Consider the following 57,671-nt stretch of genomic DNA (forward strand, 5'->3'; position numbering starts at 1 on the left):
CGATACGCCAAACGCGCCGCCTACTACGCCGCCGAAGTCACCATCGCTGGCATCATCCTCTGGCTACGCAACGATTCACAGGACACGCCCTAGCTGCTTCGAGCGACGTTCGCCAGCATCGCGTCCTGGAGCCTGACCACCTGGGCACCTGCGGACACGGACGAACAATGAAAGGTAGGGACTGACATCGAAGCCTTTCTCCGGCCGCTCCCCAGTTGCGCCGTTGACCAACGCTGAGATCGTCTATGTCGCAATGTGGCGGTAGGTGTCGCGTTTCGTTGCGCACGGCACCCACCGCGAGACAAACCCACATGCACGATGACGCGAGCAGTGGGGGCAGACATGCTGGCGGAGGGGCCGCCGTTCATGTGACCTGAGTGATTCCATGTGTCAGAGCACTGAGTCCTCACGAACGCATTACTGATTCTTGTATCTGCGGACACGCTCGAACCAGGATCCAACGAATGCGTGCTCCTTCTCCAACTCTTCTACTGGTGGAGGCACGTAGTTCAGCGCGGTGTCCTTGTCATGACGCCGAGCCCATCGAGAGCACCGCTTGTACGATTCCTGAAACTGCTTGTTGTCCTCAGGGGTGATTTGCGCCACCACTTTCATCATTGTGACCTGGATCTCCAGGTTGCCGCGATTTACCAGGGCGTCTGCGATGTTTTGGCTGACGAAGCGCTCCCATGTCTCAGATAGTTGCCCTGCCCACATGCTGACCTCGCGGTCATACACTTCGTCGTCCCAGTCGGGCGCCGCCTTCTTGATACGAACCAGGTCTTGCTTCAGCTCTCCGAGGCGGGCTTGGGCGTCCTTCACCGCCCAAGGGTGATCCTCGCGGCACGCACCCGGGCGTTGGTCGCCTCGGCTGCGTTGCACGCTACGAGTAGTGACCGCCGTGTTTTCCTCTCCTGCGAAACGGTTGATGTCCGCGGAGAAGGTTGCGTCGTGAGTGAACACGATGACTTGGCGGTCGTGGGCGAGTTCCACGAGCCGCTGGGCGACTCGACCGCGCCTTTCGTGGTCGAGGCTCGTGACGGGATCATCGAGCACAAGCGTGGACCGAGATTGGTCGAAGTACGCCTCTGTAAAGAACCCAGCGAGGCCAAGCGCTGTCTGCTCTCCCTCGGACAGCACTTGGGGAAGTGTGGCGTTCAGGGTGGCGTCGATGAAATCGGGTTTATGCAGCAGCACCCCGTGACGGCCCTTCTTGTCCTGAAGCGTGACCTGCTCAACTCGGAGCCGATCAGACTCCCGAGAGAACCGGTCCTGAACCGCCACGGTCACATACTTTCGGGTCAACTCGCCCGCTTTGGTGGTGAGGCCAGTGGTTGCGGTCTGTTTACGGGCCTCCTCGATCTGGTGGCGTTCCCGGAGCCGGTGTCGTTCCGCGACAGCATCATCTTTGACATGCGCAAGAGCAATCCGGGCTCCCAGGTCCCGACGCTGCCGGGTCACTTGCTCGATGCGTTGCGCGAAACCTTCTCCTTCGAGGGCTGAGGCTCTACCGTCCAGATCGTGTGCCAACGAGTCAAGGTCTTGCAGCAGGTCCGCGGTGTCGATGTCAGGCAGGTCTGAACCAGCGACCTCCGTGATCAGTGATAGCTGCCGAACACGAAACGCGTCCACCAGCCGCTCTACTTTGCGCTTCAATTCCTCAGCATCGTCCGCGATCGCAGCGACGGCGACCATCACAGGAGCCGGATCCACATCCACGGCGCGCAGCCGCTGAACCTGGTCGGCCAACTCGATTTCGGCTTCCGTGGCCCGCCGTTCGGTGTCGTCCGTCATGAACGACTGGAAGCGGTCGAGTCGCTCACTCGCAGCTACGGTCAGTGGCTGCTGGCACAGAACGCAATGTGCCCCATCGCCAGTATGCGGGAATGCCTCAGACGGGTATGCCTCATCCAGCGAGAATCGCTTCGCTGATTCCCACAGCGACCGCCACGCCGCGCTCCCAACACCGCTCACGGGTTCATCGTCGAACGATGACCCAGACGCCAGCGCTGCCACGCAAGCCCTGCGCAGCACTCTGGCGACTCCGCAACTCGGCGACCGACTCGGCCCCCAGCCGGTCTTCCAGGGACATGAGGTGCGCTACGACCGTCTTGACATCAGCCGCCACCCGCCGAAACCGGGCCTGCTCCTTCGAAGGATCCGTTGATCGCAGACGGGATTCCTCCGTCTGCAGCCGAACCATCTCATCGGCGTGATCAGCCGGGAGCCGGCAAGCGGTCTCGATCTGCTCGTCAGAGGTATCCCACGTCAATGTGTCGGCAAACACTGCAGACGGTGACCCCGACTCGAAAGCTGGCAGCCTGACGCCGGCACGATCGTTCTCGGCGAGCATCCGATCCAGCTCCCGCCGCACGCCCTCGCAAGCCTCGTACAGATCATCAAGCAGAGTGAGAGCAGAGGGACGGTAAGAGATTTCAGATTCCGTTGTCAGGTAAGCGTCTCCACACTTCTCGTCATAGAACGTCACGCGGCCCAACGGCAACGGAGGCGCGTCTGCAAGGTCCGCTTCGTCGGAAACATCGCCGACCGAGTAATCCAAGAAGCCTTCGCGCTCCTGTCGCACATCGCCGAACACGTCAGGAAGAATTGTCTCGTGGTGCCGGGTTCGGACCATCTGCTTGATCAACCGCGCGTATCCGGACTTCCCGCTCCCGTTAAACCCGAACACTACGGTCACGCCGTGTCGACCGAATGTCAGCCGCTCATCAGCGCGGAGCCGATTGACGTTCCTGACTTCGCGAAGACAGTTCAGAACAACCTGATTGTTCGAAGTGTCGGCGGGCGCGGCTGGTGAGCGGACTCTTGATAGCCAGCCGCCATGCGGCGCCGCTGGGGTCGGTGCCAGCAATGATCGGGCGATTTCCGCGTACGCGTCGGTGCTGAGTCGTTCCCCTGAGGCAAACTGCGCCAACAGCCGTTGTTGCCACCACGGTCGAGATTCAGCCCACTCCATCAACTCGTCGTACAAGCTCACGCCTAACCTCCGACCAGCCTGCGTCGGCGGTGCCCCGCCCTCTCAGACAACCGATGGGTATCTGAATCTAGATAATGAGTCACGCGCTCAACGTAGCTACCACAACGCGATGAGGTTGGCACTTCCTGAGGGATCGCCCAATCCTATTCGAACGGGTGACAAGGTCGGCGTTGTTATCGGACGCCATGGCGGACTCGATGCCCCTCAGTGGGGTCTTTGTGTGGCGATGCGTCACCGATTCACTCAGGTATCGCAGGGTGCGCGCGCAGCCACCAGTCGTCTAGCCAGCATTCGGGTACACCGACGTAGGACTGGACGACGGACGCAGCTTCGTACTCCCACCGGTCCTGGTCCTGGCTGCCTTGACGCCCCAATGCGGAACTCACGACCTTCAGGGCCGCGGCAGCCGCCTCCGGCGAGGTGAACATTGCTGATGTGTTCAGCGGATGACTGGGCTCCACACTCACGACGCTGGCAAGATCGTCCGCGGCGGGGCACCGCCAGGAGAGGTCCCATCCGAGAAACGTGTCACGCACGAACACTCGAACCGGTCCAGTGCGCACTGCGCTCATCAACGAGCCAAGTCCTCGGTGCCAGTTCTCCCATGCCTCCGTCTGTTCCTGGCTTCCCGCTGCCTGGTCTAACTTGTCCAACGCGGCCTTCTTGCTTTCAACGTCCGCGACCTGCTGTTCGAAGTCGTCCGTGCGGGACAGGAGCCAAGCGAGGCGCAACACCTCGAACTGTTGCCAATATTGCTGAAGACCGTCCCCACCCAGTCCGAGAGCCTCACGCAGGATTGGGTCGAATCGTTCTCTCATCTCGCGTGGGTCCGGGGTCGCTTCGCCAGCGGGAATGAGGTGGGCTGCCAAGTACTCGCGTGTGCCGTCATAGCGACTATGAGGCCGCCGGGTGAGCCGAAAGAGACGATTAAGCAGATCAAACCGTTGGGCAGCCACCGCCGCGATCCCGGCCGCATACATCAGCATGGTGCCCGTGACTTGGCGCGCGCCAAGCATCCGCAGCTCACCACTTTCATGCGTGACGACTGCGAACCGAGGGACCTGATCAACCCACCACCCATCGGTCGCGGAGTCGCCCCAGTAGGCCAGCACAGCTACCAGCGCGGTACACACGCTGCTGGCTTCCTCGATCCGTGCCCGAACATCCACGAAATTGCTGGTGCTGTACGGCGGCTGAAACTCCGGTAACTCATGCAACTGGTCAAACTCGCGATGCAACGAATCATGCACGCCGATGGCCACCTCACGACCCGACAACTCCCGCTTCGCCGTCCCCACCGCAACGGGCACCGTCAGAGGGTGCCTCGCGCCCGCGGATTCCAAGGCGGTGACCGCATCAGCAAGCCGCCCGAAGAAATGGTCCGCGTTGTCCTTAACGTATCGCCCTCCTTTGAGAGTCAGCAGCTGTTGGGCTGTTTCGCTCATCTGCCCAGGCTCACACCACGTCAACGACAAACGCCCGAGTGCCGCTATTGCGACGACATCTCGGAGGGCCGGGTCATAATCGGCGGACCAACCGGCAACGATCAACCCATAGTCCTCCAAGATCTTGCTAAGGAGGGCAGACCTCGCGTTGTCGTAATGGTCGAGTTCGGCGAAAGTGTTGAGCATCGACTGCGGGTTGGTGTAGACGCCGTGGAGGTGGACCACGCAACACTTGAGCGTGTGCAGCGGGCGGACTCCGGCGGCGTCCGCCACGCTCGCTACGACAACGGGCTCGATACCCGCCTCTCGCAGCGCCGTCTCGATCAACACATCAAAGTTTAGTGTGACGATCACTCGAACCTGGCCACCCGCCACCAGCCGTGCGATCGCGCGATGCGCAGCTGTCGGACGCTTCGCCTGACGATCTCGCTCGTCCTCCGTCGGTTCAAAAAATGCCGCCAATACCGCCTGGCGATCGACCTGCGTCGGCGCCACCCGTGCCAAGAGTTCTTGATACTGCGGCTGCTGCCCGTACTCGCGCTGATACCACTCCAGCGCATCCTCGTCGTCGCCGTCCGGTGCCACGACCGCACGTGCCCTCTCGGTGAGCTGCGTCAGCACACCCCACGCCGACGGGATACCCGCAGCCATAGACACGCCTGCACCAAGTATCAGCGCGCGAGCACCAGGGTTGGTAGTCAGTGAGAACGCCAGACTCAGCAGTGCATCATCATTGGGATCTGAACTCATGAGGCGAAGTTAGCGCGTACATGCTGGCACGGAACGAAGGCGTGCAAGCACTCCGTGAAGTAGCCGTCAGTGCAATCGTTGAGCCGCTGGGCCGGGTCGCCGACGGGTGTGCATCACAGACCCACGGCATAGCCATCGATGGGATCTCTTGTGCGGTCGCCACGGGGTGCCGAAGATGTCGCAGCTGTGCTCAAGGCGGGTGGGCTCGAAATCGCGGGCTGGGTGCGCTGAGGCCGCCAATTCTGGCTGTCTGTGATCGGTTCCTTGGCAACATGCCGAGGGCCGAGTTACTAGACCGTGACTGTTGACGGCGTTAACCTGAGCAAGTTCCGAGAGAGAACCGCACTGTCCAGCGCTGTGACCGGCAGCATGATGTAAGGGGTCAGACCGGTGTCTCTCTCGCATTCCTGTTTTGTTCGTGGCAGGTTCTACGAACTGCTGCCAAGTACACGCTGTTGGGTCGAGACTCACCTCCACTCCACTGTCACTTTAGTCTGCCGCGCGGTCGGGATCAGTGACTTCATCGTGCCCGGCGCGGTGACCGAACCAGGTGGTCGCGCGGTCGGATCGGGGGTGAGTCGCCCCGAGATGCCATAGACAACGCTGAAGGCCCAGGCTGCCCTGCCTGGGCCTTCGAAGCGTATAGCGCCGCCGAGGCCTGCAATGTCTCGGCTTCTGAACTTTCACTCACCCGATGAGGGGCTTCGTCATGCCATTATGCGTTCGCGATCTCGCGGCCGTCAACACTGTCCAGTCGCGTGTCACCGCAGTAGCCGGTGGGCGGCCGTGACACGGTACGTTCTTGTCCGCGGTGTCCGGTGCGCCACCGGCACCGAGGTCATTGACCACTTCTCACCCCCGCCATCGCTGCTCGCACCCGACTTGTGGGAAGCCGATGCGTCGACCATTCGGGCGGTCGTGGCGGCTGCGGCGTTCGAGTCGCCGCACAGCGCGCGCGCCGCAATTCGGTGCACGGCAGCCTTATTTTCCTGGGCCCACGAGATGGGGCTGTCCACGGACCCCGAAGCGTTGTTCACACCGGACCGTGTCGACGCCTACGTCGGCTCCAAATCGTCGCTGACTGTCCGATCCCGAGGAACCTACAGGTCGATGCTCAGGCGCGTCGGCCGCGCGGCGACGGTCCGGGCGCCGTGGCCTCCGCTGGCCGAGGACCTCGGGCCTGGGGCTGCTGCCTCGACGCCTTACACGGCTGACGAGGTCCACCGATTTTGGCAGGCGGTGGACGCCCAGGCGACCAAGCGTCGACGACGCACGATGCGAACAATCCTCGCGTTGGGGCTGGGCGCGGGCGTGAGGACGAGCGAGCTGGTTGAGGTCACCGCAGCGGACATCAGCCTCCATGAGGGTGCAGGTGTCCTGTGCCTGACGCTCACGGACCGTGTCACACCGATTCGTGCCGAGTACGCCGACGTCGTCGATGACTTGTGTGCCAGGAATCCGACCGGGCCACTGATCGGCGCGCCGACGTCGGCCCGCGATCGGCTCCACCGGTACGCGAAGGGCACGGAGATCCCGATGGATGTGCCACCGCTGAAGGTGCGACGACTGAGGTCTACTTGGGCCGTCGCGGTGCTCAGCAGCGGGATCACCATCAGCGAGTTCAACCGCATCGCTGGAGGCGTCTCCGCCCGCACCCTCGACATGCTCACCCAGCACGTGCCATGCCGAACCAAGCACGGTGAGTACCTGCGACTTGCAGCAGGTCGGTAGAAACCATGGCCAGAACTAGACACCTGAAGCGGCCGCCGCCGCCGATCAGGGTCACCAACTACGAGGTGCGCTGCGCCCTGGGCGTTCTCAACCGTTGTTCGCTCCTCCCAGTACTTCAAGAGCGCATGACAGCTGCAACCGGTAGGCCGCGGGCGCAGACATGGAAGACTCATCTGTGTTTGTGGCTGCTGACCGTCATCAGGTGCCCGAACCGCCAGCACATGAGCCGCACCGAGAGGATCACGCGCGGCCTGACCCCAGCACAGCGTCGGATGATCGGTGTGCGCGGCAACGCCGTGCCGTATTCGCAAATCGAAAGCGCCTTCGAAGACTTGGCGCGGGGATTTCACCCAACCGTCGACAAAACCACGGGCGAAGTCCACGATGCGCGTATCCCGTTCACACCGACCGAGTTCAACAGTGCGATCGCGCGCGCCGCGATCCCCGAGTGCATACCGGAACCTGCCGAACAAGCACTCGACTCGACCGATATCGAAACGTTTGCGTGCCGACGCTCCTGGAGTAAAGACGGCCGCCCCGACCTTCCCGACGGATCACTTGAAGTCGATGACAAGGCGCCGAAACCCAGGGCCAGTGAGACCGGTTGGCCGCGAGTGGGCGACGACGGCCGATTCATTCACACCAAGGACCGGGAGGCCAGGGAAGGGTGGCGCAGCGAGCGCGATGGCAAGTTGCCGGTGTTCAACGGATTCGATCTTCATCTACTGGTCGACGCGACTCCCTGGGGCGAGCAAGGATATCCGCCGCTCATCCGGGCGTTAGCCCTCGCTCCCGCCGGGACCCTCAAGTCTGAGCCCGGTTTGGACGCGATCCGTGCAGCGAAGTCCTTGGGCTCGCGAATCACGTGTGTGCTCGTCGATCGGGGATACAGCATCCTGACCACCGATCACTGGTGTGGACCGCTCGCGGAGGAGGCTGTCGAGCAAGTCTTCACGCTCCACACGAACCAGCGCGGCCAACACCCAGGGCCGATGTCCAAGACGCTCGTGATCGACGGAGGGCTGTTTGTCGACTCCGTTCCGCCGCGGCTGCGGGAGCTGCCACCGCATAATGCGTGGGCACCGAAACGTGAGCAGCTGGAGCTAGCCGCACAGTACGACGAAAGAGAAGCATTTGCCTTCCGGTCAACGCGCAGGCCAGACGGTGCCAACCAGCAATACGAGGGTCCGGCGAGAGCAGGCAAGGTTCGCTGCGCGAACAACCCCGAATCGATGCGACTATCCGCCGCGACGCATCCCACGACCAACTGCGTGCGCGGCGAACAATGCTCGTGTTCGACACGCAAGACCTTGGGCCGGGAATACTTGCGCCTGCGCCAACGGCACCGCTACGGAACAACCCGATGGCTTGCGGACTACGGCCGCCGCAACAGCGTCGAGTCCGCGAACTCCATCTTCAAGGTGCACGAGATCGGCTTCACTAAAAACACCGTCCGCGTGTTCGGTCGACTCAAGCATGGGCTCTGGGCCGCGCTGGCGGCAGCCGTGATCAACCTCCACCTTGTCGAGACGGGCTACGGCATCGAACCATGCGGCCAACTGCCAGCGGGACCGATCGAACCGCTGCTGCCCGTAACCCCGAGCAAGGCACTGCACTGCAAGATCGGACGCCGCGGCCCCCCGCCGAAAGACATCAACACCCTTCTGACAGAACCAAAGACGGCCTGACACATCTGTTGATGACACCTGCCCAACGAAGCCACATGGCGCACTGATCGGCTCTTCAACGGCTCCGGGATCAGCCTCCGGGCGATTCCCGCCGCCGATCCACCCCAGAATCAGCCCCACACATCTCCGCTCAAGCCGGTGAGTCGAGTTTCGTGAATTCAGGCAGGGCAGTTTCGTGAGACTGCCCAGAGTGGGCCCTGTGGGGCTCGAACCCACAACCTACGGATTAAAAGTCCGCAGCTCTACCAATTGAGCTAAAGGCCCGCGCGCGTTGCGCCCCGTAAGCGTAGTCAACGGCGGGCGCCGAGTCACACCAGGAGGCTTGATCCGGCGCGCTGCGCATGTGACCAGGCATCTTCCAGAGCAGATGCAGGAAACCCTGGTGCGCGCGAGGCACAATGAAGACCGCAGTGGATCGGCCCAGCCGGGCTGGTCATGGAAGAAGCATCGGGGGACGGTCGTATGGCGCCGAACGGCATCGGCACAGTCGTCGTTGCCTGGGTCCTGGCGGTTCTCGCGTTCGGCGCACTGCTGGTGTGGTGGCCGAAGCTGTCCGGCCGCGGCTGGCGCACGATGCTCGGACGAGCAGCGTCGCAACTGGTCGCGACACTGCTCGTGCTGGTCGCCGTCGCGGCGACCATGAACGCCGAAAACGGCTGGTATGCCGACTGGTCCGACATTCGCGGTCAGGTGCTCGGCGATGCACCGCCGCACGGCGCCCAGGTCACGTATGGCGCGAACCCGCTCCAGGCCCGCCGCCAGCCCGCCGCCATCGCGGCCGATCACCGCGCGGCGGAGACCTACGCCACCCAGCGGGAGAACTGGGTGCCCGGGAAGCGCAGCACACCGCCGTCCGGTGGCACCTATGTGCACACAACCATGCCCGGCCCGGACGGGCATCCGGCGAAACTGACGGTGTGGCTGCCCGCGGCATACTTCACCCAGCCGCACGAGACCTTCCCGGTGATCGAGGCGTTTCACGGAGTGCCGGGCACGCCGGACGACTTCCACCGGCCGGTCCACCTCGGCGCGATCATCAGCCGGCTCGTCGCGCGTCACGAACTCGCACCGACCATCGTCGTCGCGCCCGGCTACACCCCGGACGGGCTCGACACCGAATGTGTCGATGCACCCGGCATGCCGATGCTGACTTGGCTGACCAAGGACGTGCCCGCGTGGGTGGTCGCCCACCTCCGGGCGCGACCGGACCGTGGCTCATGGGCCACCATCGGCTACAGCGCCGGCGGTTACTGTGCGGCGCTGACGGCGATGCACCGGCCGCAGCAATACGGATCGATGATCGTGCTCGGCGGCTATTTCCACCCGATCTTCAACGGCCGCAACCCGTTCGGCCGCAACACGCCCCCGTCATACGACCTGATGCAGGTGGAGCGCACGGACCCATCGCCGGTGGCGGCCTGGGTGCAGGTCGCGCTGCAGGACCCGGTGTCGGGGCGGGTGAGTGAGCGCTTCGCGCAACGCGCCCGGGCACCCATGTCGGTGACCACCGTCGAATGGCGCCGCGTGGGTCACCGGTTCAGCGTATGGATCTCGGCGATGCCGCTCGCGCTGGAGTGGCTCGGGCAGGCACGAGCCAGCTTCCGCCCCGGCGCCGCGGCCGACTGACCCGTCGCGAGTGAGCCGCGGCGCCGGCCAGCTGGGAGGATGGGCCACACCATGAACCTCTACGACCGGCTGCCCGCCACCGACGACCCGGACCGTGCCTACGCGGCGTTCGTGGACTGGACCGCCGAGCGCGGTCTGACCCTCTACCCCCACCAGGAGGAGGCGATCATCGAGGTGCTCGGTGGCGCCAACGTCATCCTGGCGACCCCGACGGGTTCGGGGAAGTCGATGGTCGCCACTGCGGCGCACTTCGCGGCGCTCGCCGGCGACCGCGTGAGTTTCTACACCGCACCGATCAAGGCGCTGGTGTCCGAGAAGTTCTTCGCGCTCTGCGAGACCTTCGGCGCGGACAACGTCGGCATGCTGACCGGGGACGCGTCGGTCAACGCGGACGCACCGGTGATTTGTTGCACTGCCGAGGTGCTCGCCAACATCGCGCTGCGTGAAGGGCGCACGGCGGATGTCGGCATGGTCATCATGGACGAGTTCCACTTCTACTCCGAGCCCGATCGCGGGTGGGCCTGGCAGGTGCCGCTGCTGGAGTTGCCGCAGGCCCAATTTGTCCTGATGTCAGCAACGTTGGGCGATGTGTCGGTCTTCGAGGACGAACTCACCAGGCGCACCGGCCGACCCACCGCCACGGTCTCCGGCGCCGAACGCCCGGTGCCGCTGAGCTTCCGGTGGGCGATGACGCCCTTGCACGAGACCATCGAGGAACTGCTCTACGCCAAGGAGGCGCCGGCGTATGTCGTGCACTTCACCCAGGCCGCGGCGCTCGAACAGGCGCAGGCGCTGATGAGCATCAACATGCTGAGCAAGACCGAGAAGGAGCGCATCGGCGAGATCATCGCCGGGTTCCGTTTCTCCGCCGGTTTCGGCAAGACGCTGAATCGCCTGGTGCGCCACGGCATTGGCGTGCACCACGCGGGCATGTTGCCGAAATACCGCCGCCTTGTCGAGACTCTCGCGCAGGACGGGTTGCTGAAGGTCATCTGCGGCACCGACACCCTCGGCGTCGGCATCAATGTGCCGATCCGCACGGTGATCTTCACCGGGCTCACCAAATTCGACGGCACCCGGCAGCGGTTGCTGAAGGCGCGGGAGTTCCACCAGATCGCCGGCCGGGCCGGCCGGGCCGGCTTCGACACCACCGGCAGCGTCGTCGTACAGGCACCCGAGCACCAGATCGAGAACGCCCGGGCACTCGCCAAGGCCGGTGACGACCCCAAGAAGCTGCGCAAGGTGCAGCGCAAGAAGCCGCCCGAGGGCTTCGTCAACTACACCGAGGAAACCTTCGACCGGCTCGTTCACGCCGACCCCGAGCCGCTGCAGTCGCGCATGCGTATCACGCACTCGATGCTGCTCAATCTCATTGCACGCGAAGGGAATCCGTATGTCGCGGTGCGCGACCTGGTGCAGCAGAACCACGAGGACCCGCGGCGGCGACGCCGGCTGGCGAAGCGTGCGATCACCCTCACCCGCGAGCTGCTGACTGCCGGAGTCGTCGAGCGGCTGCCGCAGCCCGAGCCGGACGGACGCGGCATCCAGTTGCTGACCGACCTGCAGGACGGCTTCGCGCTCAACCAGCCGCTCGCACCATTCGCCCTCGCCGCGCTCGACGTCCTGCCGGCACCCGACGACCCGACCACCGACCAGTCGGTGCACGCGCTCGACGTCGTCTCGGTGATCGAGTCGATCCTGGAAGATCCGCGTCCCATTCTGCTCGCCCAACGCCGCAAGGCCCGCGGTGAGGCCGTCGCGCAGATGAAGGCCGACGGCATCGAATACGACGAACGCATGGAGCTGCTGGAGGACGTCACCTGGCCGCAGCCGCTCGCCGAACTGCTCGATGCGGCGTTCGAGACCTACCGCAGTCACCAGCCATGGGTGGGGGAGCAGGCGTTGTCACCGAAGTCGGTCGTCCGGGAGATGTATGAAAACGCCTGGAGCTTCGGTGATCTCGTGCGCTACTACGAGATTGCGCGGTCGGAAGGCATCGTGCTGCGCTACCTGTCCGACGCCTATCGCACGCTGCGGCAGACCGTGCCGGACGGCGCGAAGACCGATGAACTCGACGACCTGATCGAGTGGCTGGGTGAGATCATCCGGCAGACCGACTCCAGTCTGCTCGACGAGTGGGAGGAACTGGTCAACCCCGCCCTGCACGAGGAACGCGCCGCTGCACTGGTGCACACGCCCCGGACCATCACGAGCAGCAAGGCCTTCGCCATCCAGGTCCGGCAGGGGATGTTCCGGCGGCTGCAGCTCGCCGCACGGCGGGACTTGGTGGCCCTCGCCGCACTGGAGCGCGCAGTCGCTGCCTCCACCGATCCGCCGACCGAGATCGTCATGGATGAATCCGCCTGGCACGACGATCTTTCCGCATATTTCGCGGATCATGACGAGATGCTCCTCGATGCGGACGCGCGCGGGCCGTCATACCTGCGCATCGAGCGCGGACCACACAAATGGCAGGTGCGGCAGGTGATTCACGACCCGGAGGGCGACGGGGACTGGGGGATCGACGCCGAAGTGGACCTGCCGGCAAGCGATGCGGCCGGGCAAGCGGTGATCGTCGTGCTGGGACTCAACAGGATGGACTGAGCCGCCGGACAGGTGCGTCGCTTACGGTTGGGGGTGAGCGAGGAGAGTGAAGGTGCATGACGAACTCAAGCGACAAGCGGCGTCACCCGCGTCGTCCGACGATGTTCAGTCCGGGCGCGCTCGACGCGCACAGCTCCGGAGGGGTTGACCCTGCTGAGGTTTCGGAAATCGCGCATGAGTCCGCCGCGGTGCTCGTCGGTGCCGGGCGGGCCACGGAAGATCCGGACGTGACGAGGCGGCTGGTGCGACTGGTCGACGAACTCGGCATGGCGACGGTCGCGCAACTGTGGGGGGCGCAGCCCCCGGTGAGTCTGCCCGGCGCGTTGTGGCGGCTGTACGCGATCCACGAGTCGGTGCGGCGTGACGCGGTCGGCGCAGCCATCGACTACGACCTGGGGCGGCACTATGCCGATGTGCAGCACGCGGTTGCCGGTGCCGCCGAACCTCCCTCGCCCGACGGACTGCGCGAGCTGGTCGACTCCATCCTGTCGGGGGTCTTCGAAGGAGACCTGGCGGTCGCGCTCGAGCGGGCCGCGGCGTTCTGCCGGGTGACCTCGATCGGCCGGGCTCACCGGGCCGACGATCACGACGGGCATGACGAGCCGGGCGCGAGCGCCGCGACGAGAAGCGCCGCGGCATTGCTGGGCACTGCACACGACCTCGAACGTGCGGCCGCTGCCTGGAGGGTGGGCAACCTCACCTGAGGAGGGTCGCTCCCGGCGGCGGTCAGGGCTGCACGAGACCCGAGGCGCCGCCGGGCTCGCGGAGCGCGGCGCGCATTACGTAGTGCATCTTCTTGCCGGTCGCCGTACGGGGCAGGGCATCCACGAAGGAGAAGCGGCGCGGTCGCTTGAAATCGGCCAGCATCGGGTGAGCGCGGCAGTGCGCGTCCAGTTCGCCCGCCGTGACCCCGCCCGGACGCGCCTGGACATAGGCGACCACGATCTCGCCCCAGCGCGGATCCGGCAGCCCGACGACGATCGAGTCGACGACGCCCGGATGCTCGTTGAGGACCTCCTCGACCTGCACCGGGTGCACGTTCTCACCGCCGGAGATGATCATGTCGTCCTTGCGGCCGACGACGGTGACGTATTCGTCGGCGTCCCAGGTTCCGAGGTCCCCGGAGTACAGCCACCCATCGCGGAACTTCGCCTCCTGCTCGGCCGGGTTCCCGGCATACGCGTAGCCCGACTTGAGCGATCGCATGATGATCTCGCCGGTCGTGGCACCGTCCTGCGGGACCAGGTCGTCGGCAGCGGCCGGCCGATCGGGGTAGGAGTGCACGACCCGCACGTCGTCGTCGGTGCACGAACGTCCCGCACTTCCGGCGTGTTCGGGGAGATCGGCCGGACGCAAGAACGTGTTCCAGAAGGCCTCGGTCGTGCCGTAGCCGTTGAAAACCCTTGGGGTAAGCGTCTGTTGGTAACGCAGGGCGGCGGCTCGCTCCAGCGGCGCGCCCATCGTCACGACGCCACGCAGCGTGCTCAGATCGCGTGGGCGGGCCTCCTGCGCGTCGGCGAGCATGGCGAGGTTGGTGGGTGCGCCGATGAGGAATGTCAGCCCGCGCTCAGACACCAGATCCAGGCATCGGTCCGGGTCGAAGCTGCGCATCGCGACGGACGCTGCGCCGGCGTAGAACGTCGCGTTGGGGCCGCCGGGGGAGATGCCGCCACGGTGGAACCACGGCGTCATGTTCAGTGTCTTGTCCTGTGGCTCCAGCGGGAAGTGCATGATCACGTCGTGCGCGGTCAGCACCTCCGCCGCGTTCGGCAGCGGGACGCCCTTCGGCATACCCGTCGTGCCCGATGTGTGCAGCCGGACCGACTCGTCCCAGGCGGTCGCCCCGTCATACGGCGCGATCGGATGTTGCGCGAGCAGCGCGTCGAACGACTCGACAGCTCCCGCCCGTGCCCTGTGATCGGCGGTGACCGACGCGACCAGACCCGGGCGGCACCCCGAGATCCGCATCGCCTCGTCGGCGACGTCGCGCAGCGACTCCTCGAAAATGTATGCCGCAGGCGCGCATTCGTGCAGCACGTGGGAAGTCTCGCCGGGTGAAAAGCGGAAGTTGACCGGGCACGCGATCGCGCCGAGATGACCTGCGGCCAGGTAGAGCTGCGCCCACTGCGCGCTGTTCAGCAGCTGGAAGGCGATCAGGTCGCCGCTGCCGACGCCTCGTTCGGCGAGCCCGGCAGCCAATCGGGCGACGTCGGCACCAAGTTCGGCGTAGCTCCAGCGCCGGTCGTCGGTGGTGTCGTGCAACGCCAGCCGGTGCGCGTAGCGGGAGACGTTCCGGCGAAATCCGCGGGTGAACGTGAAGGTTCGCTCGAAGACCTCTCGATAGGCGGTCGGGTCATAGGTGTAGGGCACCGCGACTCCTTTCGGCATGTGTTCAGCGGTCGGGGGAGCCCAGCACGGCGACGCAGTTCTGGCCGCCGAAGCCGAAGGCATTCGTGACGGCGACGGAGACCGGCGCCGTACGCGCGGACCCGGGCACGTAGTCCAGGTCGCATTCCGGGTCGGGCGTCGTCAGGTTGATCGTGGGCGGTATGACGCCGCGGTCGATGGCGAGCGCGCAGGTCATCACGCCGAGTGCCCCTGCGGCGCCGATGAGATGACCGACCATCGACTTTGGCGCGCTGACGGCCAGGTGCCCAGCGGCTGGTCCGAACGCGCTGTGTATCGCGGCGGTCTCGGTGCGGTCGTTTGCCTTGGTGGAGGTGCCGTGGGCGCACACGTAATCGACGTCCGACGGAGCCACGCCGGAGTTGTGCAGCGCACCCGAAATCGCTTGCGCGGCATACGTTCCGCCGGGTGACGGTGCGCTGACGTGGAACGCGTCAGCGGTCAGTGCGCCGCCGAGAATCCTGGCGTAGGCGCGCGCTCCACGTCGCCGGGCGTGCGCTGCGGACTCCACCACCCCGACCACTGCGCCTTCACCGAAGACGAACCCGTCGCGGTCGGCATCGAACGGCCGGCTCGCCGCCGCAGGGTCGTCGTTGCGTTTGCTGAGCGCGCCCATCGCCTGCAGCCCGGTGAACATCACTTCGGTGATGGCGGCGTCGGTGCCGCCGCAAACGACGACGTCGGCCTCGCCGGCCAGCACGATGCGCCGGGCCGCGAGGAAGGCTTCGACCCCGCTGGCGCATGCCAGCGCACTGGCCGTGACCGGCCCATGCGCGCCGAGATCGATCGCGACCTCGCACGCAGGCATGTTGGTCAGCGAGGACGACACGAAGTAGGGGCTGACGCGACCCGGGGCGTTGCCGAGAAGCTGCCGGGTCGCGTGCTCGACCGTGTCGAAACCCGCGACGCCGGCGTTGATGACGACCGCGAGGCGGTGTGCAGGGATGCCGCCGTCTCCGGCGGTGTCGTCGGCGATCCGCAGGCCGGCGTCGGCGGCCGCCTCGCGGGCGGCGGCGATCGCGAACTGGGTGAACCGCGCCGTCCGACGCAACCGCTTGACGTTTAGCAGTTGCGCGGCGTCGAAACCCTTGACCTCGGCGGCGATGTGCACCCCCAGGGCTGAGCTGTCGAACGCGGTGATCTCCGCCACGCCACTGACTCCGGCACACAGTGCCTGCCAGCAGGTCGCAACGTCATTGCCGACCGGCGTCACCGCGCCGAAACCGGTGATCACGACGTCATCGGACATTGCTCACCCCATCGATTCGCTATGTATTGCGGTGCAATCACTCTAGCCAGCACTGGGTCGTATGGCGCCCTGCGGCGTACGCAACCTTCGACGGTCGAGGTGTGCGTCGCGAAATGCGCCCTGCGGCGTACGCAACCTTCGACGGTCGAGGTATGCGTCGCATGGCGCTGCGTTCCGCGAGTGGTTGCGTCGGGCCGGGAGCGCCTCACGGCGCACGGCCGCTCGTAGCGGCTAGTTTTGGGACCCGGGGCTGCCGCGGCCCGACGCACCATGAAGCCTAACGGCATTCCGGCCGGGGTTTGTTCCCATCCGCAGCCTTCGGGCGGAGGCCCTCAGCGCTGGTCGATGGCCGCGAGCATGATCTTGCCCTTGCCGTCGCACTCGGAGCGGTGCTGGCGGGCGTCGTCGCGGGCCTTGTCGCGCGAACGACGGGCGCGCCCGGTCCAGTCGCAACTCTTGCAGTAGCCGAAGGCGAAGTTGCCGTCTTCCCTGGTCAAGTCCTCCGTGAGCGGCACCAGGTGAGCGGTGTGCTTGTCGCCGTGGGCGTCCTTGACCTTGAGCTGGTCGCCCTTGCGCTTCAGGAACCGCGGCCTGCGGTCGTCCTTGCTCTTCGCCACCCATGAATGATGCCCGAACAACGTCTGGCGGACGAGTGGCGGGTCGGGACGGACCGGGCTCACCCGAAGCGGCCACCGGAAATGTGGTCCTGCTAGCCGAATCGGCCGGAGATGTAGTCTTCCGTGGCCTTCTTGCTCGGGTTGTTGAAGATCTGCTGCGTGTCGTCCATCTCGATCAGGTTGCCGGGCTTGCCGGTGGCTTCGAGGTTGAAGAACGCCGTCTTGTCGGACACCCGCGCAGCCTGCTGCATGTTGTGGGTGACGATGACGATGGTGAACTGTTCCTTGAGCTTGGTCACCAGGTCCTCGATGGCCAGCGTGGAGATCGGGTCGAGCGCGGAGCACGGCTCGTCCATCAGCAGCACCTGCGGTTCGACCGCGATGGCGCGGGCAATGCACAGCCGCTGCTGCTGGCCGCCGGAGAGCCCGGCGCCGGGCTTGTTCAGCCGGTCCTTGACCTCGTTCCACAGGTTGGCGCCGACGAGTGATTCCTCGACCTTCTGGTCGAGGACCTTCTTGTTGCGCACGCCGTTGAGCTTCAGCCCGGCAATGACGTTGTCGCGGATCGACATGGTGGGGAACGGGTTCGGGCGCTGGAAGACCATGCCGACCGTGCGGCGCACGGCAACCGGGTCGACCGACTCGGCATACAGGTCCTCGTCGTCGAGCATGACCTTGCCCTCGACCCGGCCGCCGGGGGTGACCTCGTGCATCCGGTTCAGGGTGCGCAGGAAGGTGGACTTCCCGCAGCCGGACGGGCCGATGAACGCCGTCACCGATCGTGGCTCGACGGTCATCGAGACGCCTTCGACGGCCATGAAGTCTCCGTAGAAGACGTTCAGGTCCTTGACGTCGATTCGCTTACCCATGAAGTGTTTTCCTCGTTCTCGCGGCAAAGGGTCAGCGCTTGACCTTGGTGAAGTGGCCGATCAGCCGGCCCAGCAGATTGATGCCCAGCACAAGCAGGATCAGCGTGCACGCTGCACCCCACACCCGCTGCTCGGCAATGTGGACGTTGATGTTCAACGCCTGGTCGTTGATCATCGTCGGCAACGCCGCCATCGACCCGTGGAACAGGTTCTGGTTGAGATATTGAGTGTATGACGCGAGCAGCAGGAGCGGCGCTGTCTCGCCCATGACCCTGGCCAGCCCGAGCAGGCCGCCGGTGATCACCCCCGAGAGGCAGCTGGGCAGCACGATGCGCAGGATGGTCTTCCACTTCGGCACGCCCAGCGCGTATGACGCCTCCCGGAGTTCATTCGGGACGAGCTTGAGCATTTCCTCGGTGGACCGCGTCACCACCGGGATCATCAGCATCGTCAGCGCGAGGGAGGACGCGATCGGCAGAAGGGTCCAGTGGAAGGTCGTGACCCATACGGCATACACGAACAGTGCGGCGACGATCGAGGGGATGCCCGACATGATGTCGACCATGAAGCTGACGATCCGGGCGAACGGGCTGCTGCCGTACTCGACGAGGTAGATCGCGGTCAGGACGGCGATCGGGACTGCGATGACGGCGGTCGCCAAGCCCATCAGCAGCGTCCCGACGATCGCGTGGCGTGCGCCGCGGAGGTTGTGGTCGAATGCCGGCGCGCCCGCACCGGACTGGTCCTTTTCCCACCAGTTCACGTGCAGCACCGGCTGCAGCCCCTTGGACAGCACGGTCCACAGGATCCAGACCAGCGGGATCAGTGCGATGAAGAATGCTCCCCAGATCAGCACGGTCGCGATGCTGTTCTTCAATGCCCGGGCACGGGACTTTCCATGATCGATGCCACCGAGACCGCCGCCGGGTGACGTGTCGTCTCCGCTGTGCGCGTCCGAGTACTTCGCGGGGATCCCGGGGCCTGGTGGAGCCGCTTCGGCGGTCATTCGGAGAAGGCCTTCCTGCGCTCGATGATGATGCGGGCGATCGCGTTCACCACAAAAGTCAAGATGAAGAGCACCAGGCCGGCCGCGATGTAGGCACCCATCTGCCGGGTATCGGAGATGCTCTCCGGCGCGTTCGCAGCAATGTTGGAGGCAAAGGTCGAGCCGCCGTTGAACAGCGACCAGGACCAATTCGCGCCTTGAGGGAGGGTGGACAGGATGAGCATGACCGCAATCGTCTCGCCGAGTGCCCGGCCCAGGCCGAGCATGGAGGCGCTGATCACTCCCGGCCGACCGAACGGCAGCACGGTGGTCCGCAACATCTCCCACTTGGTCGCGCCGAGCGCGATCGCCCCTTCACGCTGTGTCATCGGCGTCTGTGCGAAGACCTCGCGGGACAAAGCGGTGATGATTGGCAGGATCATGATCGCAAGCACGACCCCGACGAAGAAGATCGTGGTGCCCCCGCTGATCCCCGGAACTCGGCCGAACAACGGAATCCAACCGAATGCGTCCTGGATCCAGGACTGCACGTGCGCGAACTGGGGCGCGACGATATAGGCGCCCCACAGGCCGTAGACGATGGACGGCACTGCGGCCAGCAAATCGATGATCGCGGCGGCAGGCTGGGCGAGCCAGCGGGGCGCGTAGAAGCCCAGGAACAGCGCGATCGCGATCGAGAACGGCACGGCAATCACCAGTGCGATCACCGAGGTCGCCACGGTGGTCCACAGCAGTTGGACGATGCCGAACTTCAGCGGGCTGGTGGACCACTCGGTGGAGGTGAAGAAATCGGCGTGATTCGCGCGCAGCGCAGGAATCGCGCGGACGACGAGGAATACCCCGACGAGGACGACGATGGCGAGCACGACACCGCCGGCCAGCCGGGTCATGCCGCCGAACAGCCGGTCGCCGAGGCGCCCGGTCGATGCGCGGTCACCGCGCAGCGGTGGCTCCCCCTCGGGACCGGGTGTCTCGTCGGTGAATGACGCACCGGTCACTGACGACATGGGTTTCCTCTACTTTCTGGCCGGATGCAGGTCATCCGGCCACGTCTGCACGGTGCGCGTGGTGCGCACCGTGCAGACAATGGTGCCGTCGGATCAGGAGATCGCCGCGATCGATTCCTGCACCTTCTGCTGGATCGACTTGGGCAGCGGTGCCGAGCCGACCTGGGTCAGCGTGCCCTGGAAGCCGTCCGAGGCGAGATAGGTCAGGAACGCCTTGACGTTCTTGGCGGTCGTCGGGTTCGAGTATTTCAGGCAGGCGATCTCGTAGGTCGCGAGGACGATCGGGTACGCACCCTTGGCCTTGGTGTTGTAGTTGATCGCCAGCGAGACGTCCTTGCCAGTGCCGACCACCTTGGCGGCCGCGATGGCCTGACCGGCCGACTCGGCGGTCAGCGCCACGGGACCGGAACCGCTGTCCATCTCGGCCATGTTCAGTTTGTTGGTGATCGCGTACGACCACTCGTCGTAGCCGATGGCGCCAGGCGTGGAGGAGACCGCCTGACCGACGCCGGCGCTGCCCTTCTTGCCCTGGCCGACCTTGCCGGTCCACTGCTTGCTGTGCTGGTCGGGCCAGTCAGTCTTGTCGGTCTGGTTCAGGAAGTTGCTGAAGTTGTCAGAAGTGCCGGAGGCCTCGGAGCGGAAGAACACGGAGATCTTCTGGGACGGCAGCTTGACGCCCGGGTTCGCCTTGGCGATCTCGGCGTTGTTCCACTCGGTGATCTTGCCGGAGAAGATCTTCGCGGTCAGCTGCGGGGTCAGGATCAGCTTGCCCACACCCTTGAGGTTGTAGATGACGGCGATCGGACCGACGACCATCGGCAGGTCGATCGCTTGGGAGCCGCAGGACGCCTTCGCCTTGTCCGGCTCACCCTTGGCCGGGTCCAGCGCCGAGTCAGAACCGGCCCAGTCGGTCTGCTTGCCGATGAAGTCGGTGATGCCCTGGCCCGAGCCGCTGCCAGTGTAGGAGGTCTTGGCGCCCTTGCACTGCTGGGTGTATGCCGCAATGGCCTGGTTGATGGCGTTCTGCTGGGCGGTGGAACCACTGGACTTCAGGCTCCCGCTGAAACAGGTGGCCGAGCCACCTGCCGACGATCCGCTGCTCGCACTGGAGCCGGCCGAGGCGCCTGCAGCGCTGCTTGAGGAGGAGTTGCTTGAGGCCGAGTTGCCGGAACTGTCGTTGCTGGCCGAACCACATGCAGCGAGCCCGAACGCCGCGGCCGCGGCAATGCTGGCGGCTGCGATACGCGAGTTCTTCACAGAGAATGCCCTTTCAAGAGGCGCAATGTCATCGGCGAGCCGTCGGCTCGCATGTTCGGCGGGTCGAGAGTGGCCCACCGAGCGATGACGGTAAGGAGCGCACGTGACGCGTGGTCATTACCGCGGTGAACTTCGCGTGAACGAGACGGGACGGGTTGTCGTCGCCTCAGCTCGGCCCGTGGCGTTCGACACTCACCAGCTGTGCGTTCCCGCCTCGGCCGGCGATCTGGCACACCAGCGCTTCGCCCTTCGCCATACCCTCGTCGGTCGCTTCGGTGAGGGCGTCGTATGACGCGCAGCCCGGCGCGGTGAGCTTGCGCAGTTCGAGCAGCACCGTCGGCAGGACGGGGCGGTGCGTACACAAGGCGGCCGGCTCGGCGCGTTCGACGAGCCGGGCGACCTGCCGCCCGGCCTTGTCGGGGTGCTCGGCGAAGGTCTCCTCCGTCAGCCCCGTCTTCGGCACCAGCTGGATGCCGGCCGCCGCGGCATACGGTTGCACGGTGGCGAAACAGCGCGCCGACGGGGAGGTGATCACCCGACCGATGCCGTAGGCGGCGAGGATCGGCACGAGTGCCTTGGCCTGCTCGCGTCCTGCCGCGTCGAGCGGACGCTGCGGGTCGGGTTTGGCCCAGCCCTTGCGCGACACGCACTCCCCGTGCCGGACGACGACGAGCGGCCACGTCTGCAGCGTGCCGGCTCGCTCGGCGTCGACGACCGCCTGCAGTTGCAGGGCATCGCGCACGTAGCTGAACCGAACCTGCGCCTGCGCGGGGGTCAGCCACGCGACCTCGTCGATCTCGTTCTCGAGGTCGCCGCTGCCGCTCATGACCTCAGCGGCCCAATAGCGGATCTCCTTGAGCTGCCCGCGCTGCATCGAATAGACCGAGCGGGGCAGCGGTATGCCGAGACGCGGCCGGAACCCGGTCTCCTCCAGCACTTCTCGTGCGGCCGCCTCGACCCAGGTCTCGCCCGGGTCCACCTTGCCCTTGGCCCACGACCAGTCGTCGTACTTAGGGCGGTGCACCATCGCGACCTGCAACTGGTCGTCCTTGCGACGCCACAGAACTGCGCCGGCTGCGGGCACGGTCGGGGCGGCGGTGTGTGCCGTCACCGGCGTCGTGCCTTGCGCTTGCGCTTGGCATAGGTCGCCATCAGGTCGGCCTGCAGGTCGCGCAGTGGAATGCCGTGCTCGTCGAGGTGGTGGCGTTCCCACCGGGCATCGCCCTGCAGGTGCCACGACGAGGTCTCCTCCGCCATACCTTCGTCGAGCAGCGCACCGAGGGTCGCGATGTGCTTCGGTTCGGTGATCCGGACCAGGGCCTCCACCCGCCGATCCAGATTGCGGTGCATCATGTCGGCGCTGCCGATGAAGACCACGTCGTCCTCGCCCTCGACCACGAAGCGGAAGACCCGGGAGTGCTCCAGGAACCGGCCGAGGATGGAGCGGACGCGGATGTTCTCCGACAGGCCGTCAACGCCAGGACGCAGCGCGCAGATGCCGCGCACCCAGATGTCGACCTGCACGCCCGCCATGGATGCGCGGTAGCAGGCGTCGATGATGTCCTCGTCGACGATCGAGTTGACCTTGATCTGCACCCTGGCCGCGCGACCGCTCTGGGCGGCCTCGACGGCCCGGCCGATCTGCTCCAGCAGACCGGTGCGCACCGAGCGGGGCGCGACCAGGAGGCGCTTGTACCGGCTGCGTGGCGCCATGCCGGACAGCTGGTTGAACAGGCGAGTCAGGTCCTCTCCGACGTCGTTGTCACAGGTCAGCAGGCCCAGATCCTCGTAGAGGCGAGCGGTTTTCGGGTTGTAGTTGCCCGTGCCGACGTGCGAGTAGCGGCGCATCTCGCCGTTCTCCTCGCTCACCACCAGGCACAGCTTGGCGTGGGTCTTCAGGCCGACCTGGCCGTAGACGACGTGGACTCCGGCACGTTCCAGCTTGCGCGCCCAGCTGATGTTGTTCTCCTCGTCGAAGCGCGCCTTGATCTCGACGACCGCGAGCACCTGCTTGCCGGCTTCGGCCGCGTCGATCAGCGAGTCGATGATCGGCGAGTCGCCGCTGGTGCGGTAGAGGGTCTGCTTGATTGCGAGGACCTGCGGGTTGGTGGCGGCTTGCTCGATGAACGCCACCACCGACGTCGAGAACGAGTCGTAGGGGTGGTGCAGGAGTATGTCGCCCGCGCGCATCGCCGACATGACATCGGACTGCGCGGAGCGCTCGACGGGTGCCAGATCCGGGTGTGGCTTGGCCAGGAACGGCGGCCATCGCAGCTCCGAACGGTCCAGGTCGGCCAGGATGTTCAGCCCGCGCAGATCGAGCGGTTCGGGCAGGCGGTAGACCTCGTCGTCACTGACTCCGAGTTCGCGCACCAGCAGGTCCATGACGTGGTCATCCATGTCGTCGGCGACCTCGAGCCGGACCGGCGGACCGAACCGGCGCCGGGTGAGCTCCTTCTCCAGCGCGGTCAGCAGGTTTTCGGCGTCGTCCTCCTCGACCTCGAGATCCTCGTTGCGGGTCACCCGGAAGGTGTAGTGCTCACGCACCTCCATGCCGGGGAAGAGATATTGCAGGTGCTCGGCCATGACGTCCTCGATGGCCACGAATCTCGTGTCGTAGAGCTTGTCCTCGTCCTCGCCGGAAGGTAGTGGCAGCAGCCGGGACAGCAGCGGCGGCACCTTCACCCGGGCGAAGTGCTCGCGCCCCGTCTTGGGGTTGATCAGCACCACCGCGAGGTTGAGCGACAGTCCGGAGATGTAGGGGAACGGGTGCGCCGGGTCGACCGCCAGCGGAGTCAGCACGGGGTAGATGCGGTCGCGGAACAGCTGGGCCAGGTAGATGCGGTCGGCCTCGGTCCAGTCGTCGGGCCGGACGATGTGGATGCCGACGTCGTTCAGCGCCGGGCGGATATGCCGCTGGAACATCTTGGCGTGCACGGTCATCAGCTCATGGGCTGCGTTGCTGATCTCGTCCAGCACTTCGCGGGGCTCAAGGCCGGAGGCGGACCGCACCGCGAGGCCGGTGGCAATGCGGCGCTTCAGCCCGGCGACCCGCACCTTGAAGAACTCGTCCAGGTTATTGGCGAAGATCGCCAGGTAGCGCGCCCGCTCCAGCAGCGGCACCAGCGGGTCGCCGGCGAGTTGCAGCACACGCTCGTTGAACTGCAACCAGGAGATCTCGCGGTCGAGGAACCGGTCGGCGGGCAGCTCGCCATCGGACAGGTCGTCGAGTTCCGGTGCGACCCGGATGAACTGGCCGTTCGATCCGCGCGCCCGCTGCGCGGCGCGCGTCTGCAGCCGCACGAGCGATGCGTCGCTTGGTGCGGTCTGCGTCGCCGGGTCGTCCGCGGTGCTCAATGTCGGCTCCGATTCCATGTTCCCTATCGTTGCAAACCTTCGGTGCGCGCGCAGCCGGGGCCGAGCAGCGAACTACTGGACGGCCGAGTATCGGGGGAGCGAAGCGGAGGAGGCGTATCGACGTCGGTCGAGTGGCCGGATCGGCCGAGCGGTGGCTCCCGACCTGTGGCGCCCTCTTACGCGCCCAGGGCGGCATACATGACATCGACGCTGTCGCTGGCGAACCCGAGCCTGCGGTAGGTCGCCACCGCTGCGGTGTTGTCGCCCTCGACATACAGGTCGATGTGTATGACGCCCCGGGCGGCGAGGTGCGCCAGCCCGAGCGCGGTGACCACTTTTCCGAGGCCGTGGCCCTGGTGACCCGGATCGACCGCCACGACATATACCTCGCCGGTGTCGTGCTGCCCGGCTTCGATCTTGGTCCAGTGGGAGGCGGCGAGTTCGCCGGTTGCGTCGTCGACAACCAGGATCAGGCCCGCCGGGTCCCACCACGGCTCGGCCGCCCGCTCGTCGAAGTCGGCGCGCGTCATCCGCCCCTGCTCGGGATGATGCGCGAACGCCCGCCGGTTCAGGTCCAGCCACGCGTCCTCGTCGCCGGCTGTGAATGTCCGCGCCGTGAATCCTGTTGGCACCGTGGGTGATTCGATTGGCGGAGCCGCTTCGACCGCCCGGCTCATCCGCCAGAGGTTGCGCACGGCCGTCATACCGGCGCTCGCGGCGAGCGCCTGCGCGGCGGGCAGGTCGCCGTGCGCCCAGAAGCGCGCGCTAGGTCGCTGCTCGAGCACGCCCTGCACGATGCGGGTAGCGAATCCGTGCCGGCGATGTGCCGGGTCGACGACGAGTTCGACGGCACCGTCGTCGGCCACGTGGGCTCCGGCGACCACGACGCCGTCGCTCGTGATCACGTGCTCCGGTGCGGTATGGCGCAAAGCCAGCCGGGTCTGCTCGGAGAACGGCTCGACCCCGTCGTATGACGTGGCGCGCTCGGCGATGGACAGGAGCTCCTCGGCAGCGGTCATCCGCCCATGGTGCCAAACGGCCCCCGGATCGAGCGGACCCACAATGCACCGAGCGGACCCAATAACCGGGCCGATTTTGGGTCCGCTCGCTGCAGAAGGGGTCCGCTCGATCGGGAGGTGCGCGACTCGTGGGCGGCTCGGGTCGGGCGCGCAGGTCGTGCGGGGAGGTCAGTCGACCAGCGAAGGGTCCGCCTCGGCGTGCACGCCGGCGGTGCCGACGAAGCGGTAGCCGACGTTGCGGATGGTGCCGATGAGCGCCTCGTGCTCCGGGCCGAGCTTGGCTCGCAGCCGCCGCACGTGCACGTCGACGGTGCGCGTGCCGCCGAAATAGTCGTATCCCCAGACTTCCTGGAGCAGTTGCGCCCTGGTGAAGACCCGCCCGGGGTGAGCCGCCAGATGCTTGAGCAGCTCGAACTCCTTGTAGGTCAGGTCGAGCGAGTGACCGTGGATGCGTGCGGCATACGCGTCCTCGTCGATGATGAGCCCACCGGCGGAGATCTGGCTCGGGGTCTCCTCCTCGACCTGCTCGTGCGCGCGGCTGACGGCATACCGAAGGCGGGCGTCGACCTCGGCCGGGCCGGCGCTGTCCAGGATGACGTCGTCGACCTGCCATTCACCGGTCAGCGCGGCCAGGCCACCTTCGGTGAAGATCGCGATCAGCGGCATCGACCGGCCGGTGGTCTGCAGCACGCGACTCAAACCCCGCGCGCCGATGAGATCGCGGCGGGCGTCCAGTAGCACCACGTCGCACTCCGGCGGATCGACGAGCGCGGAGGGTTGCGGGGCGACGATGCGCACCCGGTGGCTCAGCAGGCCGAGCGCTGGAAGCACCTCGACACTCGCGCCGGGGGCGTCGGTGAGGAGCAGCAGCCGGGCCATACCTTGCAAGAATACTGGTCAGTGGTCACGCGGCTCGGCATTCGGACAACCGCCGTGACCACTGTCACACGGGCGGATGCCCGCCATACGTCAGCTTGGAGGCACTGCATGCACGACGTGACGGTCCGCTATTGGGCCGCGGCCCAAGCCGCCGCCGGCACCCATGAGGAGACCCTCGCCGCGACCGATCTCGCGCAACTGCGCGACGCCGCGCGACAGGCCCATCCGGCGCTCGAGCCGGTGCTGGCGCTGGCATCCTTCCTGCTCGACGGGCGTCGGGTCGAAGGGACTGCGCACCTGCCGGAGGGCTCAGTTGTCGAGGTGCTGCCGCCGTTCGCGGGCGGGTGATGGGAGGATGCCGGACGTGTCCACCGTCTCAGCGAGCGAGCCGTCAGCCCGTCCGACCGTGTTCTCCCTACCGGTCGTCGGCGGGGTGGTCGCGGCTGCCCTCGTCATCCTGGGCGCGTATGCCGGTCACGACGTCTCCGCCTACGCGGTCCTCGCGGCGGGTCTGGCGTTCGCCTGGGGCTGGCCGCTGTTGCTGGGGCTGCCGCGGCCGACCGGCACCAGTGTCGTGCTTGCCGCCGCCGCCGTCGGTATGGCGGGGGTCGTCGTCTTCTCCGGCTCCGACCACGACGGCATGGACGCCATCAGCGTGGTGCTCGCGATCGGGCTGGTGCTCGCCTTCCTGCACGAGCTGGTGCGCACCGACGGCCGGTCATCCCTGACGCTGTCGCTCGCCGGGTGCGCGCTCGGCCTGGTGGTGCTGGCGAGCGGCATGTTCAGCGCGGGCGCTGCGCCATACAACCAGGGCGACGCGGCGGTGGCGGTCGCGATCGGCGCACCTGCGCTCGGGCTGATCGCCGACTGCCTGCTGCCCGCACGTCACGAACACGAGTGGTCCATCCCGGTCAGCCTGCTGGTCGGCGTCGTCCTCGGCCTGGCCATGTCCCTGGACACCGGTGGCTCGTGGAACGCGCTGCTGCTCACCGGGCTGGTCGCCGGACTCGTCGGCGTCGCCCTGCGCCGGGCGCTGCGGCAGACCGTGACCCTCGACCCCGCCGGCCGGCTCAGCTACGGCATCGCGACCGTGCTCGCCGCGGGGGTGCTCGCCTACGCCGCGCAGTGGTTCATCAACCGCTGAGGGGCTGCCGTCATACGCCCGGCTCGTCCGGGGCTGCGGCGGCTCGGCTCAGCTGCGCCGAGGCGTAGGACTGCAGCGGCTGCCCAAGCGCAGCCATGTCGATCGCCCACATCAGCCCGCCCTGGACGTAGCCGTAGAGCCGGTGCGCCGCGGAATATTCGCGGGCGGCGGGACTGCGCAGCACGCCGTCGGTGCGCAGCTCGGCCTTCGCCGGCTCGGTCGTGCCGTAATAGAGCTCGGTGACCCCGGTGGGGTGCGACAGCACGAGTTCCACCTCGCCGCCCGGCAACGGCCGCCAGTAGCCGGCCTCGGTGTCGAACGGCTCACCCCAGGTGCCGTCCGCGTCCAGCACCCAGCTGCACGCCTCCCAGCGCAGGAACGGGCGGCCATCGTGGGTGCAGCTGATCTCCTGCGCGAAGTTGACCGTCGGCAGCCCGGGATAACCGGCGACGCCGGTGCCCTCCCACTGGCCGAGCAGCCAGGCCAGCGGTGCGAGGTCGGGGTGCATGGACGTGTCGAGTTCGATGGGCACACGACGATGGTATGCCGACCGCCGGCGACTATCGAATGTCGTTGCGCCCGTTGGTGTATTCGGCCATCTTGTCGTGGTAGAGCGCCTGGCCGAGCTTCTTCATCTGCGGCACGTTGACGATGTCGATCGAGCCGGCGACGGGATTCATGCCGAAGCCGGTGAACGGCGCCGTGAAGTAGGTGACGTCGCCCGATCGCAGATTGCGCAGGTCGAAGGCGAGGCCACGGAGATCTCCGGCCGACGTGCCCTGGTCGACCTCGGTGTACTTCGTCAGATCCTTCACCGTTTCGGTCAGCTTCAGCGGGTTGAGCAGGGTGCCGGCCGACAAGGTCTTGTGCAGCACGGCCGCGATCCACGCCTGCTGATCCCGGCCGCGGTCGATGTCGCCCTCGGCGAGCTGGTGGCGCTCGCGGACGAAGCCGAGGGCCTGGTCGCCGTTCATCTTGTTGTAGCCCTTGTGGAAGGTGCCGAAGCCCGGCTCGCTGAAGGCTTGTGCCACGTAGACGTTGACCCCGCCGAGGTCGTTCGTCAGATCTGCGAAGCCCTTGAAATCGATGATCGCGTAGCGGTTGATGGTCAGCCCGCCCAGCAGGTTCGATACGGTCTGCGCCAGCAGCGCCGGCCCGCCATACGCGAACGAGGCATTGATCTTGTTCTTGCCGTGGCCGGGGATGGCGACGTAGAGGTCGCGGGGGAAGTGGATGATCTGCACCGACTTCTGGCCGGCGCTGATGTGCACGAGCTGGATGACGTCCGACCGGGCGTTCTGCCGGGTGTTGGTCACCGAACCGGAACGGGTGTCGCTGCCGATCAGCAGGATGTTCTGCGCGTCGCCAGCGTCCTTGGCCGCCGGGATGGCCGCGGTGGGCAGCGCTGCGCCGTGCTTGATGTTCGAGGTGAGCACGTGGTTGAGGTAGAGCGCGAAGCCCACGAACGCCAGCACGATGACCAGCACCATCGACAACAGCGTGAGCAGGGTGACCTTCAGCCAGCCCGCCTTCTTCTTGCGGCGACCGCGCCTGCTGCCGCGCGTGCCGGCGTCCGCTGTAGCACCGCCCACTGCTGGGGTGGTACCGGTCGCTGCGGAGTCACCCGCCGTGCTGTCGGTGTTCTCAGAAAGGTGTGATCCGCCTTCGTCCCCGCTCACGAGGGTCTCCTCCTTCGTCGGAGACCCTCGCTCGCCTGACCCCCTGGTCGCTCGCTGCGCTCGCTCATGGCTGCACAGTGTAGGGTGCGCCGTCGCGGGGCGAGTCACGATTCGGTCGGACGTACTCTGGATGGGTGACGACGATCCCTGCGGAAAGCCCTCTTCTCGCGCGCTCCGGCGCAGTCCAGGCGGACGGTCTCGACGCCGGGGTGGCCGCTCACTACGGCGACCCGATGCGTGAGCAGCGCCTGCTCGAGCAGGGCCTGGCCGTGGTCGACCTGTCCCACCGCGGCGTCGTCACCGTCACCGGCCCCGATCGGCTCAGCTGGCTGCACTCGATGACCACCCAGGCGCTGGCCGGTCTGGCGCCATACACCTCGACCGAGACGCTGGTGCTCAGCCCGCACGGGCACATCGAACACGACCTGCACGTCGTCGACGACGGCGAAACCACTTGGCTGACAGTTGAACCCGGCACATCTGCTGCACTGGTGGAATGGCTCGACTCGATGCGGTTCATGCTGCGGGTCGAGGTCGCCGACGTCACGTCGTCGTATGCGGTGCTCGGTGAACCCGTCGGTGCCGAGTCGCTGCCGGCCGAGCAGGCCGATCGCGGCGTGATCGCGTGGCGCGACCCCTGGCCGGAGCTGGGTGCGGACGCGGCGTCCTACAGCGATGCGGACCCGCACCCCGCCGCCGGGCGGGTATGGCGCGAGCTGATCGTCCCCCGTGACCGACTCGCCGCCGAGGTGGGAGACCGTCAGCTCGCCGGCATCTGGGCGGCCGAGGCGGAGCGCGCCAACTCGTGGCGGCCGCGGCTCGGCAAGGAGACCGACCACCGCACCATCGCCCACGAACTCGACTGGCTGCGCACGGCGGTGCATCTGCACAAGGGCTGTTACCGCGGGCAGGAGACGATCGCGCGGGTGCACAACCTCGGGCGTCCGCCGCGCCGACTGGTCTTCCTGCATCTGGATGGTTCGGGTCACGTGCTGCCCGCCGAAGGCGCCGAACTCGTGCGGGCGCCGGGGGAGCGCCCCGTCGGCCGGCTGACCACCGTTGCCCGGCACGCGGATGACGGCCCGATCGCGCTCGCAGTGGTGAAACGCAACACCCCTGACGACATACAGCTGCTGGCCGGGGACGTCGCGGCTGCGCAGACGGCGATCGTCACGCCGTAACCCTCGACGGTCGAAGGTTGCGTACGCCGAGGGGCCGGGAAGTCTGCCGCAACCTTCGACGGTCGAAGGTTGCGTACCTATGGCGTCCCGAAGGCGCGACGGTCGCGAGCGCGGGACGCGAAGCGGCGGGATTCCGGTCCCGAAGGCGCGACGGTCGCGAGCGCGGGACGGTGTGACCGACCTCACGCTAGCCCCAGCTTGCAAAGTGCTAACTGTAGTTAGCATAATGAAGTCATGACCCCGAACCCGGTGAGCGACCTGGGCAGCTATCTCAAGGATCAGCGGCTGCAGGCGCAGCTGTCCTTGCGGCAGGCGGCGGAGCGTGCCGGGATCTCCAACCCCTATCTGTCGCAGATCGAGCGGGGCCTGAAGCGCCCGAGCGCCGAGATCCTGCAGGCGATCGCGAAGGGCCTGGCCATCTCGGCCGAGCAGCTCTACGTGCACGCCGGCATCCTCGACGCCCCCTCCGACGAGGACGCGCCGGTCGACACGCGGCAGGCGATCAAGTCCGATCCGCGGCTCAGCGACAAGCAGCGCAAGGCGTTGCTCGACGTTTACGAGTCGTATGTCGGTGACTGACCCGAACGACCCGCGCAAGCGGCTGGATCTGCTTGCATCCCAACAGAAAGGCATGACCATGGCCACCACGAAGATTCTCCTCGAGCGTTCGCCGTTCTACGCGTTCCTCGGCGCTGCCGATGTCGCGATGGAGACCGTGCGCAGCGGTTTCGAGACTGCGTCCGACTCCGCCGCCAGCCTCCGCGACGACTTCACCCCGGAGCAGGTCCAGGAGCGCATCCTGGAGACCGTCAATGACGTCCGTGAGCAGCTCGTCGCGCTGCCGGCGTTCGCGACCGAGCAATACGGGACGGTCGCTGCCAACGTGCAGCGCGCCTACGAGGAGTTCGCGGCCAGTTACCTCGAGTTCGCAGCGCGCGGCGTCGAACTGACCCGTGAAGCCGGCGACAACACGTTCGCCGCCGTGCTCGAAGCACGGAAGGACCTCGCCAAGGGCGTCGAGCGTCTCGCCGGGCTGGCCGGCCGTCGCGCCGACGTCGTCGAGGCCGAGGCCGAGCACGTGGTGCGTAGCACCGCGGCGAAGCAGGGCGCGGCCAAGCGTCCGACCCGCAAGGCCGTTGCGCAGCAGGCCGCCAAGCCCGCAGCGAAGAAGACCCCGGCCACCAAGCCGGCGGCGAAGAAGGCTGCAACCGCGAAGCCGGCCGCCAAGAAGGCTCCCGCGAAGAAGACCGTCGCCAAGAAGGCCCCGGCCAAGAAGACCGTCGCCAAGAAGACTCCGGCGAGGAAGGCCGTCGCCACCCCGGCGACCACGGCGCCGGTCGCCACCCCGGCACAGTCCGCGGCGCCGGCTCTGCCCGTCGAGACCACGACCGACGGCAACGCCTGATCGCCGCGGGCTGGTTCCCGGACCAGCCCACTGGTCGAGCCCGCCCGCGAGCACCCCGAGGGTTCGCGGGCGGGCTTTTCCACGCGCTGGGCGTCCGTGCCGGGCTGGCGCTCCTCGCGCGACCCCGCGAGCGTCGCTCCGTCATACCGCTCTATCGTCGGGGCCGTGGCTACCTCTTCGCTCAGCGCCCTGTCCGGCGCACCCGTCCTTGCCCACGTCGTCCGCGGCGGTTTCGTGGAGTCGGTGCACCGCGGCGTCGCCGTCGGCACGGCGCCGGGCGGCGACATCGACTTCGCGCTCGGCGACGTGACCTCCCCCTGCTTTCCGCGCTCGTCCAACAAGCCGCTGCAGACCCTCGCGATGCTGCGCAGCGGCCTGGCCCTCGTGGAGCCGAAGCTGGTCGCACTGGCGTCGGCGAGCCACTCCGGCGAGCAGTTCCACCTCGACGGCGTACGCGCGATCCTCGCGTCGGCCGGGCTGACCGAGGACGACCTGCAGAACACCCCCGACCTGCCGTATGACGACCAGGCCCGCACCGAGTGGCTGCGCGCGGGATACGACGCCACCTCGATCACGCAGAACTGCTCCGGCAAGCATGCGGCGATGCTGGCAACGTGTGTCGCGGCCGGCTGGGACACGAAGACCTACCGCGACCCGCAGCACCCGCTGCAGCAGGCGATGGCGACGACCATTGCCGAGCTCGCGCAGGAGCAGATCGCCGCAGTCGCCGTCGACGGGTGCGGCGCGCCGGTGATGGCCATCTCGCCGGCCGGTCTGGCGCGCGCGTTCGGCGCGATCGCCGCGGCGGCGCCCGGCACTCACGAGGCGACCGTGCGCGACGCGATCCGCGCGCACCCCGAATATCTCGGCGGCACAAGGCGCGACGTCACCAAGCTCATCCAGGGCGTCGACGGACTGATCGCCAAGGACGGCGCCGAGGCCGTGTATGCCGTGGGTCTTCCCGATGGCCGCGGACTCGTGGTGAAGATCGCCGATGGCGCACAACGCGCGCGCCCGGTAGTCATGGCCGAGTTGCTGCGCCGCGCAGGCGTGACCGGCGTCGCCGTGGACGAGCTCGGGCACGCGGACGTGCTCGGCCACGGAGTGCCGGTCGGAGCGATTGCCGCCGTCATACCCTGATCGTCGCGATGCGGCCGCCCAGCCGGGTTACGCTTTCGCCATGGGAAGCCTGATCCAGCTGCAGGAGACCGTGGCCGTCGTGCTCGGCGTCGCGCTGTTCGCGATGCAGCTCTTCGCGCTGATCGACTGCATCCGGCAGCGCCCCGATGCCTTTCCCGCCGCGGGCAAGAAGACCAAGCAGCTCTGGCTCATCATCACCGGCATCGCCTGTGTGGTCGGCTTCCTGATGATTCTCAGCCCGATCAGCATCTTCGAGATCGCGGCCGTCGTCGCCGCGGGCGTCTACCTCGCGGATGTGCGACCGGCGCTGCACCAGGTGACCGGCCGGGCCGGGCGCAACAACAGCGGGCCCTACGGCCCGTGGTGACGGGGCACCCTCGGCCGTGATCGGGGAAGACGAAGCGCGGCGGACTGCCGTGGCCGGGCGCCTGCGCCCGCAGATCAAGCACTACGCATGGGGTTCGCACACCGCGCTCGCGGAGCTGACCGGACGGCCGGCGCCGACCCGCGAACCCGAGGCCGAGTTGTGGATGGGCGCACACGAGGCAGCCCCGTCCGGCATCGGCGACGTCACACTCGACGTACTCGTCGCGACCGATCCGGTCGGCACACTCGGGCCGCAGGTGGCGGCGCACTTCGGTGGCCGGTTTCCCTTCCTGCTCAAGGTTCTTGCGCCGCAGACCGCCCTGTCCATCCAGGTGCACCCGGATGCTGCGCAGGCACTGGAAGCACCCTCGGGCACGTATGTCGACGGCTGGCCGAAGCCCGAATCCCTTGTCGCCATAAGCCGATTCGAGATCTTCGCCGGTCTTCGGACGTATGACGACATCTGTCGCGTCGCTCGGTTGCTCGGACTGCGGGCGCTGTCCGGGCTCGCCGAGGTCGCCGCCGGCGCCACCGATCCGGTGGCTGCGACGCTGGCCGCCATACTGCTGGCCGGGCCGGACCTGCGGCGCACCCTCGTCGAGGAAGCGCGCGCGGCCTGCGGCGTGCAGTTCGTCGGGCCGGACGCCGGCGCATTCGATGCCATACGAAGGGTTTCCGAGCAGTTCCCGGGAGATGTCGGAATCGCGGTGCTTCCGTTGATGGTGCATCGTGTGCTCGACCCGGGTGACTACATCTTCGTGCCGCCGGACGTCCTGCACGCCTACGTGCACGGCACCTGCGTCGAGTTGCTCGCCAACTCCGACAACATCGTGCGTGCCGGGCTGACTCCCAAGCAGCTCAACGTCGAGGAGTTGCTGCGCATCGTCGTCAGTGGCCGGGAGATGATCCCCGAGCGTCCGACGCCCGGACGGGTCCATTCCTTCCCGGTCGATGTCCCGCACTTCCAGCTGCATGTCATCGAGCCCGGCATCGACCCGGTCATGTTGCCGGGCGCAGACCGGCCGCGAATCGCGTTGGCGCTGAGGGGATCTGTCACCGTCGCCTGCGCCGGAAAAGGCATCGCGCTGGCACCGGGGGAGTCGGCGTTCCTGGGGGCGTCGGCGGGCGACGCCAGCGCCGCCGGCGACGGCACGCTCTATCTGGCGACCTCCGGCATTGCCAACCACTGAGCCGGTGTCGCCGGCAACACCGGCTCAGGCCGGCGCGACGGCTTCCCAGGCCACCGAGAGTTCGCCCAGCCGCCACCGGGACGGCTGATCGACGAGCGGCCACCCGTCCGCGCGCAGCGAGGTCGCCGTGGCGACGAAGCGCTGCCGGACGCCGTATGACGCGTGCGGTCCCGCCTTCGCCCACGCGTGGTCGACGGCGCGCAGAAACGCGTGGATCCGCTCGCCGGGGACGTTGCGGTGGATGAGCGCCTTCGGCAATCGTTCGGCGACGATCGACGGCGTGTTCAGGCCGCGCAGACGGAGGGACAGGCTGAGAGAGACAGGGCCGGCCCGGTCCAGCGCCACCCAGGTCATCACCCGGCCGATCTCGTCGCACGTGCCGTCGATGACGAGGCCGTCCGGGGTGAGCCGCTCCTGCAGGCGAGACCAGGCGCCCGCGACGTCGCTCTCGTCATACTGGCGCAGGACGTTGAAGGCGCGGACCACCGTAACCTGGCCCGGCACAGGAAGCTCGAACCCGCCTCGTACGAAAGACAATCCGTTGCCGGTGAAGGGCTGGGCGGCGGCGACACGCTCCGGGTCGATCTCGATGCCGACGACGCGCGCATCCGGACGAACCCTGCGCACCCGGTCCCGCAGCTCGACCGCAGTGATCGGCGAGGCGCCATAGCCGAGATCGACGACGATCGGCACAGCTGGTGCCTGACGCAGCCGTGCCGCCTGGGTAGCGAGCAGCCAGCGATCGCAACGGCGCAACCGGTTGGGGCTGGTGGTTCCCCGAGTGATCGCACCGACCGGACGTTCCCCTCGCACGGGTCCAGCGTAGGAGTGAAACACTGACCGGATGACAACAGCTTCCGACCGGCCGTGCCCGGTGCGGCGCGTGGCGATGATCAGCGTGCACACCTCGCCGCTGGATCAGCCCGGTACGGGTGATGCGGGGGGCCTGAATGTCTATGTGGTCGAGACTGCAAAACGCTTGGGAATGATGGGGATCGAGGTCGAGATCTTCACCAGGCGCACCTCGGCGGCGCTCGCCGAGACGGTGCAGCTCGCACCGGGCGTGCTCGTGCGGCATATCGACGCCGGCCCCTACGAAGGTCTCGCCAAGAACGATCTGCCCGGCCAGCTGTGCGCCTTCGCGGCCGGCGTGATGCGGCACGTCGCCCGCAGCCCCGAGGGCCACTACGATCTGGTCCACTCCCACTACTGGCTCAGCGGTCAGGTCGGGTGGCTGGCCGCCGATCGGTGGGACGTGCCGCTCGTGCACACCATGCACACGATGGCCCGGGTCAAGAACGCCGCGCTCGCCGCCGACGACCGGCCCGAGCCGGGTGGGCGGGAGATCGGGGAGGAGCAGGTCGTGCGCGCCTCGAGCCTCCTCGTCGCCAACACTCCGCGTGAGGCGGCCGATCTCGTCGCGCTGTATGGCGCGGAGCCTGCCATCGTCGAAATCATCTCTCCCGGTGTGGATCTCGCGGCATTCACACCCGGCGACCGGGCAGTTGCCCGGGCGGCGGTCAGCCTGCCGGAGGCTGCTCAGGTCGTGCTCTTCGTCGGCCGGATCCAGCCGCTGAAGGCGCCCGACGTGTTGTTGCGCGCGGTGGCACGATTGCTCGCGCAAGCGCCCGAGCGCCGGGAGCGCCTCGTCGTCGCGATCGTCGGGGGGCCGAGCGGTGCAGGGCTGGAGCGCCCGCGCCGTCTGCAGCAACTGGCGCGTGAACTCAGCATCGCCGATGTCGTGCAGTTCGTGCCACCGGTGTCCCGCGACGAGCTTGTCCAGTGGTATCGAGCGGCGGATCTGCTTGCGGTGCCGTCGTATTCGGAGTCGTTCGGGCTGGTCGCCCTGGAGGCGCAGGCATGCGGCACCCCGGTCGTCGCCGCCGATGTGGGCGGCCTGCCGGACGCGGTTGGCGACGCCGGAATCCTGGTCGACGGTCACGACCCGGACGACTGGGCGCACGCGATCGCTCGGTTGCTGGACGACCCGGTCCGGCTCAGCAGCTTGGCCGCGCGGGCCGGAGCGCACGCCGCCGACTTCGGCTGGGACGTGACCACCGAGCGCCTGCTCGACGTCTACCGGCACGCCTGCCACCAGAGCGCCGAGGACGTAGCCGAGCTGCCGGTTCCGAGTTTCGCCGGCGTTCCCGCCGCGCCGATTCCATGATCGTCAACCCGTTCCGTCAAGCCGGACGCGAGCCGTCCGCGAAAGAGGCGCCGACATGACGCAGGCACAGCAGGTCGTCGAGGACTATCTCCAGGACGCCGGGATCGAGTGGGAGCTCGGCGCGCGCGACGGCGAGTTCGTCGTGACGCTGCCGGGGGAGCGCAAACTGAAGACCGTCGTCTCGCTCCTCGTCGGCGAAAGCGCTCTGACGGCAACGGCATTCGTCATACGACATCCGGACGAGAACCACCTGGAGTTCAGCCAATATCTGTTGCGTCGCAACCTGCGGCGACCGGGCGTCGCCTACGCCACGGACGAGCACGGCGACGTGTTCGTGGTCGCGCGGACGCCGGTGCAGGCAGTGGACGCGGCATACCTCGACACGTTGCTCGGCACCCTGCTCGAAGCGGCCGACGACAGCTTCAACGAATTGCTGGTGATCGGCTTCCGCACCTCGATGCAGAAGGAGTGGGACTGGCGGATCAGCCGCGGTGAGTCCACCCGCAACCTGGAGGCGTTCCGCCACCTGCTGGAGTAGCGCACCTAAACTGGCCACATGACCTACACCCTTGTCCTGCTTCGCCACGGCGAGTCCGCGTGGAACGCCGAGAACCTCTTCACCGGCTGGGTCGATGTGCCCCTGAGCGACAAGGGCCGCGCCGAGGCGGTGCACGGCGGCGAGCTGATCGCCGACGGCGGCGTGCTGCCCGACGTCGTGCACACCTCGCTGCTGCGCCGGGCGATCACGACCGCGGCGCTCGCCCTCGACACGGCCGACCGCCACTGGATCCCGGTGCGGCGCAGCTGGCGGCTCAACGAGCGCCACTACGGCGCGCTGCAGGGTAAGGACAAGAAGGCCACGCTCGAGGCGTATGGCGAGGAGCAGTTCATGACCTGGCGCCGGTCGTTCGACGTCCCGCCGCCGCCGATCGACGCGGGCAGCGAATACAGCCAGGACGGTGACCTGCGCTACGCCGACCTCGGCGACCAGATGCCGCGCACCGAGTGCCTGAAGGACGTCATCGCGCGCTTCCTGCCCTATTGGGAGGAGTCGATCGTCCCGGACCTGAAGACCGGCAAGGTCGTGCTGGTCGCCGCGCACGGCAACTCGCTGCGCGCGCTGGTCAAGCACCTCGACGGCATCAGCGACGACGACATCGCCGGGCTGAACATCCCCACCGGGCAGCCGTTGGTCTATCGGCTCGATGACGAACTGCGGCCGACCGTGCCCGGCGGCGAATACCTCGACCCGGTCGCGGCGAAGGCCGCTGCCGAGGCCGTCGCCAACCAGGGCCGCTGACCCCCGCGCCCTCAGCGCCCGCGCAGGCCCTCGTCCTCGGTGCCGTAGCGACCGGTGACCAGGTAGACGATGCGGTCGGCGACGGCGACGGCATGGTCGCCGAAGCGCTCGTAATAGCGGCTGATCAGGGTGGTGTCGACCGCAGCCTCGGTGCCGTGCTCCCAGCTCTGGCCGAGGAATTCGCCGAAGATCTTGCGGTGCAACTCGTCCATCTGGTCGTCGAGCCGGCTGATCTCGACGGCGCCGTGCACGTCCTTGTCCGCGATCGCCTTGCCGGTGGCGGCGACGAGGCGATCCGCGACGTCGGCCATCTCCCGGATGGTGCCGTGCAGCGCTTGGGGGACCGCGCCGTCGGGGTAGCGCCGGCGGGCGGCCTTGGCGACGTGTCGCGCCAGGTCGCCCATGCGCTCGATGTCGCTGGCCATGTGCATCGCGGTGACGACCATCCGCAGGTCGGTCGCCACAGGCTGCTGGCGGGCCAGCAGGTCGACGGCCCGGTCGTCCACCTCGCGCCGCAGCGCGTCGATGTCGTCGTCGGCGGCGATCACGCTCTCTGCGGTCGCCAGGTCTGCCTCCAGCAGGGAGGCGGTCGCTCGGCGCATCGCGTCACCGACCATCGTGGTCATCTCCACGAGGTCGTCCGACACCTTGTCGAGGTCGTCGTGGAAGGCGTCGCGCATGTGGGTCCCTTGCTGGTCATGGATCGGTCGGTACAGGTGAAGGGTCGCCGTGTTCGGTGAACACGAGGAAACTCTTACGTTAACGCTCGTCGGACTCTCGGCATACGGCCCAGCTGAGGTGAAAGACAGGTTTCGGGGGTGCGTACATTGGGCGCCGTGATGGTCGCAGTCGTCGCCGCCGTGGCGGCCCTGGTCGTCGGCGTCGCCGTCGGTATGACGATCAGCCGTCGCCCCGCGAAGACTGTGCAGGCCCCGGCTCAGCCGGATTCCCCGCTGACTCCCGCTGTCATCGACGTGCTCACGGTGCTGCAGTCGATCGCGATCGTGGTCGATGCCTCCGACCGGGTCGTGTGGTCCAGCCCGACCGCCGGAGCGCTCGGGCTCGTGCGGTCCTCCGAAGTGGCCAACGCTGCGCTGCTGGAATTGGCGCGTGAGGTGCGGCGTGAGGGACAGATCCGCGAGACCGAGCTGCAGGTCGCCCGCGGCCGGACGGGCGGCAGCCATCTGGTGCTCGGGGTGCGCGTCGCGCCGCTGAGCGCCCGGCACGTGTTGCTGCTGGTCCAGGACCGCACGGCGGCGCAACGGGTCGAGGAGATCCGCCGTGACTTCGTGGTCAACGTCTCGCACGAGCTGAAAACGCCGGTCGCCGGTCTGTCACTGCTCGCGGAGGCGGTCGACGAGGCCCGCGACGACAGCGCGGCCGTGCACCGTTTCGCCGGCCGCATGCAGGCGGAGTCCACCCGGCTGGCGCGGCTGGTGCAGGAGATCGTCCAGCTGTCCCGGCTGCAGGTCGCGGACACGCTGGCCGAGCCGGCGCTGGTCGACGTCGTGACCTGCGCCCGTGAGGCAGTCGACCATGTGCGGATTGTCGCCGAGGACAAGCGGATTCGCATCGGCACCAGCTATTCCGGCGATGCCATGGTGTATGGCGACGAGAACCTCATCACGACGGCGATCCGCAACCTGGTCGAGAACGCAGTCAACTACTCCGAGAACGACACCCAGGTCAGCGTGACGGTTCATGCCGACCCGGACGTCGTGTCCGTGGTCGTCAAGGACCAGGGTTCCGGCATACCGGCCGCGGAGCTGGACCGGATCTTCGAGCGCTTCTACCGGGTGGACCCTGCTCGCTCCCGGCATACCGGCGGCACCGGGCTCGGTCTGGCGATCGTCAAGCACGTCTGCGCCAACCACGGCGGCGAGGTCGCCGTGTGGTCCGAGGAGGGCCAGGGCTCGACGTTCACCATGCGTCTGCCTGCGGCGACGGCCGCAGTCCCCGACACCCCCGCCATACCTGTCACAACACGGAAGGTCACTTCATGACCCGCATCCTCGTCGTCGAGGACGAAATCTCGATCTCGGACCCGCTCACCTACATGCTCGGCAAGGAGGGGTATGACGTCGCGCTCGCCGAGACCGGCCCGGACGCGCTGCTCGAGTTCGATCGGAGCGGAGCGGATCTGGTGCTGCTGGACCTGATGCTGCCGGGCATGTCCGGCGTCGACGTATGTCGTGTGCTGCGTCAGAAGTCGAGCGTCCCGGTGATCATGCTCACCGCCAAGGACAGCGAGGTCGACAAGGTCGTCGGGCTCGAGATCGGCGCGGACGACTATGTCACCAAGCCCTATTCCGCGCGCGAGCTGCTCGCGCGGGTGAAGGCGGTGCTGCGGCGTGGTCAGGAGACCGACGAACTGCTTCCGTCGACGCTGGACGGCGGGCCGGTGCGGATGGATGTCGAACGACACACGGTGGTCGTGTCGGGAAAGCCGACCTCGTTGCCGCTCAAGGAGTTCGAACTGCTGGAGTTCCTGCTGCGCAATACCGGACGGGTGCTGACGCGGTCGCAGCTGATCGACCGCATCTGGGGCAGCGACTACGTCGGCGACACCAAGACGCTCGATGTGCACATCAAGCGGTTGCGCGCCAAGATCGAGCCCGACCCGGGCGACCCGCGCTACATCGTCACCGTGCGCGGCCTGGGCTACAAGTTCGAAACCCCCTGACGCCGCGTGGTCCCTTTACGCGAGTGACGGCTTCTTCGCCGAGCGACGGTGCAATCTCGCCGTCGCTCGCTGATCCAGCCATCACTCGGGTGCGGTATGGCGAGGCGAGGCGCCGGGGATCAGGCCGGAGGCTCGTGAGTCTGGGTGTTCGCGGGGGTGGTGTAGGTGGGGTGCGACTCGGTGGCCGTGCCGTAGGGGTACTGATCGATCATGACCGGCACCTGCACTGCCGTCGTGCCGGCGCTGGAGGTGGTGAAGCTGACGCTCTGGTAGCTGCCCGGCACCACGGCCACCGACGCGATCGACACCGGCGAGACCGTGTCCGTGCTGTCACCCGACGGCTTACCGTCGAGGCGGACCGCGGTGGCGGCGGGAATCGTGAGGCTCGCGGTGCTCTGGCCGGCCTTGACCGTCAGCGTGACGGGTGACTGCCCGTTGTTGACGGCGAGGCCTTGCAGCGCACCCGGCTGACCTTTCGCGCTGGTGACGATGAGCAGGTTCTGCAGTTGCACGTCCCCGATCGTCTGGTCGGTGCCGTCGGCCGCCTCGTAACTCTTCGTCGTCTGCGCGGGCGAGAGGTACATGCACCCGCTGAGCGTCGTCGCGGTCGCGGCCAGGGCCAGCGCGCCGATGGCCGGCCGGGACACCGCATTCAGATGGGAAGACAGTCGTCGCGTCACACGCGCAGCCTAGCGGTCCCCGGCCGTGGCTTTCGAGCGGGCGTGCCGAACAGTAGTGAGTCTGCCGAGACGTCTCGGCAGACGAGTCGGGTCGTGACGATTTTTCGATCGCGCGCGCGAAGCACGCTCGGCACGCGTTGTCAAGGTGTCCCCGGGGGTCTGTGTAGGGCCCTGACCTGCGGAAACGTTTATGTGACCTGCGCAACCTCGTGATATCCTGAGTGTTGCGAAAGGGGAAAACAACACATGGTTTTCAAGGTCGGCGAGACGGTCGTTTACCCGCACCACGGAGCGGCCCTCATCGAAGAGATCAAGCTCCGCAAGATCAAGGGAGAGGACAAGCAATATCTCGTTCTCAAGGTCGCCCAGGGCGATCTGAAGATTGAGGTCCCGGCCGAGAACTGCGATCTGGTCGGTGTGCGTGACGTCGTCAGCAAGGAAGGCCTCAACCGCGTGTTCGAGGTGCTTCGCGCCGACCACACCGAGGAGCCGACCAACTGGTCGCGTCGTTACAAGGCCAACCTCGAGAAGCTCGCGTCCGGTGACGTCATCAAGGTCGCCGAAGTCGTCCGCGACCTGTGGCGTCGTGACCAGGACCGCGGTCTTTCCGCCGGCGAGAAGCGCATGCTGGCCAAGGCGCGCCAGATCCTGGTGTCCGAGCTGGCCTTGGCCGAGCACACCAATGAAGACAAGGCGGAGGCCACGCTGGACGAGGTGCTCGCCTCCTGAAGCACATCTCCGCTGACAACGCCCACGGCTGTTCCGCCGTGGGCGTTGTCGTCGTTGCCGCCGGTCTGGGTGTGCGCCTCGGGGCCGGTATGCCGAAGGCACTCGTCCGCGTCGGTGGTCGCACCCTGGTCGAGCACGCCGTCGAACGTGTCAGCCGGTCAGGCGCAGATTCGGTCGTGGTCGTCGCGCCGGCCACCCACCTGGCCGAATTCCAGCGGCTGCTGCCCGGCATACACGTCGTGGCCGGCGGAGCCGAACGCACCGACTCCGTGGCAGCTGGGCTGGCTGCGTTACCCGCGGAGGTCGGCGTCGTGTTGGTGCACGACGCTGCTCGGGCGCTTGCACCGCCGGCACTGTTCCGGGTTGTCGCTGCAGCCGTGGCGGCCGGCGCTGACGGCGTCGTGCCCGGCCTGCCGGTCAGCGACACGATCAAACAGGTCGATGGTGATGGTCGCGTGGTCGGCACACCGGACCGGGCCGCCCTGCGAGCTGTGCAAACACCGCAGGGTTTCCGGCGGCCGGCGTTGGAGGCTGCGCACGCACGGGGCGGGGCGGCGACCGATGATGCGGTGCTGATCGAGCGGGCGGGTGGCACGGTGCGGGTGATCGACGGCGACCCGCTCGCCATGAAGATCACGCTCCCGGCCGACATCGGCGCCGCAGAACGCCTCCTCGCCGGCACCCGTGGTGTCAGTGAGGCCGATCCGACCCTCGTCATCCTCGGCGGCCTGCCCGGCGTGGGCAAGACCACGCTCGCGCGTGCACTGGCCAGGCGAATTCCGCTGGCACACATCCGTGTCGACACCATCGAGGCGACGCTGATGCACAGTGGACTGGCGGAGCGGATCACCGGCCCCGAGGGGTATGCCGTGGCGTTTAGCCTGGCTGGCGACCAATTGGCGCTCGGACTGTCCGTGGTTGCGGACACCGTGAACCCGATGCCCGAGACGCGGTCGGCGTGGCGGGAGGCCGCGGTCGAGCGCGGCGCGCGTGTCGTCGAGGTGGAGCTGGTGTGTTCCGATCCGCAGCTGCACGAGTCACGTGTTGCTGGCAGGAGTTCCGACATACCGGGCCTGACGGTGCCGTCGTGGCGGGACGTGCTCGACCGCGAATACCAGGCGTGGTCGCCGGACCTACGGCTCGACAGTGCCACTGCCACGCCCGAAGAGCTTGCCGATGCCGTGATCGACTGGACGAGGAGTCACCCATGACGTTGCCGCGCACCGGGATCGGCGTGGATGTGCACGCGTATGCCGACGACGATCGCACGCTGTGGCTCGCCGGTCTCGAGTGGCCGGGTGAGCGCGGCATCGAGGGGCACAGCGACGGTGATGTTGCCGCGCACGCCATGTGTGACGCGCTGTTCTCCGCGGCTGGGCTGGGGGATCTCGGCACGCACTTCGGCGTCGACCGCCCGGAGATCGCCGGAGCACCCGGTGTGCGCTTGCTTGCGGAAGCTCGAAACATACTGGCCGCACACGGTTTCCAGATCGGCAACGTCGCCGTGCAAGTTATCGCGAACCATCCGAAGATCGGCAAGCGCCGTGACGAGGCGCAGGCGGTGTTGTCCGAAGCGCTGGGGGGAGTGCCCGTCTCGGTGGCCGGCACCACGAGCGACGCGCTTGGTTTCACCGGGCGTGGGGAGGGCGTCGCAGCCATCGCGACGGCGCTGGTGGTCGAGACCGGGTGATTCGTGGATCAGCAAACAGTGGGCAGGCGTGGCGGCACGCCGAGAAGGAGCAGGTTGTGAGCGCCATACACATCGACAAGGTGGTGACGTCGGGCACGTTCAGCCTGGACGGCGGCACCTGGGACGTCGACAACAATGTCTGGGTCGTCGGGGACGACGCCGAGTGTGTCGTCATCGACGCGGCGCACGACGCTGCCGCCATCAACGAAGCCGTCGGCAGCCGAAGGCTCACGCACATCCTGTGCACGCACGGCCACGACGACCACATCGACGCGGTCGCCGACCTGTCCTCGTTGTACCCGGACGCGAAGGTGCTGATCCACGACGGCGACCGGATGCTCTGGGACCGGGTGATCAGCGACCCGCCGGACGGCGCGCTCACCGACGGACAGCGGATCCCGGTCGGCGGCAGCCAGCTGAAAGTCCTTCATACGCCAGGGCATTCGCCGGGTGCGTGTTGCTTCCTGCTGGAGGACGCGGACGTGCTCTTCAGCGGCGACACCCTCTTCCAGGGTGGGCCAGGCGCGACCGGGCGCTCGTTCAGCGACTTCGGCACGATCATCGAATCCATCCGCGAACGGTTGCTCACGCTGCCCGCCGAGACCGTCATACACACCGGGCACGGCGACGACACGACGATCGGCGCCGAGGCACCGCACCTGCAGGAGTGGATCGACCGCGGCCACTGAGACGCGCGATGGTCCGGGGCACGGGTTCGTGGCGGATAAACTCGGGCGCGTGACTCTGCAGATCTTCGACTCCGCCACCGGGACGCAACGGCCGTTCGAGCCGCTGCGCGAGGGACATGTCGGCATCTACATCTGCGGCCTCACCACCCAGGGAGCGCCACACATCGGGCACGTGCGCTTCGCCGTCGCGTTCGACATCCTGCGGCGCTGGCTGAGCACCGGGCACGGGTATGACGTGACGCTCGTGCGCAACGTCACCGACATCGACGACAAGATCCTGACGAAGGCCGCCGACGCCGGAGTGCCCTGGAACGAGTGGTCCTACACGTTCGAGCGCGAGACCAATGACGCGCTCGATCTGCTGGGGGTGCTACGGCCCAGCTACGAGCCCCGCGCGACCGGCCACGTGACCGACATGGTCGAACTCATCCGGCTCCTCATCGAGAAGGGGCACGCCTACTCCGCCGAGGACGGGTCGGGCGACGTCTACTTCGACGTGCGCTCCTGGCCGGAGTATGGCGAACTCACCCGCCAGAACATCGACGACATGGAGTCGGCCGCCGACGCCGATCCGCGCGGTAAGCGTGACCCGCGTGACTTCGCACTCTGGAAGGGCAGCAAACCCGGCGAACCGGCAAGTGCTTCCTGGCCGACTCCCTGGGGCGACGGACGTCCGGGCTGGCACCTCGAGTGCTCCGCCATGGCCCGGCGCTGGCTCGGCGACAGCTTCGACATCCACGGCGGCGGCATCGACCTGCGCTTCCCGCACCACGAGAACGAACAAGCCCAATCCCGTGGCGCCGGACTGGGTTTCGCCCGCTACTGGATGCACAACAGCTGGGTCACCATCGGCGGCGAGAAGATGAGCAAGTCGCTCGGCAACAGCCTCGTCGTGCAAGAGCTGACCAAGACCGTGCGCCCGCTCGTGCTGCGCTACTACCTCAGCGCGGTGCACTACCGCTCGACCATCGAATACCAGCCCGGTTCACTCACCGAGGCTGCTGCGGCAGTCGACCGGATCGAGGGTTTCCTGGAGCGCGCGCTGCCGGACGGCGGGGACGAGTCCGGCGTCATACCAGCGGCATTCGCGGAGGCGATGGACGACGACCTCAACGTGTCCGGCGCGCTCGCCGTCGTCTTCGACCATGTGCGCGAAGGCAATATCGCCCTCGACGACGGCGATGGCGAGCGGGCCGCCGAGCTCGGTGCGCAGGTCGTGGCGATGACGGACGTTCTGGGCGTCAATCCGCTGTCGTCGCAATGGGATTCGAGTGGCGACGACGCGACTGCCGAGGCGTTGGACTCCTTGGTCGAGCTGCTCATCGAGGCTCGCGCGAAGGCTCGCAAGGAGCGCGACTTCGCCACGGCCGACCGGATCCGTGACCAGCTGACCGCCGCCGGTGTCAGCGTCGAGGACTCCGCGGACGGTGCCCGCTGGACGGTGAACCGCAAGGGTGACCAATCGACCGGCGAAACGACGGAGGACTGACGTGCCCGGGAACTCAAGCCGCCGCGGAGCGGTTCGCAAGGGCAACTCGCGCAAGGGACCGCTCGTCGGCAGTGGCGGTCAGCGCCGTCGCTCCCTGGAGGGCAAGGGCCCCACGCCGAAGGCCGCCGAACGCCCGAATCACAAGGCATACAAGGCTGCTCGCAAGACCGATGCCACGCAGAAGTCCGCGCCGCGGCGCACCACGAAGAGCGCCAAGTCGTCCGGCGAGCTGATCGTCGGCCGCAACTCGGTGCTGGAGGCGCTGCGTGTCGGCATACCCGCCACTGCGCTGTATGTCGCGGGCCGCATCGACTCCGACGATCGCGTCAAGGAGTCGCTGAAGCTCGCGGCCGACAATCTGATCCCGATCATGGAAGCGCAGCGACCGGAGCTGGACCGGCTCGCCGACGGCACGCCGCATCAGGGCCTGGCGTTGCAGGTGCCGCCATACGACTACGTGCACCCGGACGATCTGGTCAACCCCGAAGCGCCGGGCACCCAGCTGGTCGTTGCGCTCGACGGCATCACCGACCCGCGCAACCTCGGCGCGATCCTGCGCTCGGTGGCCGCGTTCGGCGGCCACGGTGTCATCGTCCCCGAACGCCGTTCTGCCGGTATGACGGCCGCGGCCTGGAAGACCAGCGCCGGCGCCGCGGCTCGGGTGCCGGTCGCCCTGGCGGGCAACCTCACCCGCACGCTCTCCGACTTCCGCAAGGCCGGGTTCTTCGTCATCGGGCTCGACATGGACGGCGACGTCGAGCTGCCCGGCCTCGAGCTGGCCACCGAACCGCTCGTGATCGTGGTCGGCTCGGAGGGCAAGGGCCTGTCGCGCCTCGTCCGCGAAACCTGCGACCAGATCGTGTCGGTGCCGATGAGTTCGTCGGTCGAATCCCTCAACGCGAGCGTCGCCGCGTCGGTCACGCTCTACGAGGTCGCTCGCCTGCGTGCGACGAACAGCTAACGGGAGACGAAGCAGTCGGCAGATGGAATGTCTGCTGGGCGCGCCCGCCACTGAGTGAGCGAGGTCAGCCCAGCACCTTGTTGGGATCGTGCAGCACCACACCACCGCTTGCCATGTCGTGCAGGCCCTGCCGCTTTCTGTTAGCCAGGAAGACGATGAAGTTTGCAATCTGGACCGGCCAGATAATGCCGCACGCCCATAGGACGAACTGCCGTAAGAAGGTGTCGCCCCACCCGAAAACGCGGTGCTCGGTTGCCTTGTAGCAGCGCATTCCGAGCACCCGTTGCACAGGGGTGCGACCGTTGCCGAATTCGACGAGCGCCCACACGACGTAACCAATGACGAGCGTCACGATGAGGAGCAGGATGTAGAGGAAGAACGCTCCGACGCGGCGTCCACGCGATGCGACCTCAGTGCCGTTCGGGATGAACACGCCGGTCTCGGCATCGATGTGCGTCCCGGGCGGCGGCGCCATCAGCGCTGCGGAGTACTTCCCGCCGGGGTACCCGCCCGGTGCCTGCGGGGCGCTGTACCCGTACCCGGGGCCGGACGAAGGCGGCTGACCGTAGGGTGCGGACGGGGATTGCTGACCATATCCGCCGGGAGCGGGCTGATTGCCGTACTCACCCGGGTTGGGTGGTCCGTCGTACTGACTCATGGTGTCCCCTTTGCGCTGTGGTTGTCGCGTCCGGTCTGGCGCTACCAGGGGAGAACCATATCCGGTGGGGCTAGGTCCGCGCCCGGACCGGCATCTCGGCGGTGTCGACGCCGACCACCGCGCTGTCGTCCGGCTTGCTCGGCAGCACCTTGGCGATGTAGTCGCGGGCCGCCTCTTCGATGGGAAAGTCGCGTTTGGCGGCCTCCGACATGTACCACCGGTGTTCGAGCACCTCGTGGAAGAGCTCGGCCGGCTCGATCTTGCGCCGCATCTCCGGTGGTGCCGTGCGGGTGACGGGCTCGTAGACCTGCATCAGCCAGTCGTGTGCGACCTGTTCCTCGTCGTCGTTCTGCCGATCGTGCGCAGCCCGGTAGGAATCGAGGTCGTTGAGCAGCCGGCGCGCCTGGTTGTCCTCCACGTCCAGGCCGGTCAGTCGGAGCAACCGACGCGAATGATGGCCCGCATCAACGATTTTCGGCTGGATCTGGATCGTCGCACCGTCAAAGTCGGTGGTGATGTCGAGTTCGCCGACATCGAAGCCGAGCGCGTTGAGACGGCGGATGCGTTCGTCGACGCGCCACCGCTCGCCCAGGTCGAAGCGCTCGACCTCGGTGAGCTCGGTCCACAGCACGGTGTAGCGCTGGATGATCCGGTCGGATACCTCGATCGGGTCGAGATCCTCATCGACATACCCGCCGGCCTGCAGGTCCATCAGCTCCCCGGCGATATTGACGCGAGCGATGTCGAGGTCGTGCTCGCGCTGGCCGTTGGAGAGCCGGTCCTGCAACTCACCGGTCTCGGCGTCGACAAGGTATGCCGAGAACTCACCCGCACTGCGCTTGAACAGCGCGTTGGACAGCGATACGTCACCCCACCAGAAACCGACGAGGTGCAACCGCACCAGCAGCACGGCAAGCGCGTCGATGAGCCGAGTCGCCGTCTCGGGTCGCAGGCTCTGGCTGAGCATTGCGCGGTAGGGGAGGGAGAACTGCAAGTGGCGGGTCAGCAGGCAGGCGTCGAGCGGTTCCCCGTCACGGGTGAGGCGACCGCTGACCACACCGATCGGCTCCACTGCCGGCTGATCGAGCCGGCGCAGCATCCGCAGCATGGCGTATTCGCGCCGGGCGATGTCGTCCTTGATCTCCTTGATCGCGACCACGCGACCCTCGAGACGCACGAAGCGGACGACGTGTCGGGAGATGCCGCGCGGGAGCGCAGCCAGTCGATCCTCCGGCCACTCCTCCAGCGGAAGTCGCCAGGGTAGATCGAGTAGTGCCGGCCAGGGCCGGGCGGTCGTGATGTCCAGTGCCACGGGACCATTCTGCCCCGGCCCCCTGATCGAGCGGCACAACAACGCATCGAGCGGTACAGCAATTCAGGCGATTTGCTGTACCGCTCGATGCAGATGTGTGCCGGTCAATCAGATGACCGCGGTGCAGGCGTCAGGACTCGATGCGCTCGCCGGACTCCGGGTTGAACAGGTGCAGGTGGTCGCCCTGGCCCTTGGGCTTGAAGTGGATCGTCTGGCCTTTGTCGGGAACGTTGCGCCCGTCCACACGCGCGACGATCTGCTTCTCGTCGTCGGAGCCGGCGAGTTGCGTGTCACCGGGCTGGTTGCCGACGGTGGTGCGGCCGTAGATGTAGGCGTCGGCGCCGAGTTCCTCGACCACGTCGACCTCGACCGGGATGCCGCCCTCGGTGGTGGGCTCCAGGTCCTCCGGGCGGATGCCGACGATGGCGGTCTTCTCCGCCTTGGCGAGCTTGCTCTGCTCGACGGGGTGCACGATCGAGCCGAGCTGCACGCCACCGTCGCGAATCGGCTCCTCCAGCAGGTTCATCGCGGGCGATCCGATGAAGCCGGCGACGAAGACGTTGTTGGGGTGGTCGTACATACGGCGCGGGGTGTCGAGCTGCTGCAGGATGCCGTCCTTCAGCACGGCGACGCGGTCACCCATGGTCATCGCCTCGACCTGGTCGTGCGTGACGTAGACCGTCGTGACGCCCAATCGCCTTTGCAGAGAGGCGATCTGGGTGCGGGTCTGCACGCGTAGCTTCGCGTCGAGGTTGGACAGCGGCTCGTCCATCAGGAAGACCTGCGGCGAGCGAACGATCGCGCGACCCATGGCGACACGCTGACGCTGACCACCGGAGAGTGCCTTCGGCTTGCGGTCGAGGTATTGCGTGAGGTCGAGGATCTTGGCGGCCTCCTCGACCCGGCTGCGGATCTCGGTCTTCGACACACCGGCGATCTTCAGCGCGAAGCCCATGTTGTCGGCGACGCTCATGTGCGGGTAGAGCGCGTAGTTCTGGAAGACCATTGCCACGTCGCGGTCCTTGGGCGACAGGTTGGTCACGTCGCGGTCACCAATCAGGATGCGGCCCTCGTTGACCTCTTCGAGGCCGGCCAGCATGCGCAGCGCGGTGGACTTTCCGGAACCTGACGGCCCGACGAGGACGAGGAACTCGCCGTCCTGGATGTCGATGTTGAGCTTGTCGACCGATGGGCCGTCGGCGCCCGGGTAGATGCGGGTCGCGTTGTCATAGGTGACTGTTGCCATGGTGCAACTCCTTCACCGGCAGGAACGTGCCGGACGATCCGTTGTGAATGGGTGCGGCGCCGCACTGGCCGTGTGACGCCGACCACACTGTAACCGTCCCGGTCACCGAGTGGGCGGCCGTCTCGAAAATCCGTCCTCGCGCAGGTCGTGCACGCGCTGCAGGACCGCCACCACGTCGGCGGGGTCGTCGACCCGGAAACGCGCGGAAGTGTCACCCGGCCCGACCTTCACGGTGACGTGCTGGGCGTCACCGGCAAGGACCGCGAACGCGCGCTCGTCGGTGACGTCGTCACCGAAGTACAGCGTTGCGGCAGAGCCGAATTCGGCCGCCAGTGCCCGCAGGGCATCGCCCTTGGTGACCGGCAGCGCACTGAACTCCACCATCTGCTTGCCGCGCATCACGTCCACCCCGGGTATGTCGATGGCAAGCGCCGCCTCGGTCGCCGCCCGGGCAATGTCCGGTGCCACGCCGCGGGTGTGCAGCACGACGTTGGCCGGTTTGCGCTCGATGCGCGTCGATGGGTATGTCGCGACGATCTGCTCGACCGCAGTCTCAGCCCGCGCCAGCCGGCCTTGTGCCTCGGCGTCGAGACTCGCCTCGAGCGGCAGCTCACGGTCGGCCTCCGCGCCGTGCGAGCCGACCAGCACGATCGGATCTGCGGCGCCGACCCCGGTGAGCGCGCCCAGCGCGTCGAGATGACGCCCGGAGACCACGGCCGCGAAAACACCTGGCATTGCGGCGATTTCATGCAACAGCTGCATGGACCCGTCGACCGGGCGAGACGTCGACGGGTCCTGGACCAGCGGCGCGAGCACCCCGTCGAAGTCGGTCGCGACCAGCACCCGCTCGTGCGCGGCGAAGCGCGAGAGGGCCCCGTGCAGCTCGGCGGGCACCGTCACGGCTGCCCCGGCGCCGCCGCCAGATCGGCGAGGAAGCGTGCCGCCCAGTGCTGCACGTCGTGCCGCTGCACCTGCCGCCGCATCGCCCGCATGCGTGGCGCCCGTTCGAAAGCAGTCGCCTCGATGGCGCGCAGGATGGTCTGTTTCGTGCGCGCGATGTCGTGCGGGTTGCACAAGTAGGCCTGCTTGAGTTCGGTTGCGGCGCCGGCGAATTCGCTCAGCACCAGGGCCCCGTCGTCGTCGTGCGCCGCGACGTACTCCTTGGCGACGAGGTTCATGCCGTCGCGCAGGGGAGTGACCACCATGACGTCCGCGGCCACGAAGAGTGCCGCCATCTCCTCCCGCGGGAAGGACCGGTGCAGGTAGGTCACCGCCGGCGCGCCGATATGTGCGTGGTCGCCGTTGATCCGGCCGACCGTGAGTTCCACGTCGTCGCGGATCTGCTGGTATGCCGCCAGCCGTTCCCGGCTGGGCGTCGCCACCTGGATGAGCTTGGTGTCCGTCGCGGCGAGCTGACCTTCGCGCAGCAACTCCTCGATCGCCTTCAGCCGGTGCCGGATGCCTTTGGTGTAGTCGAGCCGGTCGACTCCCAGCAGCAGATGTGTCGGATTGCCGAGCTGGCGACGGATCTCGGCTGCACGGTCCTGCACGGCAGTGGTCGCGGCCAGCTCCGTCATGGCCGCCGTGTCGATCGAGATCGGCACCGCGGCCGCGCGAGTCTCGTGCCCGTTCGCCATACGCACGACGTCGCCGCGCACGCTCACCTGCTCGTCCGCGAGCAGCTGCCGGCAGGCCCGCAGGAAGTTCTGGGCGTCCGCGCGACGCTGGAAACCGAGGAAGTCGGCGCCCAGCAGTCCCTGCAGCAGGGCGTCGCGGGCGGGCAGCTGCATGAACAGCTCGACCGGCGGGAACGGGATGTGGTTGAACCAGCCGATCCGTACGTCGGGCCGCAGCTCCCGCAGGAATTGCGGCATCCGCTGCAACTGGTAGTCGTGGACCCAGACCGTCGCGCCCGGTGCCGCGAGCCCGGCCGCCACCTCGGCAAACCTCCGGTTGACCTGCTCGTATGCCGCCTGCCAGCGTCGCTTGAACGACGCCGGCACGATGACGTCGTGGTAGATCGGCCAGAGCGAGCCGTTGCTGAACCCCTCGTAGTAGTCGCGAACCTCCTCGGCGCTCAGCGCGACCGGGTGCAGGTGCATCCCGTCCTGCTCGAACGGCGCCGGAGCCTTGCCCGCGACACCGGACCAGCCGATCCACGCCCCATCGCGGTCGTTCATGACCGACTCCATCGCCGTGACCAGCCCGCCGGGGCTGCGCCGCCATACCGACCGGCCACCCTCACGCACGCGGTCCACGGGGAGCCGGTTGGCTGCCACGACGAGGTCGAACGTCTCTTGCGGCACGGACCGGATCCTTCCTCGGGACTGTCTGACCACCGCCACCCTATGCCGTGCCCGCTGATCCACCGCGCGTTCGGCTCCTCGGCCGTGGTCACGAGCACACGGTGAGCGTTACCGTGGAACATGCGAATCCAAGAGTTGCTCAACGGCAAGGGATCGGACGTCGTCGCCGTCACCTCCGACGCGTCGGTCCGTCAGCTCGTGCAGACTCTCGCCGAGCACAACATCGGCGCGGTGCTGGTGGTGGATGACGGTGCGGTGGCCGGCATCATCAGTGAGCGCGACGTGGTCCGGGCGCTGCCCGAGAAGGCAGACCGGCTGCTCGATCAGCCGGTGTCCAGCCTGATGACGACCGGCGTCGTCACCTGCGCGCCGGACGACGAGATCAGCGCGCTCGCGGCGTCGATGACCGAGCACCGCTTCCGGCACCTGCCGGTGGTGCAGGACGGTGAGCTCCTCGGCATCGTCAGCATCGGGGACATCGTGAAGTTCCGGCTGGACGAGCTGCAACGTGAGCGCGATCACCTGGAGTCGTACATCACCAGCTGACCGCGCCGCCGCGGCTGACGGCGGCTGTCCAGGGCCTGTGCGGCTGCCCAGTCGTGGCCGGGCCGGGCGCCCTGCGCGGTGTCCCGTGCGTTGTCGCATACCGTGGACTCCATGACTGCAGACCGTCGCGCGGAACCGGACTCGTCCGGCGCGGGCGGCACCCATCGGCTGCCGGCGGCCCAAGCCTCTGACGACCGCGACCGCCGCGCCGATCAGGCCCGCATCGGGGAATACGAGCTGATCCGCAAGATCGGCGAGGGCGGGATGGGCGTGGTCTACAAGGCGCTCGACGACGACGGTCGCGCGGTCGCGGTGAAGGTGCTCCGCGCGCACATCGCCCACGATGCGAGTGCCCGGGAACGGCTGCGCCGGGAGGTGAGCACCCTCGTGCGGGTCGAGTCGCCGCACGTCGCGTCGTTCCTCGACGCAGACGTCGACGGTGAGAGCCCCTACCTGGTCACCAGCTTTGTGCCCGGCGCGGCGCTCGACGAGGTGGTCGAGGACGACGGGCCGTTCGGTGCGGCCCGGCTGGCCCGGCTCGGCCGGGGACTGGCCGAGGCCCTGGGCGCCATCCACGCAGCGGGCATCGTGCACCGCGACCTGAAACCCGGCAACGTGCTGATGGTCGGTGACGACCCGGTGCTCATCGACTTCGGCATCGCGCATGTCGCGGACGACTCGCGACTGACATCAACCGGCCTGGTGATGGGCACCCCCGGTTACCTCTCCCCGGAGATCGTCGAGGGCGAGTCGGTCACCCAGGCGACCGACTGGTGGGGCTGGGCGGCGACCCTGGCGTATGCCGCGAGCGGCCACGCGCCCTTCGGCCGCGGCCCGATGCCCGTCGTCCTCGACCGGGTATGCCGGGGCGAATACGACCTGAGCGGCGTCGATGCCCGCATCCGCCCACTGCTCGAGGCCGCGCTCGACCCCGACCCGCAGCGCCGGCCGGACGCGGCCGAGGTGCTGTCCGCACTGGACGTCTTCGCACACGGCGGGCACACCGGCCAGATCCCGGTCATCGCGCAGCGTCGGCCGGCACCGCAGCCGCGCGATGCCCGCAAACCGTCGACCGAGCGATTTGCCGCGCCGAAACCGGCCACCGAGCGACTGGCCGCGCCGAAACCGGGCACCGAACGCATCGTGCGGCCGGCGAGGCAGCCGGATCCGACCGAGAACCTCGGCGCGCCCCCGCAGCGAGTGGCGCCTGCGCGATACGACATCCAGCGACCGGTGAACCGGGCCGGCGACCCGGACCGTCCGGTGCCGTCGGTCGCGCCCGGGCGGTTCGTCCCGCCGCCGGACCCGCGCATTGGCCAGGCGGCCCGCACCGGGACGCTCGCCGCGCTGCTCGCGGCGCTCACCGGCATTGCCGCGGTGCTGCCCAGTGTCGCGCTGGTCCTGCTCGTGCTGTGGGCGCTGGCCGCCCGCTGGTGCGACAAGGCGATCACGTCACGAGTGCTGCGGCGCTACACCGCCGGACCCCGGCGCAGCGACAACCTCGTCGCCGCGGTGAGTTCACCCTGGCACGGCGTCGTCGCGGCACTCGCGACCTTGCTGACCGTGCTGATTCCCGGGTTCGTCGGTGCATGCACCGCGATCGCGGTGGCCCTGGCCCGCTCGATGATCAAGGGTGGTCCGGTCTATATCGGCCGGCCGTTGCCGATGGCGCTCGGCGTGCTGGTCGGTGCGGTGGTCATGTGGTGGGGCCCCGGCGGCATCTCGCTGCGGCGCGGCGCGCGCAGCATCGTCCGCGGTGCGGTCCGAGGCCAGCCGATGACGCAGATCATCATCGGGGTGTGCGCCCTCGTGGCGGTGATCGGCGTCGTATTCGCGGTGACTCATCTGGGCACCGCGGCGTCCTGGTGGCCGGTCCCGGGCGACTCAAGTCTGCGGCTGCAGTTGGGAGCGATGAATCCCGCTGGCAGCATGCCGGATTCACCCGCGATCAGCTGACCCTCAGCGGGTGCACATCGCAGCCTGGCCGACAGCTCTACGCTGGGACGAATGACGGAGGAAGTGCCTGACACCGACCCCGGTGGCTTGCCGCTGTCCGGGCGGATGCGGTTTCTGCAAGGCGAGCCGGTCACCGAGCCGTTGCCGCTCGCGGACACGCTGCGCAACACGCCATACCGCGACCCGCGCGCCATGGAGGCGCCGGGGCAGGAGGCGTCGGTCCGCGGGGCACTGGAGCTTGCCGTGCGGGTCGGTGAGTTGCTGCTGCGCTGCGGCGCGAGCACCCGCGACGTCGAGGCCGCGGTCGTCGCGGTGGCCGCTGCGGCCGGTCTGCGGCGGCTCGAGGTCGACATCACCAACCAGTCCCTGCTCGTGCAGGCGCCGACCCCCAGCGGGGTGCCGGTCACCTGGCTGCGGGTGGTGCGCTCCAACACCCGCGACTTCGCCCGGCTCACCGCCGTCCACCGGCTGGTCGAGGATCTGGTCTCCGGCGGCATCGACGATGTCGCGGCGGCAACCAAGAAGCTGCGCCGGATCCAGCGCAAGTCGCGGATCTATCCGCGCTGGATGGTGGGGCTCGGGTATGCCGGCCTGGCCGGCTCGGTGTGCGCGGTCCTCGGCGGTCACACGATGGCGATCGTCGTCTCCATCGTGTCGGTCCTGCTGGTCGACCGGGTCGGCCGCTGGCTGAGCAAGCACGCAGTTCCGTCGTTCTACTCCTCGGCGGCGGGTGGTGCCATCTCGGTGGTGCTCGCCTGGTTCGGCTATCTCATCGGCATACACGGCTGGCTCGGGATCTACATGCCACCGACCGAGTTCGGTTACGCGATCGCGGCGGGGATCGTGGTGTTGCTGCCCGGCCGGGCGATGGCGTCCGCGGTGGAGGACGCCGTCACCGGCTATCCGGTCACCGGTGCCGGGCGGCTGCTCACCGTGTTTCTCGCGACGTCGGGCATCATCGTCGGCATCGCGGCCGGGCTCTCGCTGACGCTGCGGCTGGACAAGGCGCTCGACCTGCAGCTGACGGCATTACCGTTGACCGGCGCGCACACGACGGCGACGGCTCAGCTGGCGCTCGACTTCGCCTCCCAGCCGGCGGCACTCTGGCTGCAGGTGGTGTGTGGTGCCTTCGGCGCCATCTGCAGCGCCGTGTCTGCGCGGGTGCTGCCGAAGCATCTACTGCCTGCGGGTCTGCTGGGCGCGATCGGGTTGCTTCTTTCCGGTGGCCTGCCGAGCAAGGTCAGCATCGGTGGGTTCCACTTCGGGGCCACCACCTCGATCGCCATTGCGGCGATCGTCATCGGACTGGCCGGCCGGTTCATCGGCTTGCGGCTCGGAGCACCGGCCCTGGTCCTCGTCGTGCCGGCGGTGTCGCCGCTGCTGCCGGGCCTGCGTATCTTCCGTGGCATGTATGACGCCGTGTCTGGCAGCGTCATCGGCACGTCGGTGGCGACCCAGGGCGAGGCGCTGAGCACCCTCATGGGGGCCGCTGCGATAGCACTGGCAATCAGCACCGGGGTGGTGCTGGGCGATGCGATGTCCGCTCCGCTGGACCGGCAGGCGCTGCGCCGCAGACGAGCACGGCACCGCTGAGAACCGGGCTGCCGGCGGGCATTCGAGGGCCGGAATCCGCGGCAGAACTGGAAACTACACGGTTGTAATTTTACCTTTGTGTTCGGCGTGTCGCCTTGAGTTTTGCACAGAAACCTATCTCGCACCTTGTGTCACATGCGTCAATCCCGTAACGTGCGTGGGGCTTCGGGGCTAGGAGCGCGGACCCGACCGGGTTCTTCTGGAGAGGACAAAACCTTGCCTTACACACCACGCCACAAATCAGACCGGACCTTCGTGGCCGGTCGCCGCGCCGTCGGCGCGGTCATGGCGTCAGCTGCGACGGTCGGCGCCGGCCTCGCGACCGCTGCGCATGCGAAAGCCGACACGCCATGGAACGTCTGGGACCGGGTTGCCACCTGCGAGTCCGGCAACAACTGGTCGATCAACACCGGCAACGGGTTCTACGGCGGCCTGCAGTTCACCAAGTCGACCTGGCTCGCCTTCGGCGGCGGCAACTACGCGTCGAGCGCGCAGTACGCCACGCGTGACCAGCAGATCTACGTCGCGCAGGCGACGCTGCGCGTGCAGGGGCCTGGTGCGTGGCCGGTCTGCTCCGTGCGGGCCGGACTGACGCGCGCCAACGGGCTGGCTGTGCAGGTCAACCCCGGACCGCCGTCGCCCTCCCCGACACCGACGCCGCCCTCGCGGGGCAGCGGTCGGGCGCTGGTCCTCGACGGCATCATCGGGCCGCTCACCACGGCCGCGACTCAGCAGTGGCTGGGTGTCCCGCAGAACGGCGCGAACTACCTCACCACCAACACTGTCGTCGCCCTGCAGGCTAGGGTCGGCGTCTACCAGGACGGCATCATCGGTCCGAAGACCACGGCCGCCCTGCAGCGTTACCTCGGGATCTCCCAGGATGGCGCGAGCTACTTCAACAGCCGCACCGTCGTGGCCCTGCAGAGTTACCTCAACTCCAAGGGCTACTGACCCGCTGCACGTGCGTCCTTGCCGGGAAGGCAGGACCTGCATGGAGCAGGACCCGCACACCGGGCGGTGTGCGGGTCCTCTCAGATTTCCTCGCGGCGTGTTCAG

General features: G+C 67.6%; 52 protein-coding genes and 1 tRNA gene. 28 read left to right on the forward strand and 25 right to left on the reverse strand.

Annotation, left to right across the window (positions count from 1 at the left end):
• Positions 1-417: 417 nt before the first annotated feature.
• From EFY87_RS05695 to EFY87_RS05705, 3 genes are all read right to left on the reverse strand, one after another.
• Positions 418-1,794, reverse strand: coding sequence for an AAA family ATPase (locus EFY87_RS05695; protein WP_123270518.1), 1,377 nt, complete (start codon positions 1,792-1,794; stop codon positions 418-420).
• 184 nt (positions 1,795-1,978) lie between these two features.
• The gene (locus tag EFY87_RS05700) at positions 1,979-2,995 is read right to left on the reverse strand and encodes a hypothetical protein (RefSeq protein ID WP_148043263.1); all 1,017 of its coding nucleotides are present in this window, start codon (positions 2,993-2,995) and stop codon (positions 1,979-1,981) included.
• A 239-nt stretch (positions 2,996-3,234) separates the two neighbouring features.
• Positions 3,235-5,190, reverse strand: a complete 1,956-nt coding sequence (locus EFY87_RS05705) for an SIR2 family protein (protein WP_123270520.1) — start codon at positions 5,188-5,190, stop codon at positions 3,235-3,237.
• A 786-nt stretch (positions 5,191-5,976) separates the two neighbouring features.
• On the opposite strand from EFY87_RS05705, the gene EFY87_RS05710 reads away from it, so the two are divergent.
• Together EFY87_RS05710 and EFY87_RS05715 are read left to right on the forward strand one after the other, a co-directional pair.
• Entirely contained in the window at positions 5,977-6,921 is a 945-nt protein-coding gene (locus EFY87_RS05710) for a site-specific integrase (protein WP_158607521.1), read from the forward strand.
• Positions 6,922-7,142: 221 nt separating this feature from the next.
• The gene (locus EFY87_RS05715; RefSeq protein WP_123270522.1) at positions 7,143-8,609 is read left to right on the forward strand and encodes a hypothetical protein; all 1,467 of its coding nucleotides are present in this window, start codon (positions 7,143-7,145) and stop codon (positions 8,607-8,609) included.
• 191 nt (positions 8,610-8,800) lie between these two features.
• On the opposite strand, the gene EFY87_RS05720 is transcribed toward EFY87_RS05715, so the two are convergent.
• Positions 8,801-8,873: transfer RNA gene (locus tag EFY87_RS05720), tRNA-Lys, on the reverse strand.
• A gap of 171 nt (positions 8,874-9,044) precedes the next feature.
• On the opposite strand from EFY87_RS05720, the gene EFY87_RS05725 reads away from it, so the two are divergent.
• From EFY87_RS05725 to EFY87_RS05735, 3 genes are read left to right on the forward strand one after another with little or no spacing between them, the layout of a single operon-like run.
• Entirely contained in the window at positions 9,045-10,235 is a 1,191-nt protein-coding gene (locus EFY87_RS05725; RefSeq protein ID WP_123270523.1) for an alpha/beta hydrolase, read from the forward strand.
• Between the two features lie 51 nt (positions 10,236-10,286).
• The gene (locus tag EFY87_RS05730) at positions 10,287-12,839 is read left to right on the forward strand and encodes a DEAD/DEAH box helicase (RefSeq protein ID WP_123270712.1); all 2,553 of its coding nucleotides are present in this window, start codon (positions 10,287-10,289) and stop codon (positions 12,837-12,839) included.
• Between the two features lie 56 nt (positions 12,840-12,895).
• Positions 12,896-13,543 carry a hypothetical protein gene (locus tag EFY87_RS05735; RefSeq protein WP_123270524.1) on the forward strand — a complete coding sequence of 216 codons (648 nt, stop codon included), beginning with the start codon at positions 12,896-12,898 and terminating at the stop codon, positions 13,541-13,543.
• A 22-nt stretch (positions 13,544-13,565) separates the two neighbouring features.
• Here the strand turns inward: EFY87_RS05735 and EFY87_RS05740 are convergent, their stop codons facing one another.
• From EFY87_RS05740 to EFY87_RS05790, 11 genes are all read right to left on the reverse strand, one after another.
• Positions 13,566-15,209 (reverse strand): class I adenylate-forming enzyme family protein, encoded by a 1,644-nt coding sequence (locus tag EFY87_RS05740; protein WP_245988495.1) that lies wholly within the window; start codon positions 15,207-15,209, stop codon positions 13,566-13,568.
• 22 nt (positions 15,210-15,231) lie between these two features.
• The gene (locus EFY87_RS05745) at positions 15,232-16,494 is read right to left on the reverse strand and encodes a beta-ketoacyl-[acyl-carrier-protein] synthase family protein (RefSeq protein ID WP_181445450.1); all 1,263 of its coding nucleotides are present in this window, start codon (positions 16,492-16,494) and stop codon (positions 15,232-15,234) included.
• A gap of 332 nt (positions 16,495-16,826) precedes the next feature.
• Positions 16,827-17,111 (reverse strand): hypothetical protein, encoded by a 285-nt coding sequence (locus EFY87_RS05750; protein WP_220093531.1) that lies wholly within the window; start codon positions 17,109-17,111, stop codon positions 16,827-16,829.
• Between the two features lie 92 nt (positions 17,112-17,203).
• The gene (gene pstB / locus EFY87_RS05755) at positions 17,204-17,980 is read right to left on the reverse strand and encodes a phosphate ABC transporter ATP-binding protein PstB (RefSeq protein WP_123270526.1); all 777 of its coding nucleotides are present in this window, start codon (positions 17,978-17,980) and stop codon (positions 17,204-17,206) included.
• Between the two features lie 31 nt (positions 17,981-18,011).
• Positions 18,012-18,986 carry a phosphate ABC transporter permease PstA gene (pstA, locus tag EFY87_RS05760; RefSeq protein ID WP_123270527.1) on the reverse strand — a complete coding sequence of 325 codons (975 nt, stop codon included), beginning with the start codon at positions 18,984-18,986 and terminating at the stop codon, positions 18,012-18,014.
• Entirely contained in the window at positions 18,983-19,993 is a 1,011-nt protein-coding gene (gene pstC, locus EFY87_RS05765) for a phosphate ABC transporter permease subunit PstC (protein WP_123270528.1), read from the reverse strand. Before pstC ends, pstA begins: the two co-directional genes overlap by 4 nt.
• A gap of 93 nt (positions 19,994-20,086) precedes the next feature.
• Positions 20,087-21,250, reverse strand: coding sequence for a phosphate ABC transporter substrate-binding protein PstS (gene pstS / locus EFY87_RS05770; protein WP_123270529.1), 1,164 nt, complete (start codon positions 21,248-21,250; stop codon positions 20,087-20,089).
• 166 nt (positions 21,251-21,416) lie between these two features.
• Positions 21,417-22,361: an NUDIX hydrolase gene (locus tag EFY87_RS05775; protein ID WP_245988496.1), complete on the reverse strand. Its 945-nt coding sequence runs from the start codon at positions 22,359-22,361 to the stop codon at positions 21,417-21,419.
• Positions 22,358-24,625, reverse strand: a complete 2,268-nt coding sequence (locus EFY87_RS05780; protein WP_123270530.1) for an RNA degradosome polyphosphate kinase — start codon at positions 24,623-24,625, stop codon at positions 22,358-22,360. The genes EFY87_RS05775 and EFY87_RS05780 overlap by 4 nt, the downstream gene beginning before the upstream one ends.
• 158 nt (positions 24,626-24,783) lie before the next feature.
• Positions 24,784-25,626 (reverse strand): mycothiol synthase, encoded by an 843-nt coding sequence (gene mshD, locus EFY87_RS05785; protein ID WP_123270531.1) that lies wholly within the window; start codon positions 25,624-25,626, stop codon positions 24,784-24,786.
• A 168-nt stretch (positions 25,627-25,794) separates the two neighbouring features.
• Positions 25,795-26,505: a winged helix-turn-helix transcriptional regulator gene (locus tag EFY87_RS05790; protein WP_123270532.1), complete on the reverse strand. Its 711-nt coding sequence runs from the start codon at positions 26,503-26,505 to the stop codon at positions 25,795-25,797.
• A gap of 108 nt (positions 26,506-26,613) precedes the next feature.
• Between EFY87_RS05790 and EFY87_RS05795 the strand changes: the two genes are divergently transcribed.
• Positions 26,614-26,853 carry a MoaD/ThiS family protein gene (locus EFY87_RS05795; RefSeq protein WP_123270533.1) on the forward strand — a complete coding sequence of 80 codons (240 nt, stop codon included), beginning with the start codon at positions 26,614-26,616 and terminating at the stop codon, positions 26,851-26,853.
• 16 nt (positions 26,854-26,869) lie between these two features.
• Complete coding sequence (locus EFY87_RS05800; protein WP_148043264.1) at positions 26,870-27,649, forward strand: hypothetical protein; 780 nt, start codon at positions 26,870-26,872, stop codon at positions 27,647-27,649.
• A gap of 10 nt (positions 27,650-27,659) precedes the next feature.
• Here the strand turns inward: EFY87_RS05800 and EFY87_RS05805 are convergent, their stop codons facing one another.
• Complete coding sequence (locus EFY87_RS05805; RefSeq protein ID WP_123270535.1) at positions 27,660-28,181, reverse strand: heme-binding beta-barrel domain-containing protein; 522 nt, start codon at positions 28,179-28,181, stop codon at positions 27,660-27,662.
• Positions 28,182-28,209: 28 nt separating this feature from the next.
• The gene (locus EFY87_RS05810) at positions 28,210-29,328 is read right to left on the reverse strand and encodes an LCP family protein (RefSeq protein ID WP_123270536.1); all 1,119 of its coding nucleotides are present in this window, start codon (positions 29,326-29,328) and stop codon (positions 28,210-28,212) included.
• Between the two features lie 134 nt (positions 29,329-29,462).
• On the opposite strand from EFY87_RS05810, the gene ygfZ reads away from it, so the two are divergent.
• The 6 genes from ygfZ to manA all read left to right on the forward strand — a co-directional run bounded on the left by ygfZ (position 29,463) and on the right by manA (position 34,610).
• A complete protein-coding gene (gene ygfZ, locus EFY87_RS05815) occupies positions 29,463-30,509 on the forward strand; it encodes a CAF17-like 4Fe-4S cluster assembly/insertion protein YgfZ (protein ID WP_123270537.1) in 1,047 nt (348 codons plus the stop codon).
• 234 nt (positions 30,510-30,743) lie between these two features.
• A complete protein-coding gene (locus tag EFY87_RS05820) occupies positions 30,744-31,088 on the forward strand; it encodes a helix-turn-helix domain-containing protein (protein ID WP_123270538.1) in 345 nt (114 codons plus the stop codon).
• Between the two features lie 58 nt (positions 31,089-31,146).
• Positions 31,147-31,914: a histone H1-like repetitive region-containing protein gene (locus EFY87_RS20245; RefSeq protein ID WP_158607522.1), complete on the forward strand. Its 768-nt coding sequence runs from the start codon at positions 31,147-31,149 to the stop codon at positions 31,912-31,914.
• A gap of 165 nt (positions 31,915-32,079) precedes the next feature.
• Positions 32,080-33,054 carry an asparaginase gene (locus EFY87_RS05830; protein WP_245988497.1) on the forward strand — a complete coding sequence of 325 codons (975 nt, stop codon included), beginning with the start codon at positions 32,080-32,082 and terminating at the stop codon, positions 33,052-33,054.
• A gap of 40 nt (positions 33,055-33,094) precedes the next feature.
• Positions 33,095-33,421 carry a DUF2516 family protein gene (locus tag EFY87_RS05835; RefSeq protein WP_123270539.1) on the forward strand — a complete coding sequence of 109 codons (327 nt, stop codon included), beginning with the start codon at positions 33,095-33,097 and terminating at the stop codon, positions 33,419-33,421.
• A 16-nt stretch (positions 33,422-33,437) separates the two neighbouring features.
• Positions 33,438-34,610, forward strand: coding sequence for a mannose-6-phosphate isomerase, class I (gene manA / locus EFY87_RS05840; protein ID WP_123270540.1), 1,173 nt, complete (start codon positions 33,438-33,440; stop codon positions 34,608-34,610).
• Between the two features lie 24 nt (positions 34,611-34,634).
• Here the strand turns inward: manA and EFY87_RS05845 are convergent, their stop codons facing one another.
• Positions 34,635-35,423, reverse strand: a complete 789-nt coding sequence (locus EFY87_RS05845; protein ID WP_181445451.1) for a class I SAM-dependent methyltransferase — start codon at positions 35,421-35,423, stop codon at positions 34,635-34,637.
• Positions 35,424-35,454: 31 nt separating this feature from the next.
• On the opposite strand from EFY87_RS05845, the gene mshA reads away from it, so the two are divergent.
• From mshA to EFY87_RS05860, 3 genes are read left to right on the forward strand one after another with little or no spacing between them, the layout of a single operon-like run.
• Positions 35,455-36,777, forward strand: coding sequence for a D-inositol-3-phosphate glycosyltransferase (mshA, locus tag EFY87_RS05850; RefSeq protein WP_123270541.1), 1,323 nt, complete (start codon positions 35,455-35,457; stop codon positions 36,775-36,777).
• 55 nt (positions 36,778-36,832) lie between these two features.
• Positions 36,833-37,315, forward strand: a complete 483-nt coding sequence (locus tag EFY87_RS05855) for a type III secretion system chaperone family protein (RefSeq protein WP_123270542.1) — start codon at positions 36,833-36,835, stop codon at positions 37,313-37,315.
• Between the two features lie 18 nt (positions 37,316-37,333).
• Entirely contained in the window at positions 37,334-38,077 is a 744-nt protein-coding gene (locus tag EFY87_RS05860) for a phosphoglyceromutase (RefSeq protein ID WP_123270543.1), read from the forward strand.
• 11 nt (positions 38,078-38,088) lie between these two features.
• Here the strand turns inward: EFY87_RS05860 and phoU are convergent, their stop codons facing one another.
• Positions 38,089-38,757 (reverse strand): phosphate signaling complex protein PhoU, encoded by a 669-nt coding sequence (gene phoU / locus EFY87_RS05865; RefSeq protein ID WP_123270544.1) that lies wholly within the window; start codon positions 38,755-38,757, stop codon positions 38,089-38,091.
• A gap of 159 nt (positions 38,758-38,916) precedes the next feature.
• On the opposite strand from phoU, the gene EFY87_RS05870 reads away from it, so the two are divergent.
• Entirely contained in the window at positions 38,917-40,080 is a 1,164-nt protein-coding gene (locus EFY87_RS05870; RefSeq protein WP_123270718.1) for a sensor histidine kinase, read from the forward strand.
• Complete coding sequence (locus tag EFY87_RS05875) at positions 40,077-40,760, forward strand: response regulator transcription factor (RefSeq protein ID WP_123270545.1); 684 nt, start codon at positions 40,077-40,079, stop codon at positions 40,758-40,760. The genes EFY87_RS05870 and EFY87_RS05875 overlap by 4 nt, the downstream gene beginning before the upstream one ends.
• A 119-nt stretch (positions 40,761-40,879) precedes the next feature.
• Here the strand turns inward: EFY87_RS05875 and EFY87_RS05880 are convergent, their stop codons facing one another.
• On the reverse strand, positions 40,880-41,440 hold the full coding sequence (locus EFY87_RS05880) for a hypothetical protein (protein ID WP_148043265.1): 561 nt from the start codon (positions 41,438-41,440) through the stop codon (positions 40,880-40,882).
• A gap of 246 nt (positions 41,441-41,686) precedes the next feature.
• Between EFY87_RS05880 and EFY87_RS05885 the strand changes: the two genes are divergently transcribed.
• From EFY87_RS05885 to rlmB, 6 genes are read left to right on the forward strand one after another with little or no spacing between them, the layout of a single operon-like run.
• Positions 41,687-42,169, forward strand: coding sequence for a CarD family transcriptional regulator (locus EFY87_RS05885; RefSeq protein WP_123270547.1), 483 nt, complete (start codon positions 41,687-41,689; stop codon positions 42,167-42,169).
• A 38-nt stretch (positions 42,170-42,207) separates the two neighbouring features.
• Positions 42,208-43,380: a 2-C-methyl-D-erythritol 4-phosphate cytidylyltransferase gene (gene ispD, locus EFY87_RS20250; protein WP_158607523.1), complete on the forward strand. Its 1,173-nt coding sequence runs from the start codon at positions 42,208-42,210 to the stop codon at positions 43,378-43,380.
• Entirely contained in the window at positions 43,377-43,859 is a 483-nt protein-coding gene (gene ispF / locus EFY87_RS05895; protein ID WP_123270548.1) for a 2-C-methyl-D-erythritol 2,4-cyclodiphosphate synthase, read from the forward strand. The genes ispD and ispF overlap by 4 nt, the downstream gene beginning before the upstream one ends.
• A gap of 56 nt (positions 43,860-43,915) precedes the next feature.
• Positions 43,916-44,548: an MBL fold metallo-hydrolase gene (locus EFY87_RS05900; protein WP_123270719.1), complete on the forward strand. Its 633-nt coding sequence runs from the start codon at positions 43,916-43,918 to the stop codon at positions 44,546-44,548.
• A gap of 49 nt (positions 44,549-44,597) precedes the next feature.
• A complete protein-coding gene (gene cysS, locus EFY87_RS05905) occupies positions 44,598-46,037 on the forward strand; it encodes a cysteine--tRNA ligase (protein ID WP_123270549.1) in 1,440 nt (479 codons plus the stop codon).
• A 1-nt stretch (position 46,038) separates the two neighbouring features.
• Complete coding sequence (rlmB, locus tag EFY87_RS05910; protein ID WP_123270550.1) at positions 46,039-46,998, forward strand: 23S rRNA (guanosine(2251)-2'-O)-methyltransferase RlmB; 960 nt, start codon at positions 46,039-46,041, stop codon at positions 46,996-46,998.
• A 64-nt stretch (positions 46,999-47,062) separates the two neighbouring features.
• On the opposite strand, the gene EFY87_RS05915 is transcribed toward rlmB, so the two are convergent.
• The 5 genes from EFY87_RS05915 to EFY87_RS20260 form a co-directional block, all read right to left on the reverse strand.
• A complete protein-coding gene (locus EFY87_RS05915) occupies positions 47,063-47,473 on the reverse strand; it encodes an RDD family protein (RefSeq protein WP_123270551.1) in 411 nt (136 codons plus the stop codon).
• Between the two features lie 253 nt (positions 47,474-47,726).
• Positions 47,727-48,968, reverse strand: a complete 1,242-nt coding sequence (locus tag EFY87_RS05920) for a DUF4032 domain-containing protein (RefSeq protein WP_123270552.1) — start codon at positions 48,966-48,968, stop codon at positions 47,727-47,729.
• 130 nt (positions 48,969-49,098) lie between these two features.
• Complete coding sequence (locus tag EFY87_RS05925) at positions 49,099-50,214, reverse strand: ABC transporter ATP-binding protein (RefSeq protein ID WP_123270553.1); 1,116 nt, start codon at positions 50,212-50,214, stop codon at positions 49,099-49,101.
• Between the two features lie 102 nt (positions 50,215-50,316).
• On the reverse strand, positions 50,317-51,108 hold the full coding sequence (gene otsB, locus EFY87_RS20255) for a trehalose-phosphatase (protein ID WP_158607524.1): 792 nt from the start codon (positions 51,106-51,108) through the stop codon (positions 50,317-50,319).
• Positions 51,109-51,110: 2 nt separating this feature from the next.
• Positions 51,111-52,520: an alpha,alpha-trehalose-phosphate synthase (UDP-forming) gene (locus EFY87_RS20260; RefSeq protein WP_158607525.1), complete on the reverse strand. Its 1,410-nt coding sequence runs from the start codon at positions 52,518-52,520 to the stop codon at positions 51,111-51,113.
• Between the two features lie 120 nt (positions 52,521-52,640).
• On the opposite strand from EFY87_RS20260, the gene EFY87_RS05935 reads away from it, so the two are divergent.
• The 4 genes from EFY87_RS05935 (at position 52,641) to EFY87_RS21105 (ending at position 57,566) form a co-directional block, all read left to right on the forward strand.
• Positions 52,641-53,066 carry a CBS domain-containing protein gene (locus EFY87_RS05935; protein WP_123270554.1) on the forward strand — a complete coding sequence of 142 codons (426 nt, stop codon included), beginning with the start codon at positions 52,641-52,643 and terminating at the stop codon, positions 53,064-53,066.
• A gap of 111 nt (positions 53,067-53,177) precedes the next feature.
• On the forward strand, positions 53,178-55,022 hold the full coding sequence (locus tag EFY87_RS05940; protein WP_123270555.1) for a serine/threonine-protein kinase: 1,845 nt from the start codon (positions 53,178-53,180) through the stop codon (positions 55,020-55,022).
• A gap of 51 nt (positions 55,023-55,073) precedes the next feature.
• The gene (locus EFY87_RS05945) at positions 55,074-56,615 is read left to right on the forward strand and encodes a threonine/serine exporter family protein (RefSeq protein ID WP_123270556.1); all 1,542 of its coding nucleotides are present in this window, start codon (positions 55,074-55,076) and stop codon (positions 56,613-56,615) included.
• Positions 56,616-56,870: 255 nt separating this feature from the next.
• A complete protein-coding gene (locus EFY87_RS21105) occupies positions 56,871-57,566 on the forward strand; it encodes a transglycosylase family protein (protein WP_281276170.1) in 696 nt (231 codons plus the stop codon).
• Positions 57,567-57,671 lie beyond the last annotated feature (105 nt).

The organism is Flexivirga caeni, assembly GCF_003724155.1.
In the GTDB taxonomy this organism is placed as follows: domain Bacteria; phylum Actinomycetota; class Actinomycetes; order Actinomycetales; family Dermatophilaceae; genus Flexivirga; species Flexivirga caeni.

What these genes read in the sequence shown, in the direction of transcription:
- EFY87_RS20245 (WP_158607522.1), top strand. Translation starts at nt 31,147, where the DNA reads ATGGCCACCACGAAGATTCTCCTCGAGCGTTCGCCGTTCTACGCGTTC.
- EFY87_RS05925 (WP_123270553.1), bottom strand. Translation starts at nt 50,214, where the DNA reads ATGGCAACAGTCACCTATGACAACGCGACCCGCATCTACCCGGGCGCC.
- EFY87_RS05745 (WP_181445450.1), bottom strand. Translation starts at nt 16,494, where the DNA reads ATGTCCGATGACGTCGTGATCACCGGTTTCGGCGCGGTGACGCCGGTC.
- EFY87_RS05885 (WP_123270547.1), top strand. Translation starts at nt 41,687, where the DNA reads ATGGTTTTCAAGGTCGGCGAGACGGTCGTTTACCCGCACCACGGAGCG.
- EFY87_RS05725 (WP_123270523.1), top strand. Translation starts at nt 9,045, where the DNA reads ATGGAAGAAGCATCGGGGGACGGTCGTATGGCGCCGAACGGCATCGGC.
- phoU (WP_123270544.1), bottom strand. Translation starts at nt 38,757, where the DNA reads ATGCGCGACGCCTTCCACGACGACCTCGACAAGGTGTCGGACGACCTC.
- EFY87_RS05695 (WP_123270518.1), bottom strand. Translation starts at nt 1,794, where the DNA reads ATGACGGACGACACCGAACGGCGGGCCACGGAAGCCGAAATCGAGTTG.
- mshD (WP_123270531.1), bottom strand. Translation starts at nt 25,626, where the DNA reads ATGACCGCTGCCGAGGAGCTCCTGTCCATCGCCGAGCGCGCCACGTCA.
- mshA (WP_123270541.1), top strand. Translation starts at nt 35,455, where the DNA reads ATGACAACAGCTTCCGACCGGCCGTGCCCGGTGCGGCGCGTGGCGATG.
- EFY87_RS05820 (WP_123270538.1), top strand. Translation starts at nt 30,744, where the DNA reads ATGACCCCGAACCCGGTGAGCGACCTGGGCAGCTATCTCAAGGATCAG.
- EFY87_RS05790 (WP_123270532.1), bottom strand. Translation starts at nt 26,505, where the DNA reads ATGGCCCGGCTGCTGCTCCTCACCGACGCCCCCGGCGCGAGTGTCGAG.
- EFY87_RS05945 (WP_123270556.1), top strand. Translation starts at nt 55,074, where the DNA reads ATGACGGAGGAAGTGCCTGACACCGACCCCGGTGGCTTGCCGCTGTCC.
- EFY87_RS05835 (WP_123270539.1), top strand. Translation starts at nt 33,095, where the DNA reads ATGGGAAGCCTGATCCAGCTGCAGGAGACCGTGGCCGTCGTGCTCGGC.
- EFY87_RS05940 (WP_123270555.1), top strand. Translation starts at nt 53,178, where the DNA reads ATGACTGCAGACCGTCGCGCGGAACCGGACTCGTCCGGCGCGGGCGGC.
- pstA (WP_123270527.1), bottom strand. Translation starts at nt 18,986, where the DNA reads ATGACCGCCGAAGCGGCTCCACCAGGCCCCGGGATCCCCGCGAAGTAC.
- EFY87_RS05715 (WP_123270522.1), top strand. Translation starts at nt 7,143, where the DNA reads ATGAGCCGCACCGAGAGGATCACGCGCGGCCTGACCCCAGCACAGCGT.
- EFY87_RS05730 (WP_123270712.1), top strand. Translation starts at nt 10,287, where the DNA reads ATGAACCTCTACGACCGGCTGCCCGCCACCGACGACCCGGACCGTGCC.
- EFY87_RS05860 (WP_123270543.1), top strand. Translation starts at nt 37,334, where the DNA reads ATGACCTACACCCTTGTCCTGCTTCGCCACGGCGAGTCCGCGTGGAAC.
- pstB (WP_123270526.1), bottom strand. Translation starts at nt 17,980, where the DNA reads ATGGGTAAGCGAATCGACGTCAAGGACCTGAACGTCTTCTACGGAGAC.
- EFY87_RS05870 (WP_123270718.1), top strand. Translation starts at nt 38,917, where the DNA reads ATGGTCGCAGTCGTCGCCGCCGTGGCGGCCCTGGTCGTCGGCGTCGCC.
- pstC (WP_123270528.1), bottom strand. Translation starts at nt 19,993, where the DNA reads ATGTCGTCAGTGACCGGTGCGTCATTCACCGACGAGACACCCGGTCCC.
- EFY87_RS05705 (WP_123270520.1), bottom strand. Translation starts at nt 5,190, where the DNA reads ATGAGTTCAGATCCCAATGATGATGCACTGCTGAGTCTGGCGTTCTCA.
- EFY87_RS05855 (WP_123270542.1), top strand. Translation starts at nt 36,833, where the DNA reads ATGACGCAGGCACAGCAGGTCGTCGAGGACTATCTCCAGGACGCCGGG.
- EFY87_RS05935 (WP_123270554.1), top strand. Translation starts at nt 52,641, where the DNA reads ATGCGAATCCAAGAGTTGCTCAACGGCAAGGGATCGGACGTCGTCGCC.
- ispF (WP_123270548.1), top strand. Translation starts at nt 43,377, where the DNA reads ATGACGTTGCCGCGCACCGGGATCGGCGTGGATGTGCACGCGTATGCC.
- EFY87_RS05780 (WP_123270530.1), bottom strand. Translation starts at nt 24,625, where the DNA reads ATGGAATCGGAGCCGACATTGAGCACCGCGGACGACCCGGCGACGCAG.
- EFY87_RS05875 (WP_123270545.1), top strand. Translation starts at nt 40,077, where the DNA reads ATGACCCGCATCCTCGTCGTCGAGGACGAAATCTCGATCTCGGACCCG.
- EFY87_RS05795 (WP_123270533.1), top strand. Translation starts at nt 26,614, where the DNA reads ATGCACGACGTGACGGTCCGCTATTGGGCCGCGGCCCAAGCCGCCGCC.
- EFY87_RS05735 (WP_123270524.1), top strand. Translation starts at nt 12,896, where the DNA reads ATGACGAACTCAAGCGACAAGCGGCGTCACCCGCGTCGTCCGACGATG.
- EFY87_RS05915 (WP_123270551.1), bottom strand. Translation starts at nt 47,473, where the DNA reads ATGGCGCCGCCGCCCGGGACGCACATCGATGCCGAGACCGGCGTGTTC.